This is a genomic window from Paenibacillus harenae DSM 16969 (genome assembly GCF_000422465.1).
GTDB lineage: Bacteria > Bacillota > Bacilli > Paenibacillales > Paenibacillaceae > Pristimantibacillus > Pristimantibacillus harenae.
On the sequence record NZ_AULV01000013.1, the window covers coordinates 57672 to 115342 of the forward strand.

At 49.8% G+C, this 57671-nt stretch carries 44 protein-coding genes (2 of these 44 cut by a window edge); 2 read left to right on the forward strand and 42 right to left on the reverse strand.

Features of this window, described 5'->3' with window-relative positions; all coding sequences use genetic code 11:
• From H581_RS0100205 to H581_RS0100265, 12 genes are all read right to left on the reverse strand, one after another.
• A protein-coding gene (locus H581_RS0100205) for a flagellin N-terminal helical domain-containing protein (RefSeq protein WP_028608239.1) crosses the window boundary here: on the reverse strand, positions 1-411 show its 5' portion. It extends 399 nt beyond the left edge of the window; only the first 411 of its 810 coding nucleotides appear in the window; the start codon lies at positions 409-411; the stop codon falls past the left edge of the window.
• 110 nt (positions 412-521) lie between these two features.
• Positions 522-758 (reverse strand): carbon storage regulator CsrA, encoded by a 237-nt coding sequence (csrA, locus tag H581_RS0100210; RefSeq protein WP_028608240.1) that lies wholly within the window; start codon positions 756-758, stop codon positions 522-524.
• Entirely contained in the window at positions 758-1174 is a 417-nt protein-coding gene (gene fliW, locus H581_RS32590; RefSeq protein ID WP_036717240.1) for a flagellar assembly protein FliW, read from the reverse strand. Before fliW ends, csrA begins: the two co-directional genes overlap by 1 nt.
• A gap of 53 nt (positions 1175-1227) precedes the next feature.
• Positions 1228-1797: a DUF6470 family protein gene (locus tag H581_RS0100220; protein ID WP_156889459.1), complete on the reverse strand. Its 570-nt coding sequence runs from the start codon at positions 1795-1797 to the stop codon at positions 1228-1230.
• Positions 1798-1804: 7 nt separating this feature from the next.
• The gene (gene flgL, locus H581_RS0100225; protein WP_028608242.1) at positions 1805-2704 is read right to left on the reverse strand and encodes a flagellar hook-associated protein FlgL; all 900 of its coding nucleotides are present in this window, start codon (positions 2702-2704) and stop codon (positions 1805-1807) included.
• A 32-nt stretch (positions 2705-2736) separates the two neighbouring features.
• The gene (gene flgK, locus H581_RS0100230; protein ID WP_028608243.1) at positions 2737-4278 is read right to left on the reverse strand and encodes a flagellar hook-associated protein FlgK; all 1542 of its coding nucleotides are present in this window, start codon (positions 4276-4278) and stop codon (positions 2737-2739) included.
• Positions 4279-4292: 14 nt separating this feature from the next.
• Complete coding sequence (locus H581_RS0100235) at positions 4293-4793, reverse strand: flagellar protein FlgN (protein ID WP_028608244.1); 501 nt, start codon at positions 4791-4793, stop codon at positions 4293-4295.
• A 27-nt stretch (positions 4794-4820) separates the two neighbouring features.
• Complete coding sequence (flgM, locus tag H581_RS0100240; protein WP_028608245.1) at positions 4821-5087, reverse strand: flagellar biosynthesis anti-sigma factor FlgM; 267 nt, start codon at positions 5085-5087, stop codon at positions 4821-4823.
• Positions 5088-5296: 209 nt separating this feature from the next.
• The gene (locus H581_RS0100245) at positions 5297-5713 is read right to left on the reverse strand and encodes a TIGR03826 family flagellar region protein (protein ID WP_028608246.1); all 417 of its coding nucleotides are present in this window, start codon (positions 5711-5713) and stop codon (positions 5297-5299) included.
• 112 nt (positions 5714-5825) lie between these two features.
• Positions 5826-6719, reverse strand: coding sequence for a ComFC family protein (locus H581_RS32595; RefSeq protein WP_051250354.1), 894 nt, complete (start codon positions 6717-6719; stop codon positions 5826-5828).
• Positions 6716-8836 carry an ATP-dependent helicase ComFA gene (locus tag H581_RS32600; RefSeq protein WP_036717246.1) on the reverse strand — a complete coding sequence of 707 codons (2121 nt, stop codon included), beginning with the start codon at positions 8834-8836 and terminating at the stop codon, positions 6716-6718. Before H581_RS32600 ends, H581_RS32595 begins: the two co-directional genes overlap by 4 nt.
• An 825-nt stretch (positions 8837-9661) precedes the next feature.
• Positions 9662-10123 (reverse strand): hypothetical protein, encoded by a 462-nt coding sequence (locus H581_RS0100265; RefSeq protein ID WP_028608247.1) that lies wholly within the window; start codon positions 10121-10123, stop codon positions 9662-9664.
• A gap of 314 nt (positions 10124-10437) precedes the next feature.
• On the opposite strand from H581_RS0100265, the gene H581_RS38255 reads away from it, so the two are divergent.
• Entirely contained in the window at positions 10438-11931 is a 1494-nt protein-coding gene (locus tag H581_RS38255) for a SpaA isopeptide-forming pilin-related protein (protein ID WP_169507389.1), read from the forward strand.
• A 274-nt stretch (positions 11932-12205) separates the two neighbouring features.
• On the opposite strand, the gene H581_RS0100275 is transcribed toward H581_RS38255, so the two are convergent.
• The 17 genes from H581_RS0100275 to H581_RS0100355 form a co-directional block, all read right to left on the reverse strand.
• Positions 12206-12934: a response regulator gene (locus tag H581_RS0100275; protein WP_028608249.1), complete on the reverse strand. Its 729-nt coding sequence runs from the start codon at positions 12932-12934 to the stop codon at positions 12206-12208.
• Between the two features lie 7 nt (positions 12935-12941).
• On the reverse strand, positions 12942-14102 hold the full coding sequence (locus H581_RS0100280) for a sensor histidine kinase (protein ID WP_028608250.1): 1161 nt from the start codon (positions 14100-14102) through the stop codon (positions 12942-12944).
• Positions 14103-14178: 76 nt separating this feature from the next.
• Positions 14179-16893: a stalk domain-containing protein gene (locus H581_RS0100285; RefSeq protein ID WP_028608251.1), complete on the reverse strand. Its 2715-nt coding sequence runs from the start codon at positions 16891-16893 to the stop codon at positions 14179-14181.
• A 183-nt stretch (positions 16894-17076) separates the two neighbouring features.
• The gene (locus H581_RS0100290) at positions 17077-21465 is read right to left on the reverse strand and encodes an Ig-like domain-containing protein (RefSeq protein WP_028608252.1); all 4389 of its coding nucleotides are present in this window, start codon (positions 21463-21465) and stop codon (positions 17077-17079) included.
• Between the two features lie 288 nt (positions 21466-21753).
• Complete coding sequence (gene metK / locus H581_RS0100295; RefSeq protein WP_028608253.1) at positions 21754-22968, reverse strand: methionine adenosyltransferase; 1215 nt, start codon at positions 22966-22968, stop codon at positions 21754-21756.
• Between the two features lie 155 nt (positions 22969-23123).
• Positions 23124-23405, reverse strand: a complete 282-nt coding sequence (locus H581_RS0100300) for an alpha/beta-type small acid-soluble spore protein (protein WP_028608254.1) — start codon at positions 23403-23405, stop codon at positions 23124-23126.
• A gap of 109 nt (positions 23406-23514) precedes the next feature.
• On the reverse strand, positions 23515-24018 hold the full coding sequence (locus H581_RS0100305) for a hypothetical protein (protein ID WP_028608255.1): 504 nt from the start codon (positions 24016-24018) through the stop codon (positions 23515-23517).
• 92 nt (positions 24019-24110) lie between these two features.
• Positions 24111-26222 carry a hypothetical protein gene (locus H581_RS0100310; protein WP_156889460.1) on the reverse strand — a complete coding sequence of 704 codons (2112 nt, stop codon included), beginning with the start codon at positions 26220-26222 and terminating at the stop codon, positions 24111-24113.
• A gap of 206 nt (positions 26223-26428) precedes the next feature.
• A complete protein-coding gene (locus H581_RS0100315; RefSeq protein ID WP_084134396.1) occupies positions 26429-29005 on the reverse strand; it encodes an S-layer homology domain-containing protein in 2577 nt (858 codons plus the stop codon).
• A 477-nt stretch (positions 29006-29482) separates the two neighbouring features.
• A complete protein-coding gene (locus tag H581_RS0100320; protein WP_028608258.1) occupies positions 29483-33592 on the reverse strand; it encodes an S-layer homology domain-containing protein in 4110 nt (1369 codons plus the stop codon).
• A gap of 638 nt (positions 33593-34230) precedes the next feature.
• Positions 34231-35373, reverse strand: a complete 1143-nt coding sequence (locus H581_RS0100325) for a glycosyltransferase family 4 protein (RefSeq protein ID WP_028608259.1) — start codon at positions 35371-35373, stop codon at positions 34231-34233.
• A gap of 104 nt (positions 35374-35477) precedes the next feature.
• Positions 35478-36188, reverse strand: coding sequence for a WecB/TagA/CpsF family glycosyltransferase (locus tag H581_RS0100330; protein ID WP_156889468.1), 711 nt, complete (start codon positions 36186-36188; stop codon positions 35478-35480).
• A gap of 58 nt (positions 36189-36246) precedes the next feature.
• Entirely contained in the window at positions 36247-37398 is a 1152-nt protein-coding gene (csaB, locus tag H581_RS0100335) for a polysaccharide pyruvyl transferase CsaB (protein WP_028608261.1), read from the reverse strand.
• A complete protein-coding gene (locus H581_RS0100340; protein WP_028608262.1) occupies positions 37362-39506 on the reverse strand; it encodes a DUF5693 family protein in 2145 nt (714 codons plus the stop codon). The genes csaB and H581_RS0100340 overlap by 37 nt, the downstream gene beginning before the upstream one ends.
• A gap of 38 nt (positions 39507-39544) precedes the next feature.
• Entirely contained in the window at positions 39545-41269 is a 1725-nt protein-coding gene (locus H581_RS0100345) for a phospho-sugar mutase (protein WP_028608263.1), read from the reverse strand.
• A 79-nt stretch (positions 41270-41348) separates the two neighbouring features.
• Positions 41349-41786: a 3-hydroxyacyl-ACP dehydratase FabZ gene (gene fabZ / locus H581_RS0100350; RefSeq protein WP_028608264.1), complete on the reverse strand. Its 438-nt coding sequence runs from the start codon at positions 41784-41786 to the stop codon at positions 41349-41351.
• 151 nt (positions 41787-41937) lie between these two features.
• The gene (locus H581_RS0100355) at positions 41938-42477 is read right to left on the reverse strand and encodes a CDP-alcohol phosphatidyltransferase family protein (RefSeq protein WP_028608265.1); all 540 of its coding nucleotides are present in this window, start codon (positions 42475-42477) and stop codon (positions 41938-41940) included.
• A gap of 246 nt (positions 42478-42723) precedes the next feature.
• Here H581_RS0100355 and H581_RS32605 point away from each other — a divergent pair, with 246 nt between their 5' ends.
• Complete coding sequence (locus tag H581_RS32605; RefSeq protein ID WP_036717251.1) at positions 42724-44931, forward strand: Ig-like domain-containing protein; 2208 nt, start codon at positions 42724-42726, stop codon at positions 44929-44931.
• A 161-nt stretch (positions 44932-45092) separates the two neighbouring features.
• Here the strand turns inward: H581_RS32605 and H581_RS32610 are convergent, their stop codons facing one another.
• From H581_RS32610 to H581_RS0100425, 13 genes are all read right to left on the reverse strand, one after another.
• Positions 45093-45407, reverse strand: coding sequence for a DNA-directed RNA polymerase subunit beta (locus H581_RS32610; RefSeq protein ID WP_169507390.1), 315 nt, complete (start codon positions 45405-45407; stop codon positions 45093-45095).
• Positions 45408-45423: 16 nt separating this feature from the next.
• The gene (locus H581_RS0100370; RefSeq protein WP_028608266.1) at positions 45424-46266 is read right to left on the reverse strand and encodes a flagellar hook-basal body protein; all 843 of its coding nucleotides are present in this window, start codon (positions 46264-46266) and stop codon (positions 45424-45426) included.
• A gap of 32 nt (positions 46267-46298) precedes the next feature.
• The gene (locus H581_RS0100375; protein ID WP_028608267.1) at positions 46299-47162 is read right to left on the reverse strand and encodes a flagellar hook-basal body protein; all 864 of its coding nucleotides are present in this window, start codon (positions 47160-47162) and stop codon (positions 46299-46301) included.
• 171 nt (positions 47163-47333) lie between these two features.
• Complete coding sequence (mreB, locus tag H581_RS0100380) at positions 47334-48326, reverse strand: rod shape-determining protein MreB (RefSeq protein WP_028608268.1); 993 nt, start codon at positions 48324-48326, stop codon at positions 47334-47336.
• A gap of 123 nt (positions 48327-48449) precedes the next feature.
• On the reverse strand, positions 48450-48737 hold the full coding sequence (gene spoIIID, locus H581_RS0100385; RefSeq protein ID WP_028608269.1) for a sporulation transcriptional regulator SpoIIID: 288 nt from the start codon (positions 48735-48737) through the stop codon (positions 48450-48452).
• Positions 48738-48909: 172 nt separating this feature from the next.
• The gene (locus H581_RS0100390) at positions 48910-49653 is read right to left on the reverse strand and encodes a M23 family metallopeptidase (RefSeq protein WP_028608270.1); all 744 of its coding nucleotides are present in this window, start codon (positions 49651-49653) and stop codon (positions 48910-48912) included.
• Between the two features lie 68 nt (positions 49654-49721).
• Positions 49722-50939 carry a stage II sporulation protein D gene (gene spoIID, locus H581_RS32615; protein WP_051250355.1) on the reverse strand — a complete coding sequence of 406 codons (1218 nt, stop codon included), beginning with the start codon at positions 50937-50939 and terminating at the stop codon, positions 49722-49724.
• 134 nt (positions 50940-51073) lie between these two features.
• Positions 51074-52264, reverse strand: a complete 1191-nt coding sequence (locus H581_RS0100400; RefSeq protein WP_028608271.1) for an ABC transporter permease — start codon at positions 52262-52264, stop codon at positions 51074-51076.
• Entirely contained in the window at positions 52206-52967 is a 762-nt protein-coding gene (locus H581_RS0100405) for an ABC transporter ATP-binding protein (RefSeq protein ID WP_028608272.1), read from the reverse strand. The genes H581_RS0100400 and H581_RS0100405 overlap by 59 nt, the downstream gene beginning before the upstream one ends.
• The gene (locus tag H581_RS0100410) at positions 52964-54493 is read right to left on the reverse strand and encodes an efflux RND transporter periplasmic adaptor subunit (RefSeq protein ID WP_028608273.1); all 1530 of its coding nucleotides are present in this window, start codon (positions 54491-54493) and stop codon (positions 52964-52966) included. Before H581_RS0100410 ends, H581_RS0100405 begins: the two co-directional genes overlap by 4 nt.
• A gap of 195 nt (positions 54494-54688) precedes the next feature.
• Entirely contained in the window at positions 54689-56140 is a 1452-nt protein-coding gene (locus H581_RS0100415) for a glycoside hydrolase family 32 protein (RefSeq protein ID WP_028608274.1), read from the reverse strand.
• Between the two features lie 24 nt (positions 56141-56164).
• On the reverse strand, positions 56165-56992 hold the full coding sequence (locus H581_RS0100420; RefSeq protein ID WP_028608275.1) for a carbohydrate ABC transporter permease: 828 nt from the start codon (positions 56990-56992) through the stop codon (positions 56165-56167).
• Positions 56992-57671, reverse strand: the 3' portion of a protein-coding gene (locus tag H581_RS0100425; protein ID WP_028608276.1) for a carbohydrate ABC transporter permease. 205 nt of this gene lie beyond the right edge of the window; only the last 680 of its 885 coding nucleotides appear in the window; its start codon lies off the right edge, out of view; it ends in the stop codon at positions 56992-56994. Before H581_RS0100425 ends, H581_RS0100420 begins: the two co-directional genes overlap by 1 nt.

Sequence of the window (57671 nt, forward strand, 5' to 3'; positions counted from 1 at the left end):
GTCAAGCACTTTGATTCCATTGAATTCAGTGTTAGAAGCGATGTAGCTGATTGCTTGTTCCAACGAAGTGTACTCAGATACCATTGCATTGTGGTCGTCCGTGTTGTATGTGCTGTTGGAAGCTTGCGTAGCAAGTTCTTTCATACGAGTAAGCATGTCGGACACTTCGTTCATCGCGCCCTCGGCAGCTTGTACCAACGAAACGCCGTCTTGAGCGTTGCGCATGCCTTGGTTCATCGATTTCAGTGCAGCGCGCATTTTCTCGGAAATCGAGAGACCGGCAGCGTCGTCAGCAGCACGGTTGATGCGGTAACCGGAAGAAAGCTTCTCGCTCGATTTACCTTGTTGTACGTTGTTAAACAACAGGTTGCGGTGCGAGTTCATTGCGTTAAGATTGTGGTTGATAATCATGAAATGTTCCTCCTTGAAATTATAATGTCCACTTCCATGTGGGCAGGCTGTTCGCCTTACATTATTATTATCGGAGGCATATGATCGAAAGTTTATAGACTTGAAAAAAATTATTTACTCATAGTACTTTTAGACCATTTCGCAAGTGACTCCAAATCAACATCAGCTAGTACGGATTGCTTATTTGTGCTACGCACATCATCTGTTATTTCTTTGCGAATGACACTAATCTCCCGGGGAGCGACAATGCCGATCTTCACTTGATCCCCTTCAATACTAGTAATCATTATCTCAATGTCGTTATTAATCAATATCGATTGGCCGCGCTTGCGACTTAATATCAGCATTAGCAGCCACCTTCAGTTCTAGATGAGAATAAAGGCATATTGACGGAGTAATTTACTCCGTTCAATACGACTTGCCTGCTCACTCCAGTTTTAATATTAATGACTAAAGGAGCGAGCAAATTAACCGTTGATAATTCAAAAGGCTTCTTTACCGTAACGATAGACAATACAAGTATATCGTCTGCTTGTGCTATGCCCAGTTCTCCGATCATTTGATCGTTCAATTGAAATTCGTATTCAGGATAGGCGTCAAAAGGTGAGATTACAACAAACCTTATTTCCGATTCTTCAACGCTTTGGACATGAGCGAAGACACTGCCCGCCTCTATTTCTTCCGCTTTAAAATAACTAAATTGTTCGAAACCGTAAATACTGCCGCCAAAATCAAGTTTTACATTTTGAAGCAACGGATGCATGGCAATCCTCCTTATATAAAAGCTAATGCTATAGCTTATGCTATAGCATTAGTTTATTTATACCAATCATAGGTTGTAACATCAATAGAGATCGAATTTTTCTGCCTTAAATAAATGTCCAGCTTTCCCCTTACAACCTGAATCTCCGGTTTGATAGGGGTATACTCAATTTCTACGGGCGACGGAGTAATGGCTGTATCCACACCGCCGGCCGAATAAGAAATATGAACATTATCATAATCAGGCGTTCCTGGTATATAGTTTACCGGACTCTGGTCAAATACCTTACTCCTGGCAATGTCTGCGAACGCGTTTCGTTTATTCGTGATATCGGCCATCTGATGGCCCTCCTGAACTCTTTGGGCAAGATGCTGCAGAAAAACCGATTTCATTTGGCTGTAAAGCTGTTTGTTCCATTCCATATGCGGCCCTTTGGCAAGTGCGCTCCATGCTTGACTCGAGTCAATTTCCAGCTGTGCCGGCGTCGATGAAAAATCCATTTCAGCTTGTTGCTGTTTTATTTGCATATCTCCGCTGTAAGACTGAATCGACTGCTGCGCGGCTCTTGATTCTATTCCTATAGCCGCAAAGGTTTGCCTAATAGATAGTCTTAACTCGTTCATATTCTAATTACCTTAAATAATCGATTAAGGAAGGCTGGATAATTTTCGCACCGGTAGATAGGGAAGCCTGATAGACAGTCTGCTCTTGATTGAATTTCATAATGGTTTCGGCCATATCGGCATCTTCGGTTTCGCCTTGTAGACTATTTAAATTAAGTGTTAAATCCTGCAACCTCGCATCGATCAATTCCACCCGATTTGTACGGGCACCAATCTCCGAACGTACGTTTACGATTTGATCATAGCGTGAATTCAATTCGTTAGCCGCACTTTTCAATGCCGTTGGATTTGCTGTTGGCGTCAATGCATTATGAATATCCTTTAAAACTCTAAATAAGTTGTTCGTATCCGTTGAACTGCCGAACACTTCATCTCCGGTTATATTAATAGGTACCGTCACACCGGCAGACAACGTAATCAACGTCTTCATCGTATCCGAATCCTGAGTCTCTGCTGTTGCCTGATCATATGGTGCTTTGTCTGTCATTTGTCCATTAAAAATATATTTACCATTAATCGAATCATTGCCAATCATAACTGCCTGTTCATATAGTTGTTGAATTTCAATGCCAATAGCATCCAAGGCTGTTTGCGGATTCGTACCATTCTGAGCCTGCGTGACAAGCTCCTGAGCTCTCTGCACAATATCATTTAATTGACCGAGAACGGAATCCGTATGCTCCAGCTGTGATTTTGCCGTTGTAACGTTCTTCTCGTACTGCTCGTTCATCGCAAGCTCGCTGCGGTACCGCAAGGAATACGTAATGCCAACCGGATCATCGGACGGTTTGTTCAATTTGCGGCCCGTGGAGAGCATGTTTTGTTGATGCTCCAACCGATTTAAATTGTGGGTAACGTTACGCATGAGGTTACCATGCATCATGCCGGGTGTTACGCGAAGTGCCACTGCTCATTCCTCCTTATTTGAGAAGAGATCGATTAACGTCCTACAATACCCATGCCATTAATCACTTTATCCAACGTTTCATCGATCGAAGTCATGAATCGCGCAGCAGCGGAATACGCATGCTGGAACTTAATTAATTCCGACATTTCTTCGTCAAGCGAGACGCCCATTACCGATTGCCTGCTTGATTCAACCTGATTCACGATGTCGTACTGGTTCATATATTGACGTTCAGCCTCTTGCGCTTGGACGCCAAGCTGTCCAATGACCGATTGGTAGTATGAATCAATCGTTCCGCTGGAAATTCCGTTTCCGCTGCTTGTTGGCGTGAAAGCAAATGAATTGTTTTTCAAATCAGCCATCAGGTTCGCCAGCGTGTTATTTCCTTTTACCGTCTCATTAACTCCGTTAACGATTTCGGTCCGCATGGAGGTCGCGATCATCATCGGATCGTCCGTAATTTCTTTGCTCAAGCTGATGTTGCCTGCTGTTACCGGTACCATTACGCCATTAACCTTATAGCTTGCAGGCACAAAAACATCTCCCGCTTGCTGGGGCGGGTTCGTAAATAGATAGCCCAGCTTATGAAGTCCGTTAATCCCGTTAACGGTTACCTGCTGATCGGCTGCAAGCTTCGCTCCGTTATACATGGTTCCTGCCGGAAGAGTCACGGTTATTTGCCCGTTAACCAGCGTGTTGGCCATGGCATCAATCTGCTCTTTATAATCGGCCACATATTTATCACGGGACAGGATCATCCCGGAAAGTTCGCCGCCATTAAGTCGTCCTGCCGTAAATTGCGCTTCAATCTGGGCCGAAGTAGCGGGGATAGCATTAGGTCCGGTAACGATATTTTGCGTGCCGATGGAGATGTCATAGCCGTTCGCCGTATGCGTTACGGTCGTATTCGCAATATGCGAAAGCTGATCCACCAGATAGTCCCGCTGATCACGCAAATCGTTCGGATTGTCGCCAAGGTCCTCCAGACGTTTGATCTCATAGTTGAGATTGGCGATCGATCCCGCAATCGAATTGACTTCCGATACCTTAACTTCAATATTTGCCGTAAGGTCCTTATCCAGATCCTCCAAATGCTTGCTTGTTGTGTTGAATGCGTCGACAAGGGCCAATGCATTCTCGCGGACAATCTTACGTCCCGTAATATTCTCCGGGTCTTTACTCAAATCGGTCCATGACTTCCAAAAATTGTCCAATACGGTACGAAGGCCGGAATCCGACGGCTCATTAAAGATCGTTTCGAGCTTGCCGAGCGTTGACGATTGAATGGACCAGCCGCCGTAGGATGAGTTGGCGTTGCGGAATTGATCATCCAAGTACTGTTCCCGAATCCGGGTAATGGATGTAAACTCCACGCCGGTACCTAATTGGCCAGGCGTGTTCGACCGCATAAATCCAGGCGCTTCTATCGGACGGGATGCCACTAGATTGACCCGTTGGCGGGAATAACCCGGGGTATTCGCATTCGATATGTTATGCCCTATTGTATTAATCGTAGCCTGATTAGCGAATAGGCTCCGTTTGGCTGTTTCTATGCCGTGAAAGGTCGATCTCATCAAGCCGTGCCTCCTTAAGCCTTCGAATTATATATGCCGTTCCGATTGGAATTGCGCAATTGATTGGACGGATGCTTATATGTGTAACTCTCATCCTCTGGGGATATCAACAAATCAATCGAGAAATGAACGAAATCAAGCGATTGATTCAGTAAATCCTGGTTCAGATCGTTGAGGTTCTTCAGTTCCTTCAGCACGCTTTCAAGCCGTTCATGAACTTCTTGCAGCCGAATACGCTCCTCCGGCACGAAGACGACCCCCATCAGCTGGCGATAAGTCGTGTTGATCCGATTCTTCACGCCTTTCTCCAGCATGAGCTTCCTGCAGGCCGCAACCCGCATCATATCCATCGCCGTTATATCCTTGAGTATCTTGGATTCCAACCGCATAATGCGCATAAGGGAATCAAGGTCTTTGCTTATTATGGCTTGCTTCTTCTCCAAACCCGACTGCAGCAGGTGCTTATGCATTTCGGTTAAGCTGTCCATCGTTTCGATAACTTTGGATACCGTCATTTTCTCGCCTGCCACCTTCTATTAGTTCTAATCCTTCAAGTAGGGTAAGAGCTTCTCTGCAATCTTGCCGGCTTCAACATGATAAGTGCCGGATGTTACCGACTGCTTGAGCTGATTGATCCGTTCGTTCCGTTCGGCGCTGCCCGCTTGGCTGGTTGTCAGCATTTCTTTGGCTGCTGCCGAGATTTGCACCTCATCCTTCTTGCGCGCCTTGCTTGCTTCGCTTGAACGGGCTTCATTTTGCTTCTGGTAGGTGTTAAGCGCACCTATGCGATTCGTTTCGTTTATTTTCAATTCATTCACCTCATTCATTTGCAGGACCTAAGCGTAAACGGCTGTCAACTTCCTCCGGCGTAGACAGCTGACGTTTCGCAGAAATATAAACCTGTTATACGTATGAAACTTAGACGAGCTTATCGTTAAAAAAGCCGAATACCTTTACAAGTATTATCGGCTTCATTCAAATAAAAATTTATAGGCATGAAAATATTAGCATGATTTCATTATTTGTCCTTATATTTGTCCAGACTTTTGTATGCGCCGGCACGCGAATCAGACCCTCTAAGGTCATCCTTCCTGGCTAAGTCCTCAAGCATATGCTGCTTATCTCTCTGCAGCCGGGCGCGGCAATTGTCGCATATATGGTTTTCACGGATAAGCGATCCGCAGGATTCGCACGGGTACGATAAATTTGGAGCGTTCATCATGGAGATCCGGCCTTCGCGGATAAACTTCGTAATTTGCTTGATGGATACCCCGGTTGCGTCTGATACTTCCGTAATGATCGAACCTCTATTTTCACGTAAGTAGTCTGCGCATCGCTCGTACTCTTTATCGATTTCACGCAAGCACGACGGGCAGACGTCTCTAAAATTTTTGGCAAATAGTTTACCGCAGCGAGGACAATTATCCAGGTTCATCGCTCTGAGCCCTCCTTCTTTGTCGATCATCATCGACTTTTATTTACATTCTAATCGAAACCTATAAATTTTTCACTATGAATCTATTACTTCACACTTATTCGCGCCCTGATTAGGATCGAGCCCAGGTAAGCACATAGATTTCGAAAGGCAGTTCAGATTGTTGCAGGAGTGTCCGTGAGCAAGCCTCGGACGTGCTGCCGGTCGTATAAATATCGTCGATAAGAAGAATGCGGTATCTACCGCGGCTTCCGTCTGGATGATTTGGCCCGGCAAGCCGATCTTTGTGAAGCCGATGAAGCTCCATGGGATTGATTTCAAAAAGCTGCCTCGTATCCTTAAGCCTTTCGGAACGCGTTTTGAAGCTTTGCTTCTCCGTATGCCGCGCGCGAACGAGCAAATCCAGAAGCGGTATGTCATAACGCTGCGCAATATGCGCTGCAAGCTGCTCGGCTTGGTTAAAGCCGCGGTCCCTTGCCCGCTCCCGGCTAATCGGCACATAGACGATCGCATCCCAGTATTGGCGGAACGGGATTTTGCGGCGAGAGTCGGGCTTAGCCGGCTTACTGCTCCGATAAGCTATTTCCGAAGTAAGCAGCTCGAATGCCGGAAGCAGCATCGCCCCTAGAAGAGGCTCCAGCTGTTCGTTGCCCCGATATTTGTACTGGGCGAGCAGCGCGCGCATCATCGGGTCATATTGCACCGCGCTGCGGTTGCAAACAAAGGAGCGGTGCGGGCTGCGAACGCAGTCGTCGCAGCGGATGCCGCGGCCGCATTTGGGACACTGAATGCGGGTGAGCCATGGTATTGCGGAGAGACACGCTCCGCAAACGCTGTTCCGAAGCCCGGCCGGCAGCTTCGGGTGGTTTGGGTTGTCCGCGCTGCGAGCCGCGGGTTGCGTTTTGCCGCATATGAGGCATGCGGCAGAGTGCGGCGCGAGCAGCTGCGTGGATGCGGTGAAAGCGGCGCGAAGCCGCTGCAGCCATGAGGTTGGCGAGACGATCATCGGGGCGAGCCTCCTTTGTGCGCGGGAAGCAAGTACCCCTGCTTGCGCGCAATGCGGTTCATCGTTTTTATGTGGCGAACGGCGGCTATTTGCGAACGGTTGCGTTCCCGGCTGCAAAAATAAACCCTTCCGAACGGGTCGTCCGCCGAGCGTCCCGCTCTTCCGGCCATTTGCACCAGGGAGGCCTCGTCAAACAACCGGCCGTCCGCATCCAAAATATAGACGTCGCTTCTGGGTATCGTGACGCCGCGTTCAAGAATGGTCGTCGTAACAAGCACGCGAATTTCCCGGGCACGGAATCGCCGCACCTTCAAGGTTCGGTCGTCGTCCTGCGACGAGGTTGCTTCTATGGCGGAATGTCGGAGCGCAGCGCGCAGCAAGGCGGCCATCGGCTCCGTTTGCACGATTTTTTGTACGAATATAAAAAGCTGGGCATCCCGATTCAATGACTGACGCAAGGCGGCCAGCAGCTTGACAGGAAGCTTGCGTTTCTGCAGCATTTGGGCGACTGCCGGTGCAGGAAGCAGCTGCGGTACCGGCAGCGGGTTCCGGTGGTAGCGCACGGGCACTTTAGCATGCGGAAGTTTTCCGCTTCGCGCAGCGCGCTGCAGCTCATTCGGCGGCGTTGCCGATAATAACAAACGCGCTGCGCCAGGCGCACAGCTTTTGTCCGCCGCGTAATGCAGAATAGGGTCGCCATGATAAGGAAAAGCGTCAATTTCGTCAATGATGACCAGATCAAAGCCCTCGTTGAACCGAAGCAATTGATGCGTCGTGGACAGCGTAATTTCTCCTGCCTCCCACCGCTGTTCGCTGCCGCCGTATAAGGTAACGACAGAAGCGTTTGGAAAAGCTTTGCGAATTCGCGGATCGAGCTCGATAACCACATCGCGGCGAGGCGTCGCGATGAGCGCTCTGCCGCCTCGAAGCAGCACCGATTCCACAAGCGGGAAGATCATCTCCGTTTTTCCCGCTCCCGTAACGGCCCATAACAAAAAGTTGCGAATCGGCGGCGCGGATTTCTCGGCAGGTAATACGGGACGCGCTGCTGAAGCACGGTTTTCAACGAAACGGAGCGCCTTCGCCGCGGCTGCCGTTTGCGCCGGACTCAGCTTCCATCTCTCAAGCCGCTGCTCAATCGGCAGTAGAGAGCGCTGAAGACCAGCTCCGCCCGCCCCCTCGCTCTCAAGTTGACCCGTGACGAGCAGCTCGCATTCCCGGCTTCGCCCCATCCCGATGCACGCCGCACAATAGGCGCACAGCCGCCCGCACGCCGCGCATGCCGTGCGGCGCATAGCCGCCTCCCCGCTCCCGCAGCGCTTGCACCTGCGTCCGCCTCTGCCGGCGGCGACCGCTCCGCTCAGGCGTACCCGCCCGAGCAGCGCGGCCAGCTGGAGCGTTCCGCTCCAGCTTCCATCGGCGCCGGGACCGCCGGCACCGTCCAGCAGGGCGTGCGCTTCGCTGCGCAGAAGCGCACGTCCCTGCATAGCCTCCGCGGCAAGCTTCGCTCCTGCCGAGAGCTCACCCAACTCCGCATCGCTATACGCTCGCTCCATTGCCCCTACTGCAAGCTCCGCATCGCTATACGCTCGCTCCGTCTCCCCTGCCCGCTCGCCACGTCCTCCTTCTCGCTCTTCGCTACAACCCCACCGCTCCGCCTTCCCTGTCAAGCTCGCGCCGCCCGCCGTCTGCGGACGCCTGCGCCCTCCTCCAAACAACCCCCGCCAACCAGCACTCTTTCCGCCCGTCAACGCTTCCCGCTTCGCCTTTTCAACACAGGCAAACAGACGCTGCAACGCTTCCAACTCATTACTTACTTCCCTTCCACTGCCTCCAACACTATCCCTCTCACGCAGGCTCTCTTTCTTCCCCGCCATCACATGCCATCTCCCTTTCTTCCCTGCGGAACCTCCCTCCCACAACTCAACCGCACGACATGCATCGCCCAGCGGCAAAGCTTCCTTCCATAACCAGACACAATCAGCAATCGCTTCATTCAACCTGCCTCCCGCCCCAAAGCAGCCATTCATCCAAAACTGCTTGTCTACCACCGGCTCGACCGTCACCCTTGCTTGCCAACTCGCTCTAACCTTTACCGTGTATACATATGCCTTCATCCCCGAACACTCCTTCCAACTTTTCGTACTGCATGCTTTTCCGATAACCGACTATTCCCAACCCGAACATCCCAATTTTCATTCCATTACGCTTCACTGGTTAAGCAGCAACACCGATTAATCCGCCTTAAAAGCACCTAAACAAGCAGCAACGCCTGTCGGCGCCCCTATCAGATAACGCAACCGTTCGCGGAGAATGCTGAGTGCATACAAGTGTGAAACTTATACATGTCAGAAAATGAAAAAAGCACACCCCACGACGCGTTCTGCGCCCTAAAGTGTGCTTCACTTTTTTCATCCTATATTTCTTGCTTGATGTAGTTAACTGACCCTGTTATTTCAATTCCCAAGCTTATCTAAAAGCTCATACTCAAATCTTTTTACGAATCTAACCGGAAAACCTCCCGTAAAATATCCTCATCAGCGAAAAGTATCAGTTTAAACGGATTTTCTCCCGCTTTTTCCGGTAATTTGCCGCCAAGAAGCTGCAATCCCCGTAAATAACGCCGCATTTTCCCTTTAAAATGCTCCAATTTACAAAATCCGGCGAAATAGAGGGAGTTTTTCCCGTTAGACTCTTAGAGCCTCATGGACTAATCCTCAAAGGCTTAAACCCTTAGACCCTACAAACTCCTGAGACCCGGATCCTCGGTACTTTAGCGCTCTCAACGCTCCCTGAACTCATTAGCACCTTTTGCACTCTTATCGCTCTTAGCACCCTTACACACTCAGTGCCCTCAGCACCCTCAGAACCTCAGCCCAATTCCTCAAGAACCGCCCGTCCTAATCCGCTGCTGATAATCCTTCTATTTCCGCTAGTATACCTCAAAACGGCATCTTCGACAAATCGGCCGGATTCTGCAAATCGACCAAAACGGCGTGATCGGCCTGCGATACGATTCCTTCCGCCTGCAGCATCCACATGAGCTGGGTAGCATCCGTCTCATACCAATGCGAGCGCTTACTATCCTTCAGCTCCTGCAGCGGTTCATCCGTCTTCGCGTGCAGCTTCACCTTATGTCCGCTTCTGGCCATCCGTTCGACAATCGCCTTCGTTTCCTCCGATACGCCGCGGTCTATGATCGTTAAGCGAACATCCGTCCCCATGCGCCGCGAAAAAGAGAACAAGTTGCGCATGACCCACTCCATATTATGCTGCCTTTCATCCGCGACCAGTACATAATGCTTACCTGGCTGCCGCTTTCTGCTCCGAATCCGGTAGGCCAGATGTACCGACAACGCAGCCAAAACATAACAGCCAATGACCCAAAAAAGAAGTTCTAACATGGCGGCCACCTCCTCTATGCCACACTATATGCCGCAAAGAGCCCACAGGTTCCGGCATTCAGGACAAGATGACAAAATGTGCCCCAATGTTAAAAAGGTCTTTTATACCTATAAAAATGGGATAGGATCCGACAAAGAAATACCCTTGAGCAATTATCTATTTATGTTATTATTTAACTAGGTGTTCGTTATTAAGCACAATAACGAGCGAACATATAGAATTGGGAGTGTGAATGATGAGACTTTTCAAAAAGCATCTTTCTTTGTGCATAGCCATCATAATGGTTTTCTCGTTAGCATTGAGCTCCTCCGTCATGGCGGATGGACAAAACGACGGGGAGCAGATCACGGCTGCGGCTGCCGCAGATAACAGCTGCTCGTCCTACTCGACCAGCCGCGACGATATTTCCGATGAACCCGGACAAAAGCCCGTCATCGTCGATAACGGTAACGGCACCGCGACGGCGACCTTTACAACGAAGGTGGATTGCGTTCAAGTCAGCTTCTCCTCCTACAGCTTTCCGCTTGATTGGGTGCCGACAGGAGAGGGAGGAACTCCCTATGAGGTTCAAATCTTTCACGATGGCGAGACCGCTGTCTACAGCCAGGCCGGAACCTATTCTGTTACGATCGCTTTGCCGGTATGCGCCCCTTTTCAAGCGGACATCTATAGCGGCCCTGAGCAGCGGCAGCTGGGAACCGGGGGACACGGCTCAACGATTAAAACTTGGCTATTCGAAAAGTTCAATAACTGCGGGGATGTCACTGTTAATAAACATCTGAATGAAGCCGAAGGCGCGCCTCATGCGGGAGTCACCTTCGAACTTTGGAAGAACGGACTGCTGATTAGAAGCGGAGTATCGGACGAAGCAGGCGTCGTTCAGTTCCTGGATGTCCCGGCAGGCACGTATGAATTAAAGGAAATGTTAGCAGACGGGTTCACAACCGATTTACCCGATCCATCTTCTCTGGTCGTATCCAGAGACTCGACTACAGTTAAGCTCGTCATCAACACGCCAAAGCTTAAACTGGAGGCCGTATGTACGGCAAATCCCGACGAGAAGCGAAGTTGGAAAGTGATCAACGAGAGCAATATCGATGTCCCATTCATGTGGAAGATTAACGGAACTACACAGTCCGGCGAAGGCAGCGTGACGAAGAACGCGTCAATTGATTTTATGTCCGACACGGAGAATACGAACACAGCTACTATTTACTGGGGAAAAACCAAAGAGCTGAGCGCGGTGAGTGACGGAACCCTATGCACGACGCCAACGCCAACGCCGACACCTACACCTACTCCAACTCCTACACCAACTACGACACCTGACAACACGCCTACTCCTACACCTACGAATACACCGACCGCGACACCTGACAACACGCCAACTCCAACACCTACGAATACACCGACTACGACACCTGATAACACGCCAACGCCAACACCAACACCTACGTCTACGCCAACATCAACACCGTCTACGACACCGGACAATACGCCTACTTCTACGCCTGCGACAACACCTACGACTACTCCGACATCGACACCCGAGATAACGCCAAGCACTACGCCGGACGCGACAACGACGCCGGAGGCGACTACCTCCATTGAGGTGGACGAGGAAGATCCGGACGATCCGACGCCTACGGACTCGATTATTGAAATTGACGAGGAAACCGTACCGATCGACACTCTGCCAAAAACGGGCGAGTCCAGTCCTTATCCTTACTATCTGATCGGCGCCTTCACCCTTTCAGCCGGACTCCTGTCACTTCGCCATCGGCAGGCCCGCAGAAAAAACCATTAAGAGCATGCCTCCCATCATTTGAGCCCTCATCTCCGGAGCCGCCCTAAAAGCAGCTTCGGAGATTTTTTTCACCTTCAGATCATCCTGAGCCAAAGGGATAGTGTCCCAAAGAATGGTAACCCTTTATACGCAGGGAAAAAGCTAAAGCCAACGCTTCGCACGAATCGTTGGCAGCTCAACTGGAGCCATTCATTGCCGCAAAAAAAAAAGAGCCCGCATCATCGGATACGGAATCTTCTCCATATAACAAATTCTGTATACGCCAAAACGGCCGTTATAATGTAACCCAACCAAATTTGATGGATTGTATAACAGCTTGCGTACGATCGTCAACTTCCATTTTTTGCAAGATACTGCTGACATGGTTTTTAACCGTTTTTTCGCTAATAAATAAAAATTCGCCAATCAGTTTATTGCTCTTCCCTTCCGCCATAAGACGAAGCACCTCGGCCTCGCGGCGGGTCAGCGGGCTTTCGTCGCCGGCAACGAACTTGACGCCTGGCTCCTGTGCGGCAGCCGCTCCCGAAACGATTCCCATTTCATCCAAATAAGTCATCCGGCGGAGCTGGTTAATCAGCTTCCCCGTCACCTTAGGATGGATATAGGCATGTCCTTGAACGACGGAGCGAATGGCATTAATCAGCGATTCCGCCTCCATGTCCTTCAGCAGATAACCGGTAGCGCCTTTCCGAAGCGTTTCAAATACATAGCTCTCATCGTCGTGGATCGATAAAATAATAACCTTCACATCAGGGAACATGCTCTTCAAGCGTTCAGTCGTAACGACACCGTTCTCGATCGGCATATTAATATCCATCAACACAATTTCAGGAATGATATGATTGCAAAATTCCAGCACTTGAATGCCGTCTCCGCACTCCCCGATCACTTCCAGGTCATCTTCCATGTTCAGAATACGTTTAAGCCCTTCGCGAAAAAGCTGATGATCATCTGCAAGTAATATTTTTATCGTTTGACCGTTGTTCGTATGTTTCGGAATCATCATCATCTTACTCCTTCCTAGTTTCGGCAGTTGTAGGTATATCTATCATAATTTTCGTCCCGTCCCCGGGATTTGAGTCTATATCCATCCTTCCTTCAATCAGCTCCACTCTCTCTCTCATCCCCACCAATCCAAAGTTCACGTTTCGGCTAGCATCCTTCTCGATCCTTTCGCTATGAAAGCCAATACCGTTGTCTTGTATGACGAGTGAAATCTGATGCGGCTGATAGTTAATTTCGAGCAATACATGAGAAGCGCTTGCGTGCTTGTACACATTCGTGAACGCTTCCTGTACCAAGCGGTAGATCGCCGCTTCCATCGCAGAGGGCATTCGGATCTCCTTGCCGGAAAGCTCGAACACGGTATGTATTTTCGTTTTCTCCTCGAAGTCCTGCGTAAACTTGCGAAGAGCAGGTACAAGACCTAAATCATCCAGTGCCATCGGTCTCAAATTAAAAATAATTTTGCGTATTTCCTCGAGACCGAAACGCACCTGACTTTTCAAATCTACTAATTCTTCCTGTACCATCATAAATTCCTGCTTGATAAGCATACGTTCTGCAATTTCTGTGCGAAGAACGATATTGGCGAGCGATTGAGCGGGACCATCATGGATTTCCCTCGCAATCCGCTTACGCTCTTCTTCCTGCGCCAAAATAATTTTCAACCCCAGAAGCTGCCTCGTTTTGGCTGATTCGACAATTCTGGTGATCTGATTCAAATCCCCGGACAAATACTCGAGAACCACATTGATTTGAGAGCCGATCGTCTCGGCTCTTTCAATGGAGTTCTCGACATTGCGGACGCGCTTCTGCAAATCGTCCCTGCGCGCCTTGAGATAGGATTCCTTCTCGCGGTACACCATAAGGTCCAGCTGAATCTGCGTCGCCTTCTCATAAGCGCTCTTAATGTCGGCTTCCTTATACTTGACGAAATCACGGCTCACTTCCGTCAAGCGGACTCGCGCGCGGCGGTAATCCTGTTCCAGCTTATCGACCTTGTCGATCGTCTTGATCGTCTCTTGCAGGACGATCTCAAGCTCCTGCTCGAGCGATTCCAGTTCCGTGCGCGCGGATTCGCATATTTCGTAAATCTGGTATTTGCTATCCTCCATGACGGTGATCGCATTTTTTATAACTCGATTAATATCAACGGCTAGATGGTCCACAAGATCGGCAACCTTTCCATACCTAAAGGTTTATCATATTCTATCATACCACAAATGGACCATGATTCGTCCATCGTTAATCGATGGTAATCTTCTTCACCTTAGGATCGTAGCCAACCGTTAAGCCCAGCTTCTCCGAAAATAATCGAACCGGGATCAACGTTCTGAAATTCCGTACGATCGGAGTGACTTCGGATGACTGCAGGACGCCGTTCAGGTTTAGATCCTTTTTGCCCAACGTCATTTCCATCATTTTACTGCCGCGCAGAACGGTTATCTGACCTGTCTGTCCGTTGAACAGAAGCTCGGCACCCATCGCATCCGATACGAAGCGGACGGGTACATACGTCACGCCGTTCATTTGAATAGGCGCGGAATCCAGCTTAATGGCCTTACCGTTCACCGTTGCATTCGTTTTCCCTGCGTACATGACGATATTCGCTTTCGCGGCAGCGTCTGCCGCAGGCGGATATTGCAGCTTGATATTATCTAAGCCAATCGCGCCGGAATATGCACGCTCGTCCTGGCCTTCCGCAATGGTTACGACGTAAATGCGCTTCAGCTTAACAGGGAATTTCATTCCGGCAGCCGACAAGTTTACCTTCACGTTCTTCCAGCCGCTCCAGTCCAGCTGCTTGGCAAGGTCGAGCATATGCGCTTTGCCATCCGCGTCGATAAACTCGGCACGAACCCAGTTCAGGCTGTTATCGCCATATAGATCAAGCGTCATAGAGGTTGGAGAACCCGAGAGCGCAAGGCCTGTTGAATTAAACACGGCATATGAAGCTTTCGTACCCGTTCCGTTCGTGAAGTCATAATCGATTTTCAAGGCTCGCGCTGACGTTTGTCCCGGCAAGTCAGATACGAGATTTACGCTGCCCGTCGTCTCGGCCGGGGTTACTTGAGAAGTTATCGCATAAGCCGAATTCTCGAAGTCCTCGATCGTTTTGACCGTTTCGCCTTTGGTGAAAGGAATCATCGTCGCGTAGCCGTCATATCGCGCTATCGCATAACCCGTGGCGATTCCCTCATCCACGGACTGCACCGTAAGGATATCGCCCTGAACAACCGCTTTAAATCCGATAAACTGCCATTTGACGCTGTCCCCGCTCAGTTTATACGTCCCGCCGTTCTTCAGCTTCGCTGTAAGAGGAACCGAGAGAGTCGCCCCCTCCGTAAGCACGCCTGCGCTCGCGTCCGCGGTTAATGCCGCGATTTGTTCGGCTCCGATTACCTCTACATCGTAGGACGTTGTGATTGCGCCCGATTTGACGGTAAGTGTCGTCTTGCCCTGCTTGGTTGCAACAAATTCATTGCCTTGGAACTTGCCGATCGCATTCGAGCTGGTCCACACGGCAGACGTATTATCAATCGCAATCGGATTGAAATATGTATCATAGCCGGTCAGCGAATAGGAGGACTTCTGTCCTAATAGCATCATCTTCGGACCACTGACGGAAATGCCTTTCAGCGTGCCTTGAGGAGCGGTTGTGAACACACCGATTCCATTCGCGACGCTGCGCTGCGTCGTGCCGTATTGGGTCGAATGCGACAGCTGCAAGGAGCTGCTTCCGAGCGGACGCTCAATCATCGTCGTCGAACCGCCACCGTCAAGATTGACGCCTTTGAATACGCCCAGCTGCAGCATGATTTGCTGTAATTCCTTCAGATTAACGCCCGTATTGCTGCCGAATCTTTCCGCTGTGATCAGGAACACCTTCGTTCCGTCCTGCGAATAGCCGACACCGGAGCGGGATACATAAGAGGATCCGCTTACGCCTGTTATATCGCGCGAGAATGGAGCGGCCGCCCCGGCATTTACCAGCAGCGTATGACCGCCCGCCATCATTTCAAAGGATGCCGGATCAGCCTTCTGGCCCGTCGTCTGCGAGACGAGCGCATAGTCGGCCGTAATCGGTTGTCCGATCTGCAGATGCTCCTTCACATAGGCGGCAGCTTTACCGTGAGCTCGCAAAATATAGCCATCCTCCGGCGCTTGCCCGGCAATCGCTTTGTCAATGGAGATTTCTTCAATATAGCCGCCACGGACAAGAACCTCTGTCGGTGTCGTGCCGGAATTTTTCGGTCGCTCCGCTCCGCCCCATGCGCTCGTATAGATATACATTCTGTCAACATGGCTGTAGCTGGAGCCTGTCGTTTCCGGATTATAGGCGGATTGATTCACTCCCTCCAGGTCAAACGTCGAGCCGTCCGCTGCCGTTACCAGACCCTCGAACGAATAATTGTCGATCATGGGCTTGCGGTCCTTCGATACCGTAAAAGCGTACATGCCCTTCAGCTTAGCCGGACTGGACATGAACATGCCGCCCGTTACCTGGCCTCCGAGCGGAGCGCCCTCGCTTCCCATAACGAATACGTCGGCATTGATCGCGGCGACCGCTCCGTTCTCCTTCGACATGTTCAGGATGGTATTCACTTGTCCCATGCTGTTATTTTTACCGCTCATCGCGTTTAAGGATACGTAGGGATTGGTGAGATCGACTTCGATGACATGCACGTCGGTCTGCACCTTCTTGCTGCCCCTTGTCGTATGCCAGACGTAATCGAGTCGCTTTGCTCCTGCCGTAACGTATGATTGCTGTATCAGCTTAAGTGACGAGTTGCTTGTCGAAGCAGCATCCGCCGCTTCAATAACGGCTTGCTGCCAATTCCCTGGCAAGAATGACGTGACTGGATGCACCAGCAGTGCACCGCCTAACGCTACAAGAATGACGCGCTTCCCCAAGTTCTCTGTACGCCGTCCGATGGTGCTTTGAAACTTACTACCCATTATATTTACAACTCTCCCATCCGTTAATCTAATAGGTATAGACTACTAGAGTTCCAGAAAAGTTCCGCATGATAAAAGAGTGCTATCACTTCAGTTGGAGTGATAGATTATACCTATAGTTATCTCAAGCAAGAAAACCTCTACCGCCTGAAGATACATGGCAGAAGAGGTTTTTGGGTTAAGCTATGGCGTAATAAATTTCAAATGCTGCAGCAGCCGCAGGATCATAACGGCTCCTTCGGCACGGGTAGCGTTCGTCAGCGGACTCATGGTCGAAGCCGTCTTGCCGTTCATTAGTCCAATGTACACGGCTTTGGCGACATCCGTCTGGGCATAGCCGCTAATTTTGCCGCGATCCGTAAATTTGGTTAAATAGCTGGACGCCGTAGAAGGAAGGGTAACCGTCACTTGCGCCGTCTTGGCCGCTCTCATCATCATGACGGCCATCTCCTGGCGAGACACCTGATCATTCGGTTTGAAGGTACCGTCCGTATTGCCCATTACGATGCCCGCAGCAGAGGCTGCTCCGATATAAGCGGCCATGGCCGTATTCTGATTCACGTCCCTATACTTTGCCGCTGCGCTTCGGTCGCCGCTCAATCCCAAGCCTTTGGCGATGTAAGTCGCAAATTCCCCTCGGGTTATCGCATTCTGCGGGGCGAATAACGAAACCGTTCGCCCTTCTACGATAAACTTGCGGGATAACGTGTGAATGGCGCTTGCCGCCCAATGAGTCGATAAGTCCGAGAAGCTCGACGAATTTCTAACGAAAGCGTAAGCGCTGTTGCCTTTGCGTTTAAAGGCTGCCGTCGTTTTGCCGCCTGCAGTCGTTATAGTCGTTGGCACGTAAGACAGCGCTCCTGTTTCAGGATCGTACCAAACCGCGCCGGCTTGACTTGGGTCAATTAACGAGCTCGTCTGCAAGGTCCGGGTAACATAGCTGTTAAGCTTCGTTAACTCTTTCTCCTGACTGCCGTTCACGACCGAAACCTGGAAATGGACCGGGCCAGCGATCACCTGGGCATTCGTTCCGTTCAGGGCCGACATGAGGGCAGCTGTCTTCGTTGACGTTCCTTGATCGATTTCAATAAGAATGTAATTGGACATGCCGCTGCCGTTGAACATAGCGCTTGCCTCAATATAATTGATCGCGTTGACGGGCAGCTCATACGTTGCGTCTCCATGCTGTACGGCAAACACGGTGTTGCCGCCTTGCCTGGACGCCATATCCAAGGCAAGGACGGGAATCGCTACAATGGCTGCCCGCTCATGGCTCGGCACTTTGAAAGCGATTCGCGGATCATGCATCCCCGCTGCCTTGGCCGTCTGGTACGCGGTCAGAAACTTATCGCTCGCGATCGTATAGCGGTTAGCCGTCGTACCGGCGGGAGACACATCCGTCGTTGCCGTAGCTGCGGATGTCTTCAAGCCGACTCCTCCGCCGTCCGCCGCCTCGTAATCGCCTGTCAAACCGTCGAACATCGAGGTTTGATTCGCCACATTCACGTTGGTGAAGCTGTTAATGAGCTGACCGTTGTAAGTTTTAATGCCAACGGTACTCGAGAAATAGGAAATCGTAACCGGTTCCCCGACTCCCGCTGGAGAGGATAGCGTCAGCACGACGGAAGAGCTGCCCATTTCAACCTTCGATACCATTCTCGCCGCTCCGTTCACTTTGACCAGGAACAGGCTGCTGGAAGGGGCCGAGGATGTATTTAAGCTTTCATTGAAGGTAAGGGTTAACATAGAACCTTTGACTATAGACCCTACCATCGAATTCGCATTTCCTGCCCCGCTTCCATTCGCCGCTACAGATTGGAACGATTGCGCAGGGTTCCCAAGCGCATCCGTCACCTTATTCGAAGCGGCGGTATAGGATACCGTGACCGGCTGGCCGGAATTAATGACGGACGTTAAGTTCAGCACGACGCTGTCGCCGGTGACGCTAACCTGGCTGACAGCCGCCTGGACTTGACCGACAAGAACGGTATACTGATAGCTTAACGGCACGGATTGCGGATTAATAATCTCATCGTACCTGATCATAATGGACGATCCGCTCGAACTGATGGACTGAAGCACGGGCCCCCTCGCATCCGTTGAGGCATACAAGTTAAAGCCGCTGATCGCGTTCACATAGTTTCCTAATGTGTCCCGCAGCGGATATGCTCCGGGATTATAGGTGATCGTTACATATTGGCCGTTCTGGATGGTCCCGTTAATGGACAAATTCACTGCCGCCCCATTATTCGATATAGCCGTCGCGGCGTAATTAACTCCGCCGGCGCTTACGATAAACTGCGTATAAGCATAGCTGTTTACCTGCTCCAACGGTTTGTTAAAGTTCAGCGTGACGGAGCTGCCCGTTGCTGTGCCGCCGGTTAACACCGGACTCGTCGTATCCTGTGCGCCCGCTACATCTATCGCGGCCAAGCTGGCTGCTTGATTGCCTGTTAAATCCTGTACAAGGCCGGTTGCCGGCTTCGTATAGGAGAGCTTAACCTGCTGCCCGTTCACAATGGGGCTCTCGAGCGTAAGCTCTACCGCATCCCCTACGATCCGAACGGCCGTAACCGTTCTTGGAGCACCGTTCACGGATACATAATAGCTCCCCGGAGACGGGTGCAGCCATACATTCAGATCTTCGTTATAGGTCAGCTTGATCTTGGTGCCTGACGATTCCGCCTTCGTAACCGTCGGCGGCGCCGTATCCGAACCTGCCGTCTTGAATGTCCACTGGTATTCGTTTAGGATACCGACAAATGGATTGCCGACTACATCAGTCACGGCATTAGCCGCTATTTCTATATAATAGGAGGTTGCCTTTGTTAATGGCGTTTGCGGCGGCGCTGTAATCAATAAACGCCTGGAATCTGCGGGATCAACCACGTAATTCGCAATAATCGGCGCAGGAGCATTCGCTCCAACCTGATGAATAAGCACTGCATTCGGATTATTGCCTTTCAGGATCGGTTCGCTGAAGGTCGCAACGAACGTGGCGTTTTCCGGAACGGTCGTTGCACGGTTGACCGGGTTTAAGGAGCTGAGCGCCGGACGAACGGTATCCTGCGTAATCTTAAAGGTCCAGCTGCTCTTCGAATCAATTCCTCCATAGAAATTGCCTGCGGCATCCCGAATGGCCCGATTGCCAAAGACCACGTAATACTGCGCATTATCAACGAAAGGCTTTGCCGCTTCGCCTGCAATCGCTTTGTTCGCATCAATTGTTATTTGATAGGTTCCTCCGCCTGTCACGCGCTCCGATGTAACCGGAATACTCCGGAACAGCGTATCGTTAGCGGTATTGCGAATTTCAATATTGCCGCTGCTTGGAAATACCGGTTCGTTAAACGTCATCTGAAGCAGCGTATTCACATTGCCTGCATTACCATTATTAACAGGGGCCAGAGTCGTAATAGCCGGCGGCGTCGTTTCAATGCCGGGATCGGTGCTGAAATTCCATATCGAAGCGCCCGCAATGCCATGGTACCAATGATCTCCGTTAGGATCCGGCTGAGTGAACGCACCGGCTTCTATCAGTACGTAATAAGCTGTATTCGCTTCAAGATTGGAACTCGGCGTAATCGTCAAACGATTCCCGGATACTGCGACGCGTGGCGCCAAAGCATCAAATCTCTCTAAGGTTGTATTGTTGCTTACTCTTCTGATTTCGATTGCCTTGCCGGAACGTGCCTGTACATCTTTGTCGAATATAATCTGCAGCGCCGTATTAACGGTCGGTACGGAAGTCGCATTATCCGCGGGCGACAACGATACAATATTCACCGGAGCGGCCGCAGTCGTAAAGCTCCACGTCGCTCCATCGTATATATTGCCTGCAGCATCCTGGAATGCGCCTGCCGGAACGGTAACCGTATAGACCGTATTCGGCTGCAGCGCGGCAGTTGGACGAACAACGATCTGTGCGGATCCGCTTCCGCTTACCTCAGCCGAGGTAACCGATATCGTTCTTTTGTCTTCCAGGGAGCTTATCCCGATATTTCCTCTTGCCGCGTACACCGGTTCACTAAATGTAATAACGAGCGGCGAGGTAATGACAACGGAATTCCCGGCAGGCAGCCAACCCGTGTGCCAAGGCTTCGTCACATCCGTCGTTTCCACGGTCCGGAAATTCCAGCTGCTGGCATTAACGACTCCGGCATAACCTGCGCCGTTAGAGACGTTAATAAATGCGCCTGCATCGATTAATACGTAATAATTGTTATGATGTGCGAAATCATGGGTAGGATTAATCGTAACGACCCTCTGCGTAGAATCAATGGAAACCTGCGGTGATGTTACGTTAAGGCTTTCAATCAGACGATTGGTCGCATATTCGTAAAACGAAATAAATGTCGAGCTCGAGCCTTTTACGATATTTTCATCAAAGGTAATTTTCAGATCTGCGGCTACTGGAACATTGATCAGATCATCTGCCGGGCTCAGGCTTAACACAACCGGGCCTGCAGAAGCGGCCGATGCGGGCTGCTGAGCTGCTCCAAAACCAACGAGGCTTAGCTGCAGAAGCAGCATAACGGCACAAAATATGGATAGCTTGCCGGTACGATTCATTTCGTGTTTCACTCCTCAAAAAATAACAGTCGTACCTTATTTGTCGGTTTATGGGAATGAAAAATTTAGGTTAAACGAAAAAAAGAGCAACTTCCGCAGAGTTACTCTGCGAAGGTTGCTCGGGTAATGAAGATTCATTTTATTCTTTTGAGATCCCGTATATTCGATTCTTGTTCTAAAGAACGCATTGCGAGCACCTCGAGAATCTTATCTTGGCGTTTAAGCTATATTCCCGGGTAACAAAAAGACCCATTACTCGCAAAGAGCATGGGTCCTGATACTTGTTTTTTACACGCCGCCTTGAACGCCAGCGTCCGCTTTCAGCTTCTCAGCCTTGTCTACGCGCTCCCAAGGAAGGTCGATGTCCGTACGGCCAAAGTGACCGTATGCGGCAGTCTGTGCGTAGATTGGACGGCGAAGATCCAACATTTTGATAATGCCGGCAGGACGCAGATCGAAGTTGCTTGTGATGAGCTCAACGAACTTATCTTCAGCAATTTTACCTGTACCGTAAGTGTCGACACTGATCGATACCGGTTTAGCTACGCCGATCGCGTAAGCCAATTGGATCTCGCATTTGTCGGCGAGGCCTGCAGCAACAATGTTCTTCGCTACATAGCGGGCTGCGTAAGCCGCGGAACGGTCAACCTTTGTCGGATCCTTGCCGGAGAAAGCGCCGCCGCCATGACGAGCATAGCCGCCGTAGGTGTCAACGATGATTTTACGGCCGGTAAGACCCGCATCGCCTTGCGGTCCGCCAATTACGAAACGGCCGGTAGGATTAATAAAGTATTTGGTTTGCTCATCAAGCCATTCCACTGGAACTACCGGCCTAATGACATGCTCAAGGATATCCTGTTGGATTTGCTCCAGCGAAATTTCCTCGGCATGTTGCGTCGATACTACAATGGTATCTACGCGAACCGGCTTGCCGTCCACATACTCGATTGTCACTTGCGTCTTACCATCCGGACGCAGGTAAGCAAGCGTTTCATTCTTCCGAACCTCCGACAAACGGCGGGCAATACGGTGCGAGAGAGCGATCGGAAGCGGCATAAGCTCAGGCGTCTCATTCGTTGCGAAACCGAACATCAAACCTTGGTCGCCTGCACCGATATCTTCGTTCTCCAGCTTCATGTCCTTGCCTTCGCGGGTTTCAAGGGCTGCGTTAACGCCTTGGGCGATATCAGCCGATTGTTCATTCAACGAAGTAAGTACCGCGCAAGTCGTGGAGTCAAAACCGTATTTGGCGCGAGTATAACCAATTTCCTTAATCGTACGGCGCGCGATTGCCGAAATATCTACATAATCCGCGCGGCTGCTAATTTCTCCAATAACCAGAACAAGACCCGTTGCTACAGAAACTTCACAAGCGACACGCGCATATGGATCTGCTTCCAGGAATGCATCCAAGACAGCATCTGAAATCTGGTCGCATATTTTATCGGGATGGCCTTCCGTAACTGATTCCGATGTGAACAAGTGGCGTCCTTTGACCGACATCCGTATCAACCTCCTACAACCTTAGTATGTTATAAGTGCAGACGTTCTACACAAAAAATGAACCTTTCCCCGAAGGAAAAGGTTGTTAGACAACTCTTCTAAAACAGTATGATACCGAAAATGTCGCTTAGTGTCAATGGACGCCGGTTTTCAAGCTACAATTGGTATCCGTTTAGAACGCTCTCCGCTTGAGCAACAAGCCTCTTCGTGATCTCGCCGCCAACCGATCCCGCTTGGCGCGTCGACAACGTAGACCAATGCACGCTCTGTCCGCCGCCTGCGCTTGATGCAGCTCCCAGTTCGCCGGCAAATTCCGTATCCATGCTTCCGCCTGCAATACCGCCAGACGTTAACCCAAATTCAGCAGCGATTTCATATTTCATTTGATTCAATGCCGATTTACTGGTAGGTACTACCACTTTATTCGAACGACTCATAAATGACACCTCCATAATGTAAGAACACAATACTATTGTGTATCCATCCCTTACATTTGAAGCGTATAATCTATTGTCAGTCCGGGGAAAATGTAGTACGACTCCCATATTACTGGATGGTATAGCTGCCTCTTATCAAAACAGTCAATCCATTCTTCTGCGCGGGATCAGGCAAAATGCCGCGGCCTTCACGCGGGAACAACAGCAGGTGGTTCGTCGGAACCGCTTTGCCTTTCGTTAATTCACTGCCGGCCGTTAAATCCGCAATACCATTCGCGTCCGAGCTATAAGCAATAGCCTTACCCACGCGAACGATGACCTCCGTTCCCTGTCCTGCCATCAGCGTCTTGCCTGCCGGAATAGCTACAACCTCCAACGAGGCTTCAGAAACCGTACCAGAACCGCCATCAGAAGACCCTCCGCCTGTATTGCCGCCGGCCCCTAATTTAGCCAACTGCTCATCGACATAACTTTTCGTCACTACAGGATCCTCGACGGAGCCTGGCGTTAATGCCGTATTTGCATTACTCGTATTAGATGTAAGAGTACCGATACCAATACCAAATGCCAGAATGGCTGCACCAAATGCAGCGCGTTTTAAAGCTTTGTTCATATGTATTCTCCTCTCTACCGCAAAAAAAATCGGGCACCTCTGTTAAAGATACCCGATTAGTGGTTGGTTGGTCTAGTATTTCTTAAAAGATATTAATAGGTTACATTCGGATCTGCCCAGTTGAAATATGGCGACCATGTAATGTTCTTAGATACTAACTTCTTCTTATACCCGTTAATCTCTTCATAGATATTAAGTGTGAACGTTTTGGAGACTAATTTATTGGTCATATCCTCATTAATTCTAGTATAATTGCTGCTGTCTGACTTCCATACATAATTACCTGTTGCCGCATCAATTTCAAACGGAAGCTCAAGCATTTTGATATTTGTTGATTCATCCTCAAGTGCAATTGTAAACTTTTTATTCGTGAACCCATCATAATTCGCATCTCGAGCAACAGTACTATTGAGATCTAATTTAATAAATTCCCCATCTAAGTGAGCAATAATCGAAGTAAAGTTAATCGTATAAGGACCTACTTTAATGTCGCTAAGCAATGTAGTTGCTTTCACGTCTTCGGGTAAACTAAACTTTGCAGATTTTACAAAACCTAATACATCCGCTTCGTTAGATTTAACCAAACCTTTGTCATTAAACGCTAGCCCTAATACTAAATTAGCACCTGTTAAGTCTGTATTTTTCGGTACTTCCGCAGTAACAATAATTTGTTCTTTTTTCCCGGTATTGATCGTGTTGGTAGTCTTAGTGATTTTCGTATCAAAAACATTATTAGAAGCTGTTTGTAAGTAACCAGCTAAATTCAAAGTTGCAAGAGGTTTATTTTGATTGTTTGTGACGTCCATATAAATCGTATAAAGATTATTATTTTGACCTTCATATACGCGTACATCTGTTACTTGTGCTGTTGCATTCTCACCATATTCTTTGATTTCGAATGTGGATCCAATTGCGATATTTGCAGGAGTCGTTGAAGTAGATGTTTTAAGATCAGCAAGTTCTGTTTTCTTTTCTCCTTCAACCTCATACAATTTGAACTCTAAGTTCGACGTATTCAATGTACTTGGAACTGAACTGTAATAATAGGCAGTTACCGTCGATTTTGCTCCAATTACAATTTCTTTCGATAAAGGAATTAGAGTGGTATCTACTTCGACACTGTCGTCTACAAAGAATGCGCCTGTAATATTTGGCAATGGTGCAGACTTCGCGCCTTTATTCGTAATGGAGAGTACTCCAACGATATTATCATTGGATTTCCACGGTGTTTTTTCAATGGAATTCATCTGGATTTCGTAAGAATTGTCACCGTTTATATATTCATATTTCACTGCGGAAGATCCATTATTCGACGGCGCTTTTAATCCAAGCTGGAATTTAGCGACTGGAACATTTACTAAGGAAGCTGCCTCTCCGAATGATTGAGCTGCGATTAATTTCATCCCCGATGTCTTGATTGAAACAGGAAGCTCCACGTTAAGTTTTAGAGTTTCTAATATCTGTGGTCTAAGGGTAATGCTCTGTCCGCTTTCTGTATTTGATTCCAATTTATATATGGCTCCGTTTGAAGCCTGTATATAAAAATTGAAATTGGAAAGACTTACAGTGAATTGTCCTGTATTACGCATGACCAATTCAATGTTAATCTCATTATTTTTACTACCTGCAGAAATGATTGATTTATTTACTCGCATATTAACATTTGTACCATTCATTTTAACTGGTTTAAAGCCATTCACCTTCACATCATTCGTATAGGTTGATGGGAATTTAAAATTCGCTACCGCTCTTTCGTAGCCTGCAACCGAGAAGTCAAACTTAATGACTTTTAATATCAAATTGGACAATGGCACATTACTTGCTATATCGCTGTAATAAGTAAGAGTTACGCTTGTCTTCGATGGAACTGTCTTTTTCGTCTTATCGCTTTCCACCAACTGAAGTGTATATTTGCTGCCAGCAGTTGACGATAATCTTGCCCAGTAATCCTGCAAGTTAATAGCTGCTGCGTCACCATTATAGAAAGTTACTGTAAAGCTTGCCGTGGTTCCTTTACTGCTTGGAATAATATCTGCGCTTTCGAGCTTAACGTACGATTTGGATGTTATGTACACCGGTTTAATTACATTTGTACTTGCTGCATAACTAGTACTGATCACAGCTGGCAATAGCAACGACACAACAAGTGACACAATTAGTGCTGCAAAGAACATGGTTTTACTTTTTCGTTTTAACATCTGCACATTTTTCACTCCGCATCTTTTTTTTATATAGACGCAATTCACCTGCAATAAGTTTCGTTTAATCCAAAAATTAAACGAACCTGTCGGATTATCGCTTATCTGATAATTATAATGCATCAGTGTGAACTTCATATGAACAAGCTTTCTTAATTAAACAAAAAAAGAACCGGTGGATAATCCCACCGGTTCTTCAAAAAATTCAATTATTAGTTGAATTTTTTGATGGATACTGCTTTAGCTACAGCAAGACCTGCAACTTTGTTATCAGCATCGGCGCCTACAGCTACATCATAAGAAGCAGCAGCATTGTAGTATGCGGATGTGAGGTCATACAGACCACCAATTGTTACGTTGTTATCTTTGTCAATTACGTAGACAACAGTGTCACTGTTGATTACATATTCAACGCCGCTAACAGTCAGTTTGTTAGAAGCAACATCAACTGCTCCAACTACATCAGCGTAACCAACAAGAGCAATAGTGTTGATCGTACCGATATTAGCTGCAACTGTGTCAGACAGTTTTACAAATGGCTTGTTAGCTGGTTTGTAAGTTGTAGCAGCACCTGCATTAGCTGCAGTGTAAACAGCTTCTGTTACAGATACTGTCTCAGACTTACCATTGATGTCCAGAGTTACCGCATAAGAAGTACCTGCAGTAGTCTCAACTTTGTAAGCACCTGTGAAGATACCGTATTTAGTTGCAGCTTTATCAGCAGCAGCTTTATCAGTGATCAATACATACTTAGCGAATGTACCGTCACCAATTACGTGTACTTTGTAACCTTTTGCAAGCGATGCATAATCAACTTTAGTTACTTTACGATCGGAAGCAGTAGCTACACTAGCTTTAGTAGCATCGAATACTACAGTGTTAGCATTAACATTGTAAGTACCATCAGTATCTACTTTCAATGTTGTGTCTGTTTTTTCTGTAATTGCTTTACCAACCAATGCTACATCAGTACCAGCTTTAACTTGCTTGATAGTACCGTTAGTGTTAAATTCCCACTCAACAAATTTACCAACAAACATATCAGCTGCAGCTTGATCAGCGAATACCGCTTTATCAACATTTACAGTGATAGTTTTGTCTTCTTTGATCGAGTAGTACTTGATTTGGTCTTTTGCATTTGTTGGGTCATAGATACCATTTTCGATAACTACAACATCGTTTTTCAGTTCAAGGATAACAGCGTTTTTGTTATCAGCTGCGCCAGGAACAAGCAGTTCAGCTTTAACAATTTTCTTGTCGCCGTTCAGGATCAATTTGTACTCAGCGTCTTTAGTAAGATCCAAAGAGTTGCTAAGTGCTTTGTAATCAATACCAGCAACAGTGTACGCTACGGAACCGTCAAATTGTGGTTTCTTAGCTTCAATTTTACCAGTTACTACCTCACGAGTTGCAACGATTTTCGAAGCAAGTTTAGCAGAGTTATGAACAATGTTCAGAACGTCGTCTTTAGCAAGATCAGTCAAAGCTTTAGCTTCGCCATTGATCGTTACTACAGTGCTTGCATCAACATCTACTGCACCTTGGTTCGTGATTACACGTTGTTTAGCAGTTGCGTTAGCAGCAACGATGGAATCGAACAAGGAATCTTTAACATCGTACTTGGAAGCTACGATCGCACGAGCGTTACCAGCTTTGTTCAAGTAAACCGTTACGTCGGAACCACTAGCAATTGTGTAGCTAGCAGTAGTAATAACGTCACCGTTTAGTGCGACAAAAGCAGTTGGTTCGATATATACGCTCTCCAGTACTGTAGAACCTTGTTTTACTGTTACGCGAGTACTAGCTTGTGTGAGCTCAGCGTTCAATGTACCTGTTTGAGCGCTATCTTCGCTTTGGGAATCAGTGATTGCCAAAACTTTCTTAGGATCATCGTTGTTATAAAGAACAGATACACTGTGACCAAGAAGATCGCCGAGTTTCTTACCACCAGTGATAATGTAGTTAGAAGCAAGCGTTTTTTGGCCAGATGCGAATGTAATTTTGTTGTTGGAAATAGAGATTCCTTTAACGACTTCAGTAGTCGATGTTCCAAGTTTGGAAATCAGAATAACCGCGTTTCCATCCTTATCGTATTGACCAACGAAACGCTCGGAGTCAGCATCCCATTCAACAAGCTGCTCGTTCAGACCGTTGTTAACGATTTGAGCTACAACGCCGCGGCTTGCAAGAGTACCTGGCTCGATTGTAACTTTCGCGAACAAACCGATATCTTCTGCTTTAACCAGTACGTTGTACGGCCAAGCGCCCATCAGGTTTTTGTCTTGGAAACCAACAGCGCGAGTGATGATTGCAACTACTTCTTCAAACTTGACGTTGTCGCTTGGACGGAAGTTGCCGTTGTAACCTTGAATGAAGCCTTTTGTTGCTGCTACGTTGATGTAACCAGTGTACCAAACGTTAGTTTTAACGTCTTTAAACGTAGACTTAACGTTTTGCATCAAAGCTGCAGCGTTTTTACCGCCAGTTGCTTCAACAACGATTTTCGCCAATTCTGCACGAGTGATGTTGTTGTTAGGTTTGAAAGTACCATCTGCATAACCTTGGATAACGCCAAGAGCTACTAGCTCCTCGATAGCGCTTTGTTCTTTAACACCTACTGCGTCAGAAGGTGTTGCTGCGAATGCTGGCACCGCTGTAGGAAGCACAAGCGCTGTTGCCAATACGAATGCTGCTAATTTTTTCTTCATAACCTTTGTTGTTCCTCCTCTAAATTGCTTCGGTTGTTGAGAGTTTTCTTTAGAAACTAATGAATTGCTCGTTTCCCTCATAGCCGATTCACCCCCTTTCCAGAGTTGAGCATGGAATTGATATAAATGATGTCTACAATCATGATAAACCCTTTTGTAAAATCATGTTGTAGAAACTTGTAAAATTTGTGTGAAAAATGCTAGAGTCGCTTGACCACTATAACATTATACAATGGGCTACCCTCATCGTAAAGAGGAAGTTGAGAATTCATTCCAATTTCCATCGAGTTATGTAGGACTCGCGAAGCATTTCATTCGTTTTTGACAACGTCATGTAATTAAACGCATCCCAGTTCAAAAAGTTGCGATGATTTTAAAAAGTTTTTTTATTGCCCGACTTTCCTCACTCCTTATGTATCCGGCGTCGTTCGTATGCCACTTTGTTAGTATAGCTTGTTTTCATAGACAAAGTATATGCGAAAACTTTTCCATGGATAATGTTTCAGATTCGTACCGAAATAAAGAAAAACCGGCGCGGTTAGCCGGTTTTTCTAATGTTTATTTCTGTCCGTAAATCTTAGGCAGCTTCTTCAGGTCCGCCATGACTCTCGCCATGATAATTGCAGCGTCGCTGCGCAGCAGCTTGGCCTTTGGTTCGAAGACGGATCCGTTCTTCGGATTACTCGGATCGATCAGAGATCCTTGGATAAAGCCCTTCTTCTGTATGGCGATAACGGAAGGGATCGAATAGTAGTCGAAGCTTCCAGAATCCTTGAAAGCTTTATCCAGACCCGTCTTCGCTTTCTTCGCATCCGTCTCCAGCTTTAAATTTAATGCTCTGGCCAATATAACCGATGCATCCTGACGAGACAATTCAACATCCTCATCGAAGAAGCCTGGTCTTGTCCCGCGCACGAAACCTGAGCGTGCAGCGGTTTCGATATAACGGTAGTCATAAATGGAGCTTGCATTATTCGCATTCGTAATCGTCTCAGGGTAATACGTAAAATGCATATCTCCGCCATAATTTAATGGAATATCAAGCGCACGTATAATCATGCGAGTGAACTCGCCGCGTGTAACATAACGGTCTGCGCCGAATATGCCAATCGGATCGATAGCATTCATTACACCTTTCGCATAGATCGCTTCCATTGCCTCACGAGCATAAGGGTGGTCGTTAATGTCGTTATATCCTCGTGTCAGCTTGGCAGCAACATAGTAGCCAAATTTCGTAAACGGAACCGTAATGGTACGTTTTTTCTCATCTACGACGCCGCCGATGTTTTCCCATGTGCTGTTATAAGGATCGAATCGGAATACCGTAATCGTTGTTCCAGCGGTTTGTGCCACGCTTGAATCATACGAAAGTGTAAGCTCGCCTGGTTCAGTCGGCACTAATTCGCGTCCGAATTGATTCCATCTCTTCGCAAAACTATCTGTTGTTTTCCCAACAATATTCGGGAACGGGAATGGATCAGTTCCCGTTGTCACAGGATCAAATGCAGGCGATGACGCATCCGGATTGTCAGCTAGTCCGCCATCAATCCAGAACAACGGACTTGCCTTGATATATTGTCTCGCTTGATCCTGGAAGCGATAGCCGATATGCAGATTGCCTTCAGCCGTGCTGTTCGCAGAATAATTCGCCGGCTGGCTTTCGAACTCGTGACGGTCGACAATACCATCATTCGGACTGGCAATGGCGAACAAAATATCATTGCCGCTGTATACTTGTCCTGCATGACTGGAGGACGAATTGTATGAAGGCCGAACCAGCTTCGTATTGCTTTCAAATGCGAGAACAAGTTTCCCGTCAAACGCTTTATGCGTTTTTTTCATTTCCTCCAAATATTGCGCTCCAGGAATAACTGCCGGTTGATATTCCACTTCAAAGGAGTCTTTAATTTTATCCTGGCCGCGGGTAATCGTAAATTCGATTTCATTCGACTTATTTGCTTTCAAACCCTTAACGGTTAAGCTGAAGGCATCGATATATTGCGGCGTGCTTTGGCTGTAGTCAATGAATTTCACTTTCTTAGCCATTTCCTTACCAATCATTAGCGTCTCGGCTCCTGGAGAAGCAATGACAACTTCAACAAAATTTTGATTCGTCGTGCGTTTCTCAACCAAAGGAGCAAGAACCGTGTATGGAATTGATGTAGCGTCTATTTCCATCCGGTAGGTAGCTCTTGGTCCGGCTTCACCGCTGTTAAATACGGTAATTACATATACCTGTGTGCTGCCATCCTCCGGCATTTGCTGGTTAAGGATTTTGAAATAGAAGTACTGATTATCCACATCATAGAAGAAATCAATCTTCGCATCCGGTGTAGAAGCATTCTTATCAGGGCCGGAGTTGAACGGAACCGCAGCATATGGAGCTAACGGTACGCCATTCCGCGTTGGTGTGAACTCTTTGGTTAAATCCCACTTTACTTCTGTACTCCAATTCGGGGACGAAATATGAACAATGTATTGGTTTTTAGTCGCCAAATTGAAATGCCCGTTCGCAAAAGCGGTCTCGCCGCCCAAGTCCACGAAATCAAACGTTCCGTAAACATTCAAGCGCGCTTCTTTCGTCGTATAAATGCTGCCCTGCTTTGGAAAGCTCGCGTCATTTGGCAATGGCTGCGATAGATTAGCGCTGTAAGGGTAAACCCCATCCGTATTTGGTGCCGGGATGACAGGCAGATTCGTAGGAACAATGTTGAATTTTAATGTATTCTCATAATTGTTCTTCGCTGTGCGGAATACGAATTTAACCGTGTTCTCTCCGGCTTTGTTAAGTATATTGAAAATCGATTCAGCAGTTCCGCTAGGCTTAAAGGAAGTCGCGGAACCATTTGCAACTAACGGAATCTCAACATTATTAATGTAAAGAAATACAGACTGCTTATTTGTCCCCGAATCGACATATAACACTTCCGATTCATTGGCAATATTAAATAGCTGTCCATTAAATAATCCTAGCTTGTTTAACAAAATCAACGGATCCGTGTCTCTTACCGAATCATACTCAACCTTCATACCTTCAACCAATGTATTGAATTTTACATATGGTCCATATAACAGTTTCGCTATAATCGTCTTCACTTCAGATGAACCAGAAGCGTTATTAAGTTTGAAGGTAATTGAATTCGTACCGAAAGTCGGAAGTTTGCTGATTTCAACAAACAAGCGTAAAAACGGAACGGATTGATTATTTACCGTACGATAAACAATTTCGGTATGATCGATTTGTTTAAATACGGTTTGCGTACTTCCCTGGTTAATTGACAATAAATTGGTATACGCCCCATTAAGACTCGAATAGTTGCCGACCAACACCTCTACTCCCATTGGCATGGCATAAACATTAACCCCGTCACTTGGGATATCCGTCCCTTGAAGCCCTTGAAGACGTCCCGTATTAATCGAAGGCGAAGTCATTGTTGGATCGTAACCGGACAAATAATTGATATCGTAAATATAAGCTTTATTTTTATCGCGCAGGACGTACTTATTCCATTCGGACGCTTGGTATGCAGGGCCATTCGGCGCAATCAACCGGAATTGATTATCCACATCAAACGTAAGGGCTGGCATACTAAAAGTATAACTTACCGTAATGAACTTGGTGGTACTGTCAATAACGGTAGGCGAAATTGTAATTGAACCAGCATCCGGATAAGTTGAATCCGTAACCGTTTCGTTAGCCTTCTTATGTTCCCGCTTTAACATGTACTGAAGATTTGCTGCTGTAGGATCTAATGTGTTCGCTGGGGTACCGTTTAAATCCTTTAATGGAAGCGGCAGAATAACTTTGCCGACTAATTTCACATTACTAAGGTCAGTACTTGTTGTAGAAAAATTTAAGTTTTGTTCGTAGTTTACCAAAGTTGGTGTGGAGTCTTTCATTTTTAAATCATAGAAGGTAACTTCTCCATTATAAAATGCGATTTCACGTGTTGTTTCAATAATTTGGCCATTATTATGGACCTTTAGAACAACTTTATTGATCCCTTTCTGAATACTTAGCAAGGATGTACTGAAACGGCTATCGCCCGATGACGTGGAGACGTTAAATTCGTAGCTCCTTTCATTGATAACGACGGTAACCTTCTGAGCGTTCGGCGCTTTACCGGAAATAACGATTTCGCCTGTTTGTTTGATAACAGGGGCTGTAGAATACAGCATCGTCGGCTCTTCTTCAGGCATTGTGAAATCTTTATTTTCGAACGTAACCTTCAGATCATATAGCATAGGGCTGTTGCGATACTCAATGTAAATGGATTCGCTGACGGTTGATGTGCCCGCGATCCCTTTGAGCGTAATTTTGTTTAATCCGGGAAACAACGTCAGGTTAGAAATTTTAAGACTATTATCGCCTGATGTCGTAGAAATACCTGTTGTAATTTCTTGGGTTGTATTCACTTCTGTTTCTTTTGTTCCATCCCAAGTAATTTGTTTTACATTGTAGCTGATTGAGTTACCGACTACGCCATTAATCGTTCCTTCAAGCGTAACGCTTTGGCTGGATACGATCCTCGCGTTGCCGGGTCTGTCCTGCTCATTTGGAAATAGAAAATAAGACCCTGCGGCCGAAGCCTCCTGCGGGCTTCCGAACGGCGGTACCAGCGTGATGAACAGCGCCAGTGCAAGAATGAATGAAAGTACTCTTTTCAAAACTGTGTTCCTCCTTTATGTATATAACTTACATGGGTATTAGAGTAATGATCGAACCTGCGGATATTCAGCGTAATCTTTATAACCGCTTCTCCCCTTTCCTCTTAAGTCAGCCTTCATTCCTTGCAGTTAGACGCGCTGACCGCAGAAAAGTCCTGTATAGTTGTTATCGGTTCCGAGTTCCCATTTTTTTAGGTATTCGTTTAATAATTTGCCACTAGAAGAAACACCTATTGGCGTCCTTCTCAAGGAAGCAATTATTTCGCGGAGAAATTTAAGCTTACATATATGATCGAAACTTATAATTGCTTAGAATCGAATAAAGCCGCCTTTCGGCAGCCCCTGGATTGTTGGGATAAGGGGAGCGAAAGCCAGCTTTATTTGAAATTTTGAGACTAAATAATTGTATTTCCCCTGAATGAGGGATTTATTTTCACACTTTGAACCTAAACAACGATTGTCGAAGGTACTCATTACGGATTGAGCGGTATAGTTTCAATCCTCGAAACTAAGCGGCTGCGAAATCGATTGTCATCGATTTTAATTTCAGATTTTGACACTAACTTCAGCGTCATGTCACTTGATACTCATGCGCATAAAAAAAGCTCCAAGTTCCTAATGGAACTCAGAGCTCTTGCTTATTTCGAACGCGATTCCGAAGTCACTTTGAACCGAAGCCGCATGCGGTTTAAGAAATTGATAAGCGGCTTGCGCGTTTTGTCTACGATGCCGATGACCTCTGCGCCGATCTGCAGGAAGAACATCAGCATGCAAATGACGGCGAAGGTGATCCAGTTGGCTGCGCTGGACTGGACGACTGCGGATTGAACGATGGCCAGTGCGCCGAATACGGCCGCAACGCCCCAGATGATGAGAACGGTTCGGCGGTGGCTGAAGCCAAGATCGCGCAGACGGTGGTGCAAATGGCCTTTGTCCGGCGCAAAGATCGGCTTCTTGTTCACCCAGCGGCGAACGATAGCGAAGAACGTATCCGACAGCGGCACTCCGATAATAAGCAGCGGCGTTACGAACGAAACGATCGTTACCTGCTTGAACCCAAGCATGGACAGCGTCGCCAGACTGAAGCCGAGAAACAGCGAGCCCGAATCGCCCATGAAAATTTTGGCCGGGTGAAAGTTGAATACGAGAAATCCGACGATTCCGCCGAGCAGCAGCGTGCTGAGCAGGATGACCGGCTGAAAGCCCATCAAGGAGGCCATGACCACGATCGTTGCGATCGCGATGCCGGACACGCCAGCGGCGAGACCGTCCAGACCGTCGATCAAATTAATGGCGTTCGTCACGCCGACGATCCATAGAATCGTCAGCGGTATGCTGATCCAGCCTTCAATCGGCTGCATCGATTCGCCGAACGGAATGTTCACCAGGTCGATCTTCACGCCGAAGCCGAACACGACGACGCATGCCGCCGCGATCTGGCCGAGCAGCTTCACTTTGGCCGACAGCTCGAACCGGTCGTCGAACGCGCCAAGAATGATAATGATCGTACCGCCGACAAGCAGCGCATGAATCATGTTCAAATCCTGCGCGCGGAGCAAGCCTTCCGGAATGAACGGCGACACCAGGAAGAATGCTCCTACGAATGCAATATAAATAGCGAGACCGCCAAGACGCGGCATAATGCGCGTATGTACCTTGCGGTGGTTGGGTTTGTCTATTGCGCCGATTTTAAAAGCGAATTTCTTCACTAAAGGCGTCATTGCAAGAGCTAATACGAGAGCAAGAATAAATCCAATAGTATACAGCAAGCCGACTGGCATGGTGTGCAACTCCCCTTTTCCTTCTACCGAAGTGAATTATACTCCGATTGAAAAAGAAACTCCAATCCCGTTTTCAACCGATTTTCACCGATTTTTCGGGATTATTACGGTGTAACCCGAGGTTTTGTTACGTTTTCTTTGTCGCGAAGCACTTTCACGACGAATTTCGGTAAAACAAGCATCCTTTTGTACCGTTTCGGCTCTTGCAGCAGGCGGTAAAACCATTCAAGCCGAAGCTTCTGGAAAATAACCGGTGCCCGTTTCAATTTACCTGAAACGATGTCGAAGGTGCCGCCGACTCCCATAATGAGAGGCACACCAAGCCGCTGCTTATACTTGGCAATCCACGGTTCTTGCGTTTCAGCCCCGCGTGCGACAAACAACAGGTCGGGAGCAGCCTGGCGGATTGCCTCTACGACTTCCTCATCCTGTTCCGGTCCAAAAAATCCGTTGCGTACGCCGACGATCCGGACCTGCGGATATTGCAGCTGCAGCTTCTCCGCCGCCGCTTCAATAATCTCCTGCGACGTGCCCAGCAAATACGCCTTCCACCTGCGCGACTCGCCTCGCTCGAACAGCCGGTGCAGCAGTTCAAAGCCCGTTACGCGCTCCGCCACCGGATGTCCGACGTAATTCGCCGCCCAGACGACGCCTGCGCCGTCCGGCACGATCAGATCCGCGCGTCTCATCATCGCGCCGTACTTCGGATCTTCCACGGCGGCCATCACCATGATCGGATTGGCCGTTATAATATGCGTCGGCCGTCTTTCTTCTATAGCTTTCGTTAGATAATCAACCGTCTCCTCCATGTTCATTTTGGAAAACGGTATGCCGTAGATCGGCACGGTCGGTATAGTTCTAGACAAGAGGAAATCACCTCAATATGGTATGACGAAGCAATTGAACGATTTGTTGCGCCGGTTTCTGCGATTGCCGCTTCAGCAGGTCGATCGCCGGCTTGTGCGCCGCCCGCCAGTCGGCTTTGCGTTCAAGCAGCGAACAAGCCGCGCTTGCGAAAGCTTCGGCATCGAGCCGCTCAGTCGTGCCGATCGCTTCTATTCCTAATCGATGCAAAAATTGATCGATCTTCGGGTCGTAAGACAAGCCAAGCATCGGCACCATTTGGTTGGCGGCGTAAATGAGCGCATGGAGGCGCATGCCGAACAAAGCGTCGCACCGGCTGACCTCAAGCAGCATCTGCTGCGGGTCGTCGCCGGCGGCGGCCAGCTCGGCGGAGGAACCCTCGCCGAGCCGGCCGCCAAGCCGTTCCATCACCAGCTCCGACGTTTGCGCGTCGGAGGGGGTGTGGAACGGCAGGAAGCGCAGCCGCACGGGCATGCGCTTCGACAGCGCGGCCAGCGCATCCGCGGCGCGGACAAGGTCGGCGCCGTCGCTGCGCCAGCGGCGCAGGGAGACGCCGACCACCGGCGGCTCTCCCGCGCGAAGCGCGGCCGGGCCCGCTGACGCGGCGCCGGCCGGCAGCGGCAGCCCCATGACCGGATCGGGTACTACCTCGATCCGGTCCACAGGCACGCCGATCCGCCCGAGCAAAGCGGCGGATTCGGCGTCCCGCACCGAAACATACGCGCTGCGCTTCATGACGCCGCGAATGAGCGGATCCATCCAGCGGCGGTTTACGGGGCCGATGCCCTGCGAATAAGCGAACGTCGGCTTGCCGAGCAGCTGGGCGAGCTTCATGACGCCCGTATAATACGGGATCGTCTTCGCGCTCGTCGCGTCCTGCAGCAGGCTGCCTCCGCCGCTGATCAGTCCGTCGCTGCCCCGCAGCGCCTTCCACAAATCGCCGGGGTGCATGCGGCGCACCGCCTCCACGCCGTACATCCGGCTCGTCCATGCCGGATCAGCCGACAACACGACGGGCTGCACCTGCACGTCCTGCGCATGGCCCTGCTCTTCCAATGCAAGAAGGATCGATCTAAGCACCGCTTCGTCGCCGCTATTGTGAAAGCCGTAATAACCGGAGATGACTATTCGGCGAACTTGCGAATGATGGCCGGTGCCCATTTGCGTAAAGCTCCTTCCACTAACTGCCATGCCAGAATCAGAATGCAGCCGATCACGATGCCTGCACCAAGTCCGAGCAGCACGCGAATAATCGAAATATAGAGCGGCGTATGGATATGCGCGAACGTATCCACCATCGACAGTTGGCCGATCGAACCGATAATGACCAGCAACCATGCCGCGCGGTAACGAAGGGACAGGAATAAGCCCAGAAGCAGCAGCGGATGCGCCAGCAAAAACTCCTTGAAGCGCGGACGGACGCCGAAGGTAGACTCCAGCCAACCGCGGATTAAGAGCTCGATGGACGATACCTGTCCGGCATTGCCCGTACGCGACAGATAGTAATAACCGATGGCGCCGATAACGGCCGCCAGCAATATCCAGGTCAACGTAATCGGCTTTGATAAAATGTCGCGCAGCTTGCCGATCGATAGTTGTCCGTTATAAAGGAAGACATACACCGCGACAAGCGCGATCGGAGCAAGATGCAGCAGACTTACGCCACGGAATTGCTCCAGTACCAGGCTGTACGTAATGTTATTCAACAGCCCGAACACCATCGGCACAGCCATTAAAGAAATTAACGTAGCAACGACAAACCAATTTATCGCAATGCCGAAGCGGCGCCCGGTCGTCAAGGCCGGGAACACCCAGCTCATGCGCCCGCCGTTGTCGTATACCGCACCCGGCTGGTGAAGCGCCTTCGAGGACTGACTGCGGCCAACCGACCAATCGGTTCCGCCGATCATCCGTCTCTCGCCGATCGTTCGCGAATAAATCCGGTTCATGACCCATACGAGTCCGAGCGTCGGTGCGCTAATGGCTGCCCCGAGCGCAAGCGCCTGCTCCATGATGGAGCTGTTCATCACATATAAGCCTGCGCTGCCGGCGATGCCAAGCAGAAACACGGGAATATACACGCCCGGAACAAATGCGCCTGCCAATAAAGCAATCAACGCAACCGCGCCTATAGCGACAATGCCTCGCAGAGGCTTGGACCAGGAAGGCTGATCGAATTCAAACGGCTGCGGCGTGCCTGGCTCGAAGCCGGCTTCCGCAAGCGTAGCCGCAACGCCGTTCTCGCCTTTCATCGTTTCGCTGAGCTTGTCCACGGAATGAACGTATTTGGCTTTTTCCGTATTGCTTTGAATCGTCCCGTTCAGGAAGAACATGCGAATATTCCGGTCCTTCGCCGCCAGCAGGAAGCGGTCCGTAATCGCGCCGGGAGACATTTCGAGTCCATCCTTCTCGGACAAGGAATACAGTCTTACTACATTATAATTTGTAAGATATGCTAATTTATTTATGCCCTTTTGAGGTTTTTTCAAATTTTCGATCGTTGCGATGCCGATATTGTATTTATTCAACAGCTCTGCGAAGCCATCCAAGCTCTTCAGCTCGGCCTGATCGGATGCGCCCTTCACCGTATCGCCGTCGAATAATACGCGGTTTACCCCAAGCTCGCTCAAGCTTCCCAGAAGCATGTCCATCTCATCTTGGTCATACGGCCGCATCCGATCCGAAAATCTCGGCAAAATACGCAAGCCTGCATTTTGAATCGCTTCAAGCGACATCGGATCGAACGTCATCGTTTTCATAAGCGATTCCGCTACCGGCAGTTCCACGACGATGCCGTTCCGTCCGTCAAACGTCCAGCTCGTGTAGGCCGCATCGATATGATCGAAGGCCTCGCGGACAATCGGTCCGACCTTTTCTTCTTCTTCCGGTCCATTAAATAAGATATAAGTGAAATTTTGTCTCACCGGTTCAAACTTGCCCTGAAGCAGCGCCGCATCCCGCGAGTTGTAATAGGTCAGCCTGCCCGATTGCAACAGCTCCTTCAATGAGCTCTCGTATACCGCCATCGTTGTAACGCCGGATTTCTTAAGCAGCTCCAAATGCTCGGTCACAAACTCCTGCGGACTCGCTTGAAGCTCGGAAATTTCGATGATATCGCGGTAGTCGAACACATACTCGACTTGCTTCGAGCCTCTCTCCATCTCCATCCGTACAGCGCCTAGCGGGAGTGCCGCCGCGACGCCCAGCAAGGCAATGATCCATAATGCCGTTTTTGCCCGCCGATTCCATTGCTGCCATCGTAAAAACACGAAATTCCTCCGTTCTAAAGCGGTTAGTTATCGTTTGGTTACTCGCTACGGTCTACCCGTTCCATAACGGCTGTCTTTAACGAGTGCAGCGCCGAGGCTGAAGCATCCTGCGAGTCGCCCTTGACCGCAAAATAGACCTTGATCTTCGGCTCGGTGCCGGATGGGCGAAGACAGAACCACGATCCGTCGGCTAACGTGAATTTCAGCACGTTCTCCGGGCGCAGCCCGTCCAGGCCGCTGGCGTAATCCAGTACGTCCGTTACGCTAATGCCGCCGACTTCCACTGGCGGATTCCGGCGCCAATCTTCCATGATCGCCGCGATCTTTTGGACGCCGTCGAGCCCTTTTAACGTACGCGATTCCAACGCCTCCAAGTAGAAACCGAACTTCGCATAGAGCTCCAGCAATACGTCATAAAGGGTTTTGCCCTGGTTGCTGTAGTATGCCGCAGCTTCGCAAATCAATAACGATGCGACAACGGCGTCTTTATCGCGCGCATAGGTGCCGGTCAAATAGCCGTAGCTTTCCTCATATCCGAATAGGAAAGAGCGCTCTCCCGATTGCTCGTACTGTGTCATTTTCTCTCCGATGTACTTGAAGCCCGTCAGCGTATCCTCCACGGAAACTCCGTAGGAACGGGCGATTTCGGCACCGAGCTCGCTTGTAACAATCGTTTTGACAACAACGCCGTTATCCGGCAGGCTTCCGCGCTCCTTCAACTGGCTGAGCACGTAATGAACCATTAGCGCGCCGGACTGGTTGCCGGACAGCACAACGTATTCCCCTTCATTGTTTTTCACGACGGCGCCCATCCGGTCAGCATCGGGGTCCGTTCCGACAATAATGTCGGCGCCTACCTGCTGCGCCAGCTTAATCGCCAGCGTGAACGCTTCGCGCTCCTCCGGATTCGGCGACTTCACCGTGCTGAAATAGCCGTCAGGCTGCTCCTGCTCCGGTACGATATGCACCTTGCTGAAGCCCGCTTTCTTCAGAACCTCGCGAACCGGCATATTGCCGGTACCGTGCAGCGGCGTAAAGACTACGCTGAATTTATCGCCAAGCCCGTTCTTCAGCAGATCGGCGTTTAAGCTTTGCGCCACGATCGTATCAATAAACTGACGGTCGGCTTCTTCGCCCAACCAGCGCAGAAGCCCCTGCGCTTCCGCCGCCTCGCGGCCGATCCGTTTCACTTCATCGAAGCCCGAAATGAGGCCGATGGCCGCGATGACCTGCTCGGCTTCCTCGGGAATCAACTGACAGCCGTCGGCGCCATAGGCTTTGTAACCATTATATTCCGGCGGATTATGGCTTGCCGTGATGACAATGCCGCTGGAAGCTTTAAGCTCGCGAACCGCGTACGATAGCTGCGGCGTCGGACGCAGCGATTCGAATAAATAGGTCGTAATGCCGTTGCCTGCCAGAACCAGAGCAGCGTCAAGCGCGAACTCGGGAGAATTGTTGCGTGAATCGTGGGCAATTACGACTGACGGCTTCGCGTCTGCAGCAGCATTGGCTAACAGCCAGTTAGCGAGGCCTTGCGTCGCTTTGCCTACCGTGTAGGCGTTCAACCGGTTTGTTCCTGCGCCCATCACGCCGCGCAGACCGCCTGTCCCGAATTCGAGATCGCGATAGAAACGATCCGTAATTTCTTTCTCCTGGCCGGCTATTGCACGCAGCTCTTCTTTGGTGCCGGCATCGATAAGCGGATCATTCAACCAAGCTTCATATTTAGCATCAATGGCAGCATTTGCAGAATTCGTCATCATTACCAGCCTCTTTTCTTATCATTTAATATGCAAAAAAGGATTCGCGGCGGATCCCAAGCCCAAATAAGCAGCGAGTTTATCCATTCTTGGGATCAGACAAAGCAAACATAAGCTCGCCTTCGGCGACGATTTGATCGCCAACCTTCGCGACAGCTTGTCCTTTTCCAACCGGCCCTTTCAGCCTCGTGATTTGCACCTCAAGCGTCAATGTATCGCCGGGCTTCACTTGACCGCGGAAACGGAAACCGTCAATGCCCGCGAAGAAACCGAGCTTGCCGCGGTTCGCTTCGACCATAAGCATGGCCACCGAGCCGACCTGCGCGAGCGCTTCTACGATCAGCACGCCGGGCATCACCGGATATCCGGGAAAATGGCCTGTAAAAAAAGGTTCGTTCATCGTTACGTTTTTGAGGCCCACTGCGCGTACGCCCGGCTCCGCCTCCAAAATGCGGTCTATGAGCAGAAACGGCGGACGATGCGGAATGATTTCCTGAATTTGATTGATATCGAGCATGAAAAAGCTCCTTTCGAAATCGTAATGGTATAAAAAAAGCTTTTTTGTACGAAACTATATATATCCTTCATGGTACTGCAGTGCATGAAGGTTAAGATAAGGGGCTTGGCGGCCTGGACCCGAAGTGTCCTTTCGTCAAGCCTCTTTGTTCTTAATGATGTCCCGGAGGCGCAGGCGTTTCCGTTATTGTCTTATTAATCGCTTTGAACATAACTATGTACATAATAGAAGTAACGAACGAAAATCCGATAACCAGCCACAGATACGAATGCGCATACGGCGTCTCGAAGAAAATCAGCATAATCGCCGAATACAGCAGCACCGTTGTCAGCTTCCCCGCCCAATTGGAAGGCACCGTCTTCTTTCCGCGAAAATGGTAATAAAAGCTTCCCGCGATCATCCCGAGGTCGCGCAAAAACATCGCTGCGGCGGCCGCCCAGGAAATATGGCCCGACACGAGCAGCGATACGATTACCGTAATCATCATCAGCTTGTCGGCAAGCGGATCGAGCATCATGCCGACAGCCGTAACCTGGCCGCTTCTGCGCGCAATATAACCGTCCAGCACATCGGTTACGCCCGCGGCGACCATGATGAGAAAAGCGGGGATCATATGTCCATTCATGAAAACGAATATGTATACGGGAATTAACACGAAACGCAATGATGTTAAGAAATTCGGCAGATTCAAACACTCACACTCCTCTACCTGTTACCGTCTGACCACGATGGTTCCCAACTATTATACAACTACCGCCCCTAAAAATAAAACTGTCCCTCCCTTATTCAGTAAGAGCGCCCTTTCCCCTGTGCATGCTCTGATTGCTCTTTACATAAAAGCGACTTGCAAATTATCCCTCGGCTCTTCATTTTCGGCATCCAAATTCCGTTAATAATTAGAAGATTCTTCATTTTACAGCTGAAAGGATAGGATGTAGTGAACTTACGTTTTTGCTCCAACGATTTGCTGCGCAGAACCAACAAATGGACGGCAGCCTTTCTTGTAGTCGCGATCGTCTTCTCGTCGATGGCAGGTATGGCATACGCAGCCGAAGAAACCGTTACTGGCATTGAATTCGATTACGACTTGTCGGATTACAATAACAGCACCTCATCGCTTAAAATGTTCGTAGAAGACGACAAGGTGAACATCTCCGTTCTTGCGAACGTTTCCGGTTCGTCCCAGCAGAAGGATGTATCCACGGAAGCCGTATGGAAATCCTCCAATACCTCATATGTAAAGGTAGACAAAGGCGTCCTGACCGGCGTCGGCAAGGGCACTGCGACAATCAGCGCCACTTACAAAGGCTTTACCGCCACTATTAAGGCATCGTCTGATTATGTGTATGATAGCGTTACATTAATGCAGAACAACGCTATGGCACCAACCAGCATCGATGTCGAGCTCGGACAATCCTTGACGCTGCAGCTCGATGGTACCAAAGCAGACCTATCAAAGGGCGTTACGACCGATGCCGTATGGTCGACATCCAATTCGTCTGTCGCAACGGTGGGCGAAGGCACCGTTACGCTCGTCGGAACGGGTACCGCAACAATAACAGCCAAACTGAAAGGCAAGTCCGACTCCATTCAGTTGAAGGTAACGTCACCTTATAAATCGATTGCGATTGATTCCGGTTTAGCTGGCAAGCTGCTGGAATTGGATCTTGGCTATGATGACAAGACATTGACCGCTTCCGTCATTTCGAAGACGGGCGAAACGATTCAAGTCGCGAATACAGCCAAGTGGGTTAGCGGCAATGAGAAGGTTGTCACCGTCGATAAAGGCATCGTTACGGCGGTAGGCGCTGGCAAAACAACGTTAACGGTCTCCTTGCTTGGCGTATCCGCCTCTATCGATGTCGTGGTACGCACCGCTTATCAATCGATCAGGCTTTCGCCCGAGAAGGAATACCATTTACTTCTTCAGGATGACGCACTTCTTATAAAGGCGGAAGTGTTAACCAACTCTAATGAAGTAGAGCCTATCACGGATACAGCAACGTGGACATCCTCTAATGTGGTAGTCGCTACCGTCGACAAAGGCGTAGTGAAGCCCAGAGCGGTCGGCACGACAAAAATTACCGCAAGCTACAAAGGCGTAAGCCGCAGCATTGATATCACCGTATACCCAAGCGTCAGCGAGCTTTCGGTTGAAACCGATACGATTGACGGCTTTGCCGGCATTAGCGGCGACCTGCCGAAAGTAACCGCAACCGCTTTTGACGGAACGGAATTTGATGTAACCAAGCTCGTCGCCTGGACATCGGAGGACGAGAAGATCGCCGACGTCAAGGATGGCAAGTGGACGGCTCATGCAATCGGCGAGTCCATTCTGACTGCGGCTGTGCAGGGCATTGAGGCGGAAATTACGCTTACCGTACACACAAAACCGTTAAAGCTTATAACGGATGTACAGGAACTTAGCGTTGTCTTGGGTAAAGAAACGGCTTACCCAGCCGTAACCGTTATTAACGAAGACGGGGAAGAAGAGAATGTTTCGGACCGGGTGACCTGGAAGAGCACCTCCGACAATATTGTGTTGAAAGCAGATTCGTTCAAAGGAATTGAAGCATCCAGCGTTACGCTCACCGCTACTTATCTGACTAAAACCGTTTCCGTAAAAGTGAAGATCGAAGAAGAAATCGTTAAGCTCGAGGTCGAGCCGCAAGCGGTCGAGCTTACTCCCGGCAAGAGCAAATCCGTCAAAATCACCGGGTACTACAAAAGCGGCAAGAAGGTTTCCCTAAACACCAAGATGAACTGGGAATCCGGCAATACGAATATCGCGACTGTACGCAGCTCATCGGTTAAGGCGCTTGCCGTAGGCACAACCAAAATCGCTGGCTCGTATCAAGGCAAGACAGTTATCATCCCGATCGTCGTGACGCCGAAGCTGAAATCGCTGACGCTTTCCAGCAAATCGGTACAGCTTGCCCCGGGCGCGACTTATACCGCAAAGCTGCAAGCCAACTTTACAACGGTCAGTCCGGCCGACGTAACGGGCGAGGCAGCGTGGACAACCTCCAAAGCGAGCGTGGCCACCGTGGTGAACGGCAAAATAACTGCCGTTGGCAAAGGAACTGCCTCAGTCAAAGCAGTCTACAACGGCAAGAGCGTCACCATTCGGGTGACCGTAAAATAATCCATACCACAGACGTTGATATTTAGTTCGGCATCCCCCTCCTAAATCGTAAGGAGGGGGATTTGCTTTGGCGTCTACTCATCAAAACGAAAAAAAAGGAATGCCCGACAGGCAGTTGCACTGCCTGCAGGACATCCCATTTTTGTCGTCACTGACGCATTCTAAGATTCCGCAAAAACCAAATCATAAAGATGCTTCCAAGTGGACCAGCTGAACACATCCGATTCCGGACCGTTCCCTACCACCACGTAACCAATATACAATCCGGCAATAAGCATAATTAGCATTATGAGCGGCACGATGCTTTTGCGCATGATCCACAGCAGCACCTTTAGCCCTTTGGGCCGTTGCTTCTTATCCGAGCTTCCTTCGGCTTTCGCGCGTCCGGCGCGTTTCTTCGGCCTCACGGTACCGCTCTTTTCAGCTTGACTACCGATTCCGCCGGCTGGGCGGTCGATTTCATCGGCCATACTCATCAACATCATCCTATTCTTATGCGCGCAAGCCGTTAGCCAGTTGCATCATCGTATCGCTTGACGATAGCGCTCTTGCTGCCAATTGATAGGCGCGCTGCACATTAATAAGCTCGGTCATCTCGTCCGTCAGCATAACATTCGATTGCTCCAAGTAGCCCTGGCGCAGCGAAATGAGATTATCCGAATCCGGAACGATCTCCTGAACGACATCCCCTACGTTTATCCCCTTCGCTACAATAAACAAATTATCCGAAACAGCCGTTAAGGCTGCAGGCCGCGATGCTTGCAGCAGCTTGATGCTGCCTAGCTCGACCGTCCGCTCGGATGAAACGCCGAGCACCGTTCCGTCCGGATTAACGCGAAGCTCATAGCCCTGGGGCACCACGATATTCCCTTCAACCCATTCGCCTGTATCCGCATCTCTTACGCGGGCAACAACCGGGTAACCGTCTTCCGTTGCCAAAATCGTATCACCGTTTTGCCCTACCGTCAACTGAAACGCCCCGTTGCGCGTATAACCGCGGTTCCCGGCCGGGTCTACGACAACCTCGAACATGGCGCTTCCCTCGATGGCAATATCCGTATCCTTATCCGTGCCTTGCAGCGGTCCTTGCGATAAATTCGGCTGAACCGTCGTCATCCTCGCGCCCCAGCCCTGGGTGAAATCCATCGGCGTCAGACGTCCCGGCTGGCTAAAGGTTTCGGGCTGACGGTTTATATTCGTGAGCAAATCCTCAAAGGTCGCTTCCTTGCGCTTGTAGCCGACCGTATTTACATTCGCGATATTATCCGCCAGCAAATCAAGCTTCGATTGAAGAGCATTCATCGATACCATTGCGTTAATCATGGAGCTGTTCATTCTTCGCGCACCTCCTCTGCTTCATCCCGACGTTATACGCGTCCGACTTCATTTACGGCTTTATTCAAGCTTTGATCGTAAAATTGGATCACCTTCTGGTTCGCTTCATACGCGCGCAGCGCTGACATTAAATCAACGGCCGCTTGAGCGGCATCGACGTTCGAACGCTCGACATAGCCTTGTCTCACTTCCACGCGCTCGCCGGGCGCAATGGCCTGCGCTTCCCCGTCGTCATTCACAAAGCGGAAGTTACCGTTCCCTTCCCGAACAAGCTCATTCGGATTACCGATTCTGCTGATGAGCAGCTGAACCCCGATATCCCGGCCGCCCGCATCAACGAAGCGCTGATCAGGCATAAGCTGAAGCCTCTCCAGGGCGATGCCAGCCGGCATCCGGATCGGCTCGCCATTCGTTCCGAGCACATTGGAGCCGTCGCTTGACATGAGGAAGCCGTCCTCCGTCAAAGAGAATTTCCCGCCTCTTGTATAGCGGACGTCGCCATTCTGATCCTGCAGGGTGAAGAAAGCCTGAGGCTGGAAAGTTACCTCTCCGTCCTCGCTTACGTATTTGCCTGATTCGTCAAAGAACAGTCCGTCTACATCAATGTTCGATATTAGCGCGAAATCAGCAGCGTTATTCGTCTGCATCAAATCGCCCTGTAAATGGATAGACAAGCTTTCCTCCGCGAACACGCCGCTCGTCAATTTTCCGATTACCGCGGCATGCTCGGTTCCCGCGCCTGTCAAAGACAGCAGCATCTCCGGGAATGAGCGCGTCACCGCGTTCGTCTGTTTATAGCCGGGCGTATTTATATTTGAAATATTATTCGTTACGGTGTCATGTCTGCGCTGCTGGGAAATCATTCCCGATGCGGCCGTGTACAAGCCTCTTAACATTCCTGTTACCTCCTAAGTTGCTTTCAAACGAGTGACGCTCTATATATTATCGGTTGAAAGCAAGGCTGCCTGAATAGCTTGTCCCGCGGCCTGCGACTTTTTATTACGCCTCGGCTCGCCCCCCTAAGGCTCCCTACCCGCGCAAATGATGAGTCACGGCCGCCGCCGTTCTTACTTTTTCCCGAGCTTATCCAAATTATCGAGCAAAATGCCCGTCCCTTTGACGACGCAATGCATCGGATCTTCCGCAATCAGCACCGGAACCTTCAATTCCTCGGCCAGCAGCGCGTCCAAGCCGTCCAGCAGCGCGCCTCCGCCCGTCAAAATAACGCCGCGGTCGATAATGTCGGCCGACAGCTCCGGCGGTGTGCGTTCCAGCACCGATTTGGCTGCGGATACGATCGACATGATCGGGTCCCACAGCGCCTCGCGAACCTCGTTCGAACGAATCGTATAGGTTAGCGGAAGCCCCGAGACCATGTCCCGGCCGCGAATATCGATTTCTCCCTGTCTTCCGCCGTCGATGACGGTTCCGATCTTGATCTTAATATCCTCGCTTGTTCTCTCGCCGATCAACAGCTTGTACTTATTTTTAATAAACTTCATTATCGCGTCGTCGAACTTGTCCCCCGCGACTTTGATCGAAGAGGCGGTAACGACGTCGCCCATGGAAAGAACGGCTACATCCGTCGTACCGCCGCCAATGTCTACGACCATATTGCCGCTGGGCTGGAATATATCCATTCCAGCCCCAATCGCGGCAGCCTTCGGTTCTTCTTCAAGGAACACTTCCTTCGCACCGCTGCGTTCCGCCGCTTCGCGGATCGCCTTCTGCTCCACAGAGGTGATATTCGCCGGTGCGCATATCAGAATACGGGGATGGCTAAACCATTTTCGGCCTTCTACTCGATCAATGAACGCCTTAAGCATAATTTCCGTAATTTCAAAGTCCGCAATAACGCCATCCCGCAAAGGGCGAATCGCCACGATGTTCCCGGGAGTGCGGCCTACCATTCGATGCGCTTCCTCGCCAACGGCGAGCACTTTCTTCGAATCGCTTTCAATCGCAACGACTGAAGGCTCATCAAGCACTACGCCTCTACCCTTCACATGAATGGATACATTGGCTGTTCCAAGATCAATCCCGATATCCTTGCTCAACATAAGGCTTAAGTCCCCCAACGAATAATGTTTACATAACGTACAATTGGCTCCTTGACACAGAAACCGATAACGTACATTATTCGCCAAAAAGGACAAAATTCCTCTATATTTCGAGAAAAAACTTCACGCTTTGCCGGCAGCCAATACTTCCCGCTTCTTTGAGCTTGTTTTCTTGTATTTAATCTTAGTCGCTTCTCCTCCTCTCAAGTGTCTGATCGATTTGTGGTACTCGAGAATGTGCTTTACCTGATCGGCCAGATCGGGGTTTATTTCAGGAAGCCGCTCAGTTAAGTCCTTGTGCACCGTACTTTTGGATACACCGAACTCTTTGGCGATCGTTCGCACCGTGTGCTTCGTTTCAACGATGCAGCGGCCTATTTTAATGGTTCGCTCCTTGATGTAATCGTGCACGTTCCCGCCTCCCTACTCGAGATAGTTTGGTACATTATATGAGTGGAGTGGGTATATATTCGTTATGGCCAAGCTTGACAAGCCCGAATGTGAATAATTTTTCATAAAAACGTAAAACAGGCAGGGGATTGACCCCTGCCCGCACATCTTAAGACCTATTTTTTACTCGATGTTAGTTCTCGATCAGCGAATTCGGATTAACCGGCTTGCCATCCTTGATCGTTTCATAATGCAGGTGGATACCCAGATCGCGGCCAACATCGTTCCGTCCGGCAATCGCGATTTTCGTGCCTTGCGTCACATCGTCGCCTTCAGCCACTTGAACCTCGGCTAAGCTTTGGTACACGGTCACCAAGCCGCCTTCATGCGTAATCTCGACGACATTGCCGTTAGTCGCATGCTTCGATACATGCGTTACCTTGCCGGACAGTGCAGCCAGTACATCAAAGGTATCCCCGTTCGGCGCTACAATATCGATGCCCGTATTGGGTGAAATCGTATTGCCGACTTGAACGAGTGCCGCCTCCTGCTCCTCCGCGCTTGCATTCTCATCGAAGTACGGACGCTCCACCTGCAGCGCTTCAAAGTTCGCCACCGGCCATTCCGCCTTCTCGTTGCCAACCACAACATCTGTTTCTTCATTCTGGCCTTTCGGCTCGTTCTCCGCCCCTTGTGCAACTTCAGTGGTGTCGGGAGTTCCCGTTACGGGAGCTGTGTCATCCGACGATCCCTGATAGATCCACATTAAGGTTACGATAATTGCTGCCGCGGCCATGAAGATTGCTGGAGATACCCATCGCTTTGCGAACAGGCTCTTCCATCCACTGCTAGATTTGGCGGCAGACGTTCCTCCCAGAACAGTTTTGGGAGTTTCTTCTGGTCTTTGCTTCGGTTTGTTTTGGTTTTGATCATTCATTTTTATATCACCTCACTAGCCATTGTTGCCAGATCTGCTAGGTTTATACGTGAGGTGATTCGTATTTTTTAAGAGTTTGACGCGATTGCTATCTTCGAAGCTTGTTCGACCTTGGCGCCCGTATAATAGTAACGGATAATCTCGTCCGCCGTCTTGCCTTCATGGGCCATTCCGTTCGCTCCCCATTGGCTCATTCCGACGCCATGCCCGTAGCCGTAGGTCGTAATGGTAATAGAATCGCCTTTCACGCTCCATGTGAACTGCGAGGATGCGAGCCCCAGCTTCTCTCTCGCCTCCCGGCCCGTAAAGGCGGTTCCGGCGATAACCATTTCGGCGATGCGTCCGCCCTCCGTTTTCTCCGTTATCCGAATCGAAGGCTTGGCGCCGCCTTTCTTCTTTACCCCTAGCCTCCGGTAAAAATCATTCAGCGAAAGCTTGACCGTTTCCTTGTACTTCGGCGATAATTCTACATCCCACGGGCTTGCCACGCTCCGCAAATAAGGAATTTCCTGCTGCCAGTAGTCCTCCGAGTTTTCCGTATACCCGTTGCTGGTTGAGAAAAATGCGGCTTCGATCGGTTCGCCCTCGTATGTAATAATTCGCCCTTTCGTCTGAGCGACCGCCTCATCCAGCTTGCTCATATGGCTCTTCCGATCATCCTCCGGCCACTTGTCTGCGAGCGCAGTCTTCGATAGATATACCTGATGGTCGATCGTATCCGTCACATCCGCTCCCGCAACCGGCATGCCGGCGTCAGCTCCTTGCCGCAGGCGCCTGATGATATAAGTACGCGCGGCAATCGCCTGGGCCTTCAGCGCCTCCAGCTCGAATTCTATCGGCATCTCCGCGGCAATAACGCCGCGGACGTAGGTTTCGAGAGGGACTCTCTCGATCCGTTTATCTTTCGTTAAATAGACACGAACCTCAAGCCGATCCGACGCATCGGCTGCATCCGGGGGCACCTTCGGCTTTGTTTCATCAATACTGCCACGCCTAGAGATTTTGTCCTGCTCATTCGCTTTGGAGGATGGCCGCGGTCCTACTTCTTTCCGCGTACTGCCAGCCGCCGATTCTTTCATGGTTACCTGCGCGCTCTTCCTCTCTCCTAAGTCTGTACGTTCCATCGCCCTGGCCTCCGACACATATTGAAGCTTATTTAAGGATAGCCTGAGTAACATGACGGTTCCGCCCAGCATGGCTCCAATGGCGAATAAAGCCAGCCATCTGCTTGTCCACAATCGTCCAGTCTTCCATAATAATAAAAAATCCCCTATCTTCCGGCTCATGAATTCTCCTTCCAGCTTAGCCTTAAGAGAGAGCGGACATGCTCCGGGCAAACCCGGATGCTCTCTCTTTCTCTTAAAGCGGCCTTGATAATTCATTCTATGAGCCGAAATGATAGGGTAGAACCGTTTACTTGTTAATCATGCCGCAGCGCGTCGACCGGCTTCAAGCCCGCTGCCTTGTTGGCAGGCAAATAACCGAACACGACGCCGACGAACGCGGAGAAGGCAAACGCCAATATCACGGTATTGACCGGCACCTCCGTATCGGATTGCATCATCATGCCGATCACAAATGAAGCGACATAGCCGAGCCCGATTCCAAACGCGCCTCCCAGTCCGCTGATGCAGACAGCCTCTACCAGAAACTGAAATAAAATATCCCTTTTCTTAGCCCCTAACGATTTGCGGATCCCGATCTCGCGGGTCCGCTCCGTTACGGACACGAGCATAATATTCATTATTCCGATTCCGCCGACGATAAGCGAGATGATCGCTACATAGATCAGCTGCCTGTTCATCGTTTCATTAACCGAGTTCAGCGTCTCCATCGCTTTCTCTTGATTGAACACGCGGTAGGCGTTCTCATTCCCGCGGAATTTCTCATAGAGTACGGCCTCCGCTCCCGCGACCGCCGCATCCATTTGATCGATGTCCTCTACCATCAGATGAATGGTAGAAACGCCGCTTATTTGAAACACTTTCTGCGCCGTTGTGATCGGAATCAGAATTTTCTCGTCGTTCGAGCCCGTCAGCGAGCTGCCCTGCGATTCAAGCAGACCGACGATGGTAAAATGATAGCCGTTAATCGTGATTTTTTTGCCGACCGCGGCAAGGGGATCCTCTCCTTCTTCTTCAAACAGATCCTTCGCGGTATCCACACCGATAAGCGCTACTTTTGTATGGTTGGTCAAATCCGGAGCGGCGATAAATCTACCGTCCTGCACCGGAAAATCCTTCACATCCTCGTACGCCGGCGTTATTCCATTTACTTCAACGGACACCTGCGTCTTGCCGTATTTCGCAAAAGCATCGCCGCTCGTAATTGGCGCAACTCCGGCCACGTTCGTTACGTCCTCCAGTTCATTCGCTTCGTCTACGGATAGGGTGGTCACCGTTCCGCGTCCGGAAATCGTAATCTGCAGCGAGTTCGGACTTCCGAGCGAGGAAACCTGTTTGGCTACCTCATTCGAGGAGGCGCGGCCCATTGCAACCAAAGCGATGACCGTAGCAACGCCGATCAGAATGCCAAGCATAGACAAAATCGTTCTAAGCTTGTTGGACAACACGCTCATGACTGCCATCCTGAGCCCCTGCGTCAGTTTCATCGCCGCCTCTCCTTTCCTGCTCCGACAACACCCCGTCCCGTATAATGACACTACGGCTGGCCCGCTGGGCAACTTCCATATCATGCGTGATTAGAACGATCGTCTGGCCTGCCCGGTTCAGCCCCTCCATCATGCCGAGCACTTCCATGCCGGTTCTCGAATCCAGCGCTCCCGTCGGTTCGTCGGCCAGCAGAAGCGGCGGATTCGTCGCGAGCGCCCTGGCGATCGCGACTCTCTGCTGCTGCCCGCCGGACAGCTCATTCGGCCGGTGGGCAATCCGCGGCCCGAGCCCGACCCTCTCCAGCGCTTCCATTGCCCTCGCTTTCCGTTCTTTACCGGATAACCCCCGGTATATTAGCGGGAGCTCGCAGTTTTCAAGTGCCGTCAGCCTGGGCAGCAAATGATAGCCCTGAAAGATAAATCCGATCTTCTTATTCCGTATCTCGGTCAGCTTGTTGTCGCTCTGTCCGGTCACTTCAAGACCCTCCAGCTTATAGCTTCCTTCACTCGGCGTATCCAGGCATCCGATAATGTTCATTAACGTCGATTTTCCCGAGCCGGACGGACCGACGATAGCAAGAAACTCCCCGTGGTTAACCCGCAGCGATACTTGATGCAGAACCGTCGTTTTCTCCCGCGCCATCCTATAGGATTTCGTCACGTCGGCCATCTCGATCAACGGCGTCGTATGATTTGCACTCATCTCTCTCCACCGCCCGGCATGACTCTTACTGCTCCGCTTCCGCCGGCGGGGAAACCGCCCATGCCGCCGTCCGGGAAGGTGCCTATGAACTCGCTTCGCATATTTTGCATCTGTTCTTCCGTGCCGCTGCCCATACCCGGAGTCCCTTGCGCGATCGGAACAAGGACACTGTCCCCTTCCGCCAGGCCGGATACGATTTCAACAAAATTTTCATTGCTAAGGCCCGTCGTCACTTCCGCAAGCGTCCCGCCAAGCGTATCTATACGGCTCGCCAGACGATCCGCTATGCCGCCGCCTCCGCCTCCGGCCGGCGCTTGGCCGCCTGAGACCGGCCCTGTTCCATCTGCAGGCGCATTCCCGCCCGTTGTCGGAGCCTCTCCGCCAGCCGGCGCTTGCCCACCTGCGGACGGTGCCGTTCCTCCTACAGGCGCCTTACCGCTTGCCGAAGGCGCCGTTCCTCCCGCCGGCGCTTGCCTGTCTGCCGAAGGCGCTTGGCCGTCCGCATCCGCCGCTTCCCCGGCCTGGCCGCGGCGGCCGCCTGCCTGCGTACCGTCTCCCGCCTTACCCGCAGCACCCGCCTCTCCGCCTTCCTCAGCTGGAACGCGCACGAATGAACGATTGCCTACAGCCACAACGGCATTCACGGGAACAAGAACAATGTTTTCCTTAGACTCGATTGTGATGGCTGCTTCGCCTGACATCCCGACCTTTACGCCTTCGATATCTTTCAATAACAGGCTTACTTCAAAAGCCGACGAGCCGTTGCTCGCGCTGCCTTCCCGCGCGATCTCCGAGACGGCAGCTTTGATCGTCCTATCCGTAATCGCGCTTAACGTAATATCAACGGCCTGACCGACTTTTACCGATGGGATATCAAGCTCATCGACCGAGGTCACGAATTCAAGCCGCGTGTAATCGACTATAGTTGCGATTGTCGTATTCGACTGCACCTCATCGCCGGCTTCTATGTCCATTTCGATCACCTCACCGTCGATCGAAGCGATTACCGCTTTCTCTTCTTTGCTTTGCTCTTCATAAATTTCCTGCAGATCATCCTCATAATCGATAATATCCGACTTCGCATCCTCTATTTTTTTCTCTAAATCCTTTTTGGTCGCCTCTTCGTTCTCCGTCCCCGTCGCTTCCTTATAGCTTTCCTGATAGCCTTCCATATCAGCTTCGAGCTTCGTGACGTTTTTTTGAATCGATTCGATTTGATCGTCATAATCGTCCGTATCCTCGAACGTAACGAGAACCTGACCTGCCTTGACCATATCGCCTTCTTTTACATGAACAGCCGCTATTGTCCCGCTCTTGCCGGCCGTCACCGTCTCCCTCGACTTCGCGGCTACCGAGCCCGTCCCGCTGATTTGTTTGATTATGGATCCTTTTGTCGCGGTTACCGTCAAAGCCTGGGCGGCCTCGCCTGCCCCTTCGGTATCTTTGCCAAAATAATAATAGTAGGCTCCCGCCCCGGATGCGGCAAGGATCAAAATAACGCCAAGCCAAATCGCCCATTTCTTCATTTACTATACTCCACCCTCCATCGGACTTTATCAGGATGACTATAGCACCGTAAAATGAACGCAACATGAACAACTTTCCAGTCCCATACCCGAATATAGGAAAGGAATAGGTATAACAAAAAAGGGCGCCGCCGCAACTCCTTCCAAGTGGAGAGAATGGGCGATACCCTAAATGTTCACATCAATAGTCTTTTATTAAATATCCCATTTCTTGAAGGATACCATTGAACAGGAGCCTATTGCATACGCTTTAATGCCAAGCGATTGTGCGCCCGGGTAGATACGCCCTGTCATTACTTTTGCGCCGCCTTGGATAAAAACTTCAACGGATGATTTGTCGACGAAAACCCGAAGCTCCAGAAGCCCGTCATTCAGCCCGACTTTCGTCCTGCGCTCGCCGCCCAGGCCGATCCCGGCCTTGTCGCGGTTAAAGCGGAACCGTCCATCCGCAGCGCTATAGGATAATACCGTCTCTTCATCGCCATGAACGCGAAGCTTCAGTCCGAATTCCTCGGCTTGATCCGCACGGAAAACGACCTCGAGCTCGTAGCTGTCTCCGCTCACACCCAAGTCCAGCTCGCCGTCAATCAAAACATTAGAAGCCTCATAGCCGTTTTGGCGATAAACAGCCATTTCTTCTATCGGCTTAAAAAACAATTTATCTCCCTGCATAACGACCTCGCGAGGAAGCGTCATCGCTCCTGCCCAATAGTGTCCAAGCTGCGTCGGAATTTCCGTCTCCCAAGTCTCCATCCAGCCGATGACGATGCGTCTTCCGTTATCATCAATGGTTGTTTGCGGGGCATAGAAATCAAAGCCGCAGTCGATTTGCTCATACCGGTCATACAGGAAACGGCCATGCTCCGTGTCCAAACGGCCAATCATGTAGGCAGTCGAGTGCAGATTTTGAAAGTCGTCTCCTTGCGCCGGCATGCGCTGAGGCGACAGCATGAGTACGTCTTGCCCCTCCAACTCGAAGAGGTCCGGACATTCCCAGTTGTCCCCCATATGCCCGTCGCTTCGTGCGATTTCATTTACGAAGGTCCAATTCAGCAAGTCGTCTGACCGGTACATTAATAGAAGTCCGCTGCCCTTTCCGTCATTCGACCCTAAGACGGCATAGTAACCGCCGTCACGCTCGAACACCTTCGGATCGCGGAAATCCTTTTGGCTGACATCTGCCGGAATTTGCTCCGGCCGAATCACCGGATTGCTTGCAAGCTTCTGAAAATGGACACCGTCGTCGGACACGGCAATATTTTGATTTTGACTGTAGTGCACTTCCTTGTCCGGCCCTGTCACGATATGCCCCGTATACATCAAATAAAGCATACCGCCCTTCTCGATCGCACTGCCGGAGAAGCATCCGTCACGGTCGTATTCCTGATCCGGCGCCAACGCCACCGGCAAGTGCTTCCACTCGATTAAATCGCGGCTGACCGCATGGCCCCAATGCATCGGCCCCCATACCGGCTGATACGGATAGTGCTGATAGAACATATGGTATTCCCCGTTAAAATAAACAAATCCGTTCGGATCGTTCATCCAGCCAAACTCGCTCATCAGATGGTAGCGCAGCCGGTACTCCCCGTTCAGCAAATGTTTTCTGCTCTCAATAAACTTGTCGGCATTTTCGCGTGTGTACAAGATAAAGCATCCTACCCTTACTCGTTATTTAATGGAGCCTTGCATAACCCCTTGAATAATATATTTTTGCGCGAATAAATAAACGATCAGCACAGGCAGTATGGTCAGCATAAGACCAGCCATCAACGGGCCGTAATCGACGGTGTACGTACCGAAGAAATAAAAGGTCGAGAGCGGAAGCGTTCTTTCTTCCGGCGCAATCAGCACCAGAGAAGGAAGCAGGAAGTCGTTCCATATCCAGAGTACGTTCAAAATAGCGATCGTAACCGTAGTCGGCGTCAGCACCGGGAATACGATGCGGAAAAAGGTTTGCGTTCTTGTGCACCCGTCTATGAGCGCCGCTTCTTCAAGCTCGGCCGGGATGCTTTTCACAAATCCGTGGTAAATAAACACAGCCAGAGGGCTGCCAAATCCGATGTACATATAGATCAGGGCCCATTTGCTGTCCAGAAAGCCAATGGATCCGTATATTTTGACGAGAGGAATCATAATCGCTTGGAATGGGATAATCATGGCTGCGACCATTAAGAAGAACGTATATTGGTTGAGCTTCGTTTGATGCCTGACAAAATAATGAGCCGTCATAGCTGCCAGAAGCGAAATGAGCAACACGCTGAGCACCGTTATCATAATTGAGTTTGAAAATGCGGAGACATAATCCATTTTACCGAATGCGTCCGAATAATTGGTCATGTTGAAGCTCTCCGGCAGCGAAAGCGGACTTGATGTAATGGCTTTATTCTCTTTAAACGAATTAACGAGCAGAAGCAGGAACGGGAAAACGAACAGCAGCAAGCAGACGAAGAGGACGGCGAATTTCGACCAAGCGACCGTAGAACTCGAGTTTTTCATTACGCCTCCACCTCCATCTTCTTGCTGAAGTACACCTGAGCGATCGTAATGATCGCCACGAGCAGGAACAGCACGAACGCTTCCGCTTGCCCGACCCCGTAGTCCCTCGACAGAAACGCCTTCTCATAAACGTGCATGGATACCATCTCCGTGCTCTTGAACGGTCCGCCCTTCGTTAAGGAAATGTTCAAGTCGTAGACCATAAAGCCTCTTTGCAGCGACAGGAAGATACAGACGATAAAGGACGGAACCATAAGCGGAAGCACCATTTTGCGCATTTTTGTAAGCAGGCTCGCGCCATCGATGCTTGCCGCTTCCAAAATATCCTTCGGTACATTCATGAGGCCCGCGACATATATAACCATCATGTAGCCTGCATATTGCCATACGGTAACGATAATCATCGCCCAGAACGCTTTATCCGGGTCAGCCAGCCAGGAGCCGCTGAACAAGGGGATGCCCAGCTCTTTACCCAAGAAAACCAAAACATTAGAAAAAATAAACTGCCACACAAAGCCGAGCACGATACCGCCGACCAGATTGGGTACAAAGAAGCCCGCCCGGAATAAGCTTTGGCCCTTCAAGCCGCTCGTTAGAACGTAAGCGAGCAGAAAAGCGACCGCATTAATAAGCACGACGGTAATGAACACGTATTTTAAAGTCAATAAAAAGGATTGCC

Excerpts from the sequence above, each read along its gene's own strand:
- csrA (WP_028608240.1), bottom strand. The coding sequence starts at position 758 with ATGCTGATATTAAGTCGCAAGCGCGGCCAATCGATATTGATTAATAAC.
- fliW (WP_036717240.1), bottom strand. The coding sequence starts at position 1,174 with ATGCATCCGTTGCTTCAAAATGTAAAACTTGATTTTGGCGGCAGTATT.
- H581_RS0100220 (WP_156889459.1), bottom strand. The coding sequence starts at position 1,797 with ATGAACGAGTTAAGACTATCTATTAGGCAAACCTTTGCGGCTATAGGA.
- flgK (WP_028608243.1), bottom strand. The coding sequence starts at position 4,278 with ATGAGATCGACCTTTCACGGCATAGAAACAGCCAAACGGAGCCTATTC.
- H581_RS0100235 (WP_028608244.1), bottom strand. The coding sequence starts at position 4,793 with ATGACGGTATCCAAAGTTATCGAAACGATGGACAGCTTAACCGAAATG.
- H581_RS0100245 (WP_028608246.1), bottom strand. The coding sequence starts at position 5,713 with ATGAACCTGGATAATTGTCCTCGCTGCGGTAAACTATTTGCCAAAAAT.
- H581_RS32595 (WP_051250354.1), bottom strand. The coding sequence starts at position 6,719 with ATGATCGTCTCGCCAACCTCATGGCTGCAGCGGCTTCGCGCCGCTTTC.
- H581_RS32600 (WP_036717246.1), bottom strand. The coding sequence starts at position 8,836 with ATGAAGGCATATGTATACACGGTAAAGGTTAGAGCGAGTTGGCAAGCA.
- H581_RS0100265 (WP_028608247.1), bottom strand. The coding sequence starts at position 10,123 with ATGTTAGAACTTCTTTTTTGGGTCATTGGCTGTTATGTTTTGGCTGCG.
- H581_RS38255 (WP_169507389.1), top strand. The coding sequence starts at position 10,438 with ATGGCGGATGGACAAAACGACGGGGAGCAGATCACGGCTGCGGCTGCC.
- H581_RS0100275 (WP_028608249.1), bottom strand. The coding sequence starts at position 12,934 with ATGATTCCGAAACATACGAACAACGGTCAAACGATAAAAATATTACTT.
- H581_RS0100285 (WP_028608251.1), bottom strand. The coding sequence starts at position 16,893 with ATGGGTAGTAAGTTTCAAAGCACCATCGGACGGCGTACAGAGAACTTG.
- H581_RS0100290 (WP_028608252.1), bottom strand. The coding sequence starts at position 21,465 with ATGAATCGTACCGGCAAGCTATCCATATTTTGTGCCGTTATGCTGCTT.
- metK (WP_028608253.1), bottom strand. The coding sequence starts at position 22,968 with ATGTCGGTCAAAGGACGCCACTTGTTCACATCGGAATCAGTTACGGAA.
- H581_RS0100300 (WP_028608254.1), bottom strand. The coding sequence starts at position 23,405 with ATGAGTCGTTCGAATAAAGTGGTAGTACCTACCAGTAAATCGGCATTG.
- H581_RS0100305 (WP_028608255.1), bottom strand. The coding sequence starts at position 24,018 with ATGAACAAAGCTTTAAAACGCGCTGCATTTGGTGCAGCCATTCTGGCA.
- H581_RS0100315 (WP_084134396.1), bottom strand. The coding sequence starts at position 29,005 with ATGAGGGAAACGAGCAATTCATTAGTTTCTAAAGAAAACTCTCAACAA.
- H581_RS0100325 (WP_028608259.1), bottom strand. The coding sequence starts at position 35,373 with ATGCCAGTCGGCTTGCTGTATACTATTGGATTTATTCTTGCTCTCGTA.
- H581_RS0100330 (WP_156889468.1), bottom strand. The coding sequence starts at position 36,188 with ATGAACATGGAGGAGACGGTTGATTATCTAACGAAAGCTATAGAAGAA.
- csaB (WP_028608261.1), bottom strand. The coding sequence starts at position 37,398 with ATGGGCACCGGCCATCATTCGCAAGTTCGCCGAATAGTCATCTCCGGT.
- H581_RS0100345 (WP_028608263.1), bottom strand. The coding sequence starts at position 41,269 with ATGACGAATTCTGCAAATGCTGCCATTGATGCTAAATATGAAGCTTGG.
- fabZ (WP_028608264.1), bottom strand. The coding sequence starts at position 41,786 with ATGCTCGATATCAATCAAATTCAGGAAATCATTCCGCATCGTCCGCCG.
- H581_RS32610 (WP_169507390.1), bottom strand. The coding sequence starts at position 45,407 with ATGAGTATGGCCGATGAAATCGACCGCCCAGCCGGCGGAATCGGTAGT.
- H581_RS0100370 (WP_028608266.1), bottom strand. The coding sequence starts at position 46,266 with ATGAACAGCTCCATGATTAACGCAATGGTATCGATGAATGCTCTTCAA.
- H581_RS0100375 (WP_028608267.1), bottom strand. The coding sequence starts at position 47,162 with ATGTTAAGAGGCTTGTACACGGCCGCATCGGGAATGATTTCCCAGCAG.
- mreB (WP_028608268.1), bottom strand. The coding sequence starts at position 48,326 with ATGTTGAGCAAGGATATCGGGATTGATCTTGGAACAGCCAATGTATCC.
- H581_RS0100390 (WP_028608270.1), bottom strand. The coding sequence starts at position 49,653 with ATGAATGATCAAAACCAAAACAAACCGAAGCAAAGACCAGAAGAAACT.
- spoIID (WP_051250355.1), bottom strand. The coding sequence starts at position 50,939 with ATGAGCCGGAAGATAGGGGATTTTTTATTATTATGGAAGACTGGACGA.
- H581_RS0100400 (WP_028608271.1), bottom strand. The coding sequence starts at position 52,264 with ATGAAACTGACGCAGGGGCTCAGGATGGCAGTCATGAGCGTGTTGTCC.
- H581_RS0100405 (WP_028608272.1), bottom strand. The coding sequence starts at position 52,967 with ATGAGTGCAAATCATACGACGCCGTTGATCGAGATGGCCGACGTGACG.
- H581_RS0100410 (WP_028608273.1), bottom strand. The coding sequence starts at position 54,493 with ATGAAGAAATGGGCGATTTGGCTTGGCGTTATTTTGATCCTTGCCGCA.
- H581_RS0100420 (WP_028608275.1), bottom strand. The coding sequence starts at position 56,992 with ATGAAAAACTCGAGTTCTACGGTCGCTTGGTCGAAATTCGCCGTCCTC.